Origin of the sequence: Nostoc sp. (assembly GCF_036916575.1) — a bacterium.
Lineage (GTDB): Bacteria > Cyanobacteriota > Cyanobacteriia > Cyanobacteriales > Nostocaceae > Nostoc.
Map to the genome: position 1 here is coordinate 1 of NZ_JBALGC010000078.1, position 42,956 is coordinate 42,956.

33 protein-coding genes are annotated in these 42,956 nt (G+C 41.5%); 25 read left to right on the top strand and 8 right to left on the bottom strand.

Translation table 11 applies throughout. The features are described 5' to 3' along the window. Nucleotides 1-173 precede the first annotated feature (173 nt). The gene (locus tag V7L29_RS16195) at nt 174-305 is read right to left on the bottom strand and encodes a hypothetical protein (protein ID WP_334692069.1); all 132 of its coding nucleotides are present in this window, start codon (nt 303-305) and stop codon (nt 174-176) included. A 176-nt stretch (nt 306-481) separates the two neighbouring features. On the opposite strand from V7L29_RS16195, the gene V7L29_RS16200 reads away from it, so the two are divergent. The 6 genes from V7L29_RS16200 to V7L29_RS16225 all read left to right on the top strand — a co-directional run bounded on the left by V7L29_RS16200 (nt 482) and on the right by V7L29_RS16225 (nt 10,294). Then, on the top strand, nt 482-1,750 hold the full coding sequence (locus V7L29_RS16200; RefSeq protein WP_334736125.1) for an HlyD family secretion protein: 1,269 nt from the start codon (nt 482-484) through the stop codon (nt 1,748-1,750). Between the two features lie 36 nt (nt 1,751-1,786). After that, a complete protein-coding gene (locus V7L29_RS16205) occupies nt 1,787-3,757 on the top strand; it encodes an ATP-binding cassette domain-containing protein (RefSeq protein ID WP_334736126.1) in 1,971 nt (656 codons plus the stop codon). Between the two features lie 57 nt (nt 3,758-3,814). Then, nucleotides 3,815-4,954 (top strand): ABC transporter permease, encoded by a 1,140-nt coding sequence (locus V7L29_RS16210; protein WP_334736127.1) that lies wholly within the window; start codon nt 3,815-3,817, stop codon nt 4,952-4,954. 167 nt (nt 4,955-5,121) lie between these two features. Beyond that, entirely contained in the window at nt 5,122-6,246 is a 1,125-nt protein-coding gene (locus V7L29_RS16215) for an ABC transporter permease (RefSeq protein WP_334736128.1), read from the top strand. 1,047 nt (nt 6,247-7,293) lie between these two features. Further along, nucleotides 7,294-7,785: a hypothetical protein gene (locus V7L29_RS16220; protein ID WP_334689824.1), complete on the top strand. Its 492-nt coding sequence runs from the start codon at nt 7,294-7,296 to the stop codon at nt 7,783-7,785. Between the two features lie 1,381 nt (nt 7,786-9,166). Then, the gene (locus V7L29_RS16225; protein ID WP_334736129.1) at nt 9,167-10,294 is read left to right on the top strand and encodes a response regulator; all 1,128 of its coding nucleotides are present in this window, start codon (nt 9,167-9,169) and stop codon (nt 10,292-10,294) included. A 434-nt stretch (nt 10,295-10,728) separates the two neighbouring features. On the opposite strand, the gene V7L29_RS16230 is transcribed toward V7L29_RS16225, so the two are convergent. Beyond that, nucleotides 10,729-11,697, bottom strand: coding sequence for an SGNH/GDSL hydrolase family protein (locus tag V7L29_RS16230; RefSeq protein WP_334736130.1), 969 nt, complete (start codon nt 11,695-11,697; stop codon nt 10,729-10,731). Between the two features lie 388 nt (nt 11,698-12,085). Here V7L29_RS16230 and V7L29_RS16235 point away from each other — a divergent pair, with 388 nt between their 5' ends. The 5 genes from V7L29_RS16235 (at nt 12,086) to V7L29_RS16255 (ending at nt 16,142) form a co-directional block, all read left to right on the top strand. Beyond that, nucleotides 12,086-13,438 carry a helix-hairpin-helix domain-containing protein gene (locus V7L29_RS16235; protein ID WP_334736131.1) on the top strand — a complete coding sequence of 451 codons (1,353 nt, stop codon included), beginning with the start codon at nt 12,086-12,088 and terminating at the stop codon, nt 13,436-13,438. A gap of 202 nt (nt 13,439-13,640) precedes the next feature. Continuing rightward, nucleotides 13,641-14,228 (top strand): hypothetical protein, encoded by a 588-nt coding sequence (locus tag V7L29_RS16240; protein ID WP_334689819.1) that lies wholly within the window; start codon nt 13,641-13,643, stop codon nt 14,226-14,228. A 560-nt stretch (nt 14,229-14,788) separates the two neighbouring features. Next, a complete protein-coding gene (locus V7L29_RS16245) occupies nt 14,789-15,319 on the top strand; it encodes a hypothetical protein (RefSeq protein ID WP_334736132.1) in 531 nt (176 codons plus the stop codon). 150 nt (nt 15,320-15,469) lie between these two features. Beyond that, a complete protein-coding gene (locus V7L29_RS16250; protein ID WP_334689817.1) occupies nt 15,470-15,784 on the top strand; it encodes a hypothetical protein in 315 nt (104 codons plus the stop codon). Further along, the gene (locus V7L29_RS16255; protein ID WP_334689816.1) at nt 15,774-16,142 is read left to right on the top strand and encodes a pentapeptide repeat-containing protein; all 369 of its coding nucleotides are present in this window, start codon (nt 15,774-15,776) and stop codon (nt 16,140-16,142) included. The genes V7L29_RS16250 and V7L29_RS16255 overlap by 11 nt, the downstream gene beginning before the upstream one ends. 396 nt (nt 16,143-16,538) lie before the next feature. Here V7L29_RS16255 and V7L29_RS16260 read toward each other — a convergent pair whose 3' ends face one another. Then, nucleotides 16,539-17,507 (bottom strand): LysR substrate-binding domain-containing protein, encoded by a 969-nt coding sequence (locus V7L29_RS16260; RefSeq protein WP_334689815.1) that lies wholly within the window; start codon nt 17,505-17,507, stop codon nt 16,539-16,541. 228 nt (nt 17,508-17,735) lie between these two features. Here V7L29_RS16260 and V7L29_RS16265 point away from each other — a divergent pair, with 228 nt between their 5' ends. The 3 genes from V7L29_RS16265 (at nt 17,736) to V7L29_RS16275 (ending at nt 20,082) form a co-directional block, all read left to right on the top strand. Continuing rightward, nucleotides 17,736-18,431: a cadmium resistance transporter gene (locus V7L29_RS16265; protein WP_334689814.1), complete on the top strand. Its 696-nt coding sequence runs from the start codon at nt 17,736-17,738 to the stop codon at nt 18,429-18,431. A 94-nt stretch (nt 18,432-18,525) separates the two neighbouring features. After that, nucleotides 18,526-19,188: a hypothetical protein gene (locus tag V7L29_RS16270; RefSeq protein ID WP_334689813.1), complete on the top strand. Its 663-nt coding sequence runs from the start codon at nt 18,526-18,528 to the stop codon at nt 19,186-19,188. Between the two features lie 468 nt (nt 19,189-19,656). Beyond that, on the top strand, nt 19,657-20,082 hold the full coding sequence (locus V7L29_RS16275) for a YidH family protein (protein ID WP_334689812.1): 426 nt from the start codon (nt 19,657-19,659) through the stop codon (nt 20,080-20,082). Nucleotides 20,083-20,090: 8 nt separating this feature from the next. Here V7L29_RS16275 and V7L29_RS16280 read toward each other — a convergent pair whose 3' ends face one another. Then, a complete protein-coding gene (locus tag V7L29_RS16280; RefSeq protein ID WP_334689811.1) occupies nt 20,091-20,813 on the bottom strand; it encodes a class I SAM-dependent methyltransferase in 723 nt (240 codons plus the stop codon). A gap of 205 nt (nt 20,814-21,018) precedes the next feature. On the opposite strand from V7L29_RS16280, the gene V7L29_RS16285 reads away from it, so the two are divergent. Continuing rightward, nucleotides 21,019-21,345, top strand: a complete 327-nt coding sequence (locus tag V7L29_RS16285) for a hypothetical protein (protein ID WP_334736133.1) — start codon at nt 21,019-21,021, stop codon at nt 21,343-21,345. A gap of 81 nt (nt 21,346-21,426) precedes the next feature. Beyond that, nucleotides 21,427-25,155 (top strand): tetratricopeptide repeat protein, encoded by a 3,729-nt coding sequence (locus V7L29_RS16290; protein ID WP_334736134.1) that lies wholly within the window; start codon nt 21,427-21,429, stop codon nt 25,153-25,155. A gap of 92 nt (nt 25,156-25,247) precedes the next feature. Here V7L29_RS16290 and V7L29_RS16295 read toward each other — a convergent pair whose 3' ends face one another. Further along, nucleotides 25,248-25,490, bottom strand: coding sequence for a hypothetical protein (locus tag V7L29_RS16295; protein WP_334736135.1), 243 nt, complete (start codon nt 25,488-25,490; stop codon nt 25,248-25,250). 154 nt (nt 25,491-25,644) lie between these two features. Here V7L29_RS16295 and V7L29_RS16300 point away from each other — a divergent pair, with 154 nt between their 5' ends. Then, on the top strand, nt 25,645-26,997 hold the full coding sequence (locus V7L29_RS16300; protein WP_334736136.1) for a serine/threonine-protein kinase: 1,353 nt from the start codon (nt 25,645-25,647) through the stop codon (nt 26,995-26,997). A 300-nt stretch (nt 26,998-27,297) separates the two neighbouring features. Here V7L29_RS16300 and V7L29_RS16305 read toward each other — a convergent pair whose 3' ends face one another. The 3 genes from V7L29_RS16305 to V7L29_RS16315 form a co-directional block, all read right to left on the bottom strand. Beyond that, complete coding sequence (locus tag V7L29_RS16305; RefSeq protein ID WP_334689809.1) at nt 27,298-28,014, bottom strand: pirin family protein; 717 nt, start codon at nt 28,012-28,014, stop codon at nt 27,298-27,300. 456 nt (nt 28,015-28,470) lie between these two features. Beyond that, entirely contained in the window at nt 28,471-29,043 is a 573-nt protein-coding gene (gene dps, locus V7L29_RS16310) for a DNA starvation/stationary phase protection protein Dps (protein WP_334736137.1), read from the bottom strand. Between the two features lie 116 nt (nt 29,044-29,159). Next, nucleotides 29,160-30,209 carry an aldo/keto reductase gene (locus V7L29_RS16315; RefSeq protein WP_334736138.1) on the bottom strand — a complete coding sequence of 350 codons (1,050 nt, stop codon included), beginning with the start codon at nt 30,207-30,209 and terminating at the stop codon, nt 29,160-29,162. 527 nt (nt 30,210-30,736) lie between these two features. On the opposite strand from V7L29_RS16315, the gene V7L29_RS16320 reads away from it, so the two are divergent. The 8 genes from V7L29_RS16320 (at nt 30,737) to V7L29_RS16355 (ending at nt 42,841) form a co-directional block, all read left to right on the top strand. Next, nucleotides 30,737-31,342 carry a Uma2 family endonuclease gene (locus tag V7L29_RS16320; RefSeq protein WP_334736139.1) on the top strand — a complete coding sequence of 202 codons (606 nt, stop codon included), beginning with the start codon at nt 30,737-30,739 and terminating at the stop codon, nt 31,340-31,342. A gap of 150 nt (nt 31,343-31,492) precedes the next feature. Next, on the top strand, nt 31,493-31,897 hold the full coding sequence (locus tag V7L29_RS16325) for a thiol-disulfide oxidoreductase DCC family protein (RefSeq protein WP_334736140.1): 405 nt from the start codon (nt 31,493-31,495) through the stop codon (nt 31,895-31,897). Between the two features lie 504 nt (nt 31,898-32,401). Beyond that, the gene (gene treZ / locus V7L29_RS16330) at nt 32,402-34,249 is read left to right on the top strand and encodes a malto-oligosyltrehalose trehalohydrolase (RefSeq protein ID WP_334736143.1); all 1,848 of its coding nucleotides are present in this window, start codon (nt 32,402-32,404) and stop codon (nt 34,247-34,249) included. Between the two features lie 382 nt (nt 34,250-34,631). Continuing rightward, complete coding sequence (treY, locus tag V7L29_RS16335) at nt 34,632-37,448, top strand: malto-oligosyltrehalose synthase (protein WP_334736141.1); 2,817 nt, start codon at nt 34,632-34,634, stop codon at nt 37,446-37,448. 297 nt (nt 37,449-37,745) lie between these two features. Next, entirely contained in the window at nt 37,746-39,281 is a 1,536-nt protein-coding gene (locus V7L29_RS16340) for a trehalase family glycosidase (protein ID WP_334689803.1), read from the top strand. A 723-nt stretch (nt 39,282-40,004) separates the two neighbouring features. Next, a complete protein-coding gene (locus V7L29_RS16345; protein ID WP_334688839.1) occupies nt 40,005-40,394 on the top strand; it encodes a hypothetical protein in 390 nt (129 codons plus the stop codon). A gap of 775 nt (nt 40,395-41,169) precedes the next feature. Beyond that, complete coding sequence (locus V7L29_RS16350; protein WP_334736142.1) at nt 41,170-42,141, top strand: tetratricopeptide repeat protein; 972 nt, start codon at nt 41,170-41,172, stop codon at nt 42,139-42,141. 229 nt (nt 42,142-42,370) lie between these two features. Then, nucleotides 42,371-42,841 (top strand): cupin domain-containing protein, encoded by a 471-nt coding sequence (locus V7L29_RS16355; protein WP_334688841.1) that lies wholly within the window; start codon nt 42,371-42,373, stop codon nt 42,839-42,841. The last annotated feature ends 115 nt before the right edge of the window (nt 42,842-42,956 follow it).

Consider the following 42,956-nt stretch of genomic DNA (forward strand, 5'->3'; position numbering starts at 1 on the left):
CTGGGTTTCAAGCATTTTTAAGCTTTTGGTGTATTTTCCTTGTCCTATAAGGGTTTGAGGCTTGTTTCTGCTTCAAAAATGTTTAAGTCCCACTATCTTTTTGTCCTTGGCTCAAGGTCGGAGATAGTGTCCAGACTCCACCTGGATAGTCTTTAGTATCCTTTGGATTAGCGTTAATCTCTAGATTTGCCCACCAACTTGAAGCCAGCTTTCTCCACAGCAGCAATTACCCCATCAACTTTACCAATGCTCCAAAGAGCGAATAATGCAGATTTTTCTCCAGCAATGTTGTGGAAATTATGCAAAAATTAGCTAAATAATAAGGTTTGACAATTCTTTTAGTGACACATTATAACCAGATTCTTGATATTGCCGATCGCATCGTCTATATAGAAGATGGTATTGATGTCAGGGCAAAAGTGAACGCCGCTTAATCTAACCAATTTATAACCGTCATTCTGATATTCTTCCCCACTCCAATATGACTCAGTTCATCTCGCCACCCCAAGAACCGATTGATGGTGCTGTACCGGATAAAAAAAAGGGTAAACTGTCTCCTGGCGTGCTTATCCCCGTAGTCCTGTTACTCATAGGTGCAGGTGTAACAACTTGGTTTTTTCTCTTACCGCACTCGAAAACTAACGCGCTGCGGTTGAGCGGTCGCATTGAAGGCTATGAAACTGATATTGGTGCAAAAGTAGCGGGTCGAATCGAGTCAGTAGCGGTGCGAGAAGGAGATGCAGTCCATAAAGATCAAGTGATTGTGAAGTTGGATGATGCAGAAATTCAAGCACAACTTCAGGGCGCAGATGCCCGCCTAGATTCCATCCGCAAACAACAAGAACAGGCGCGGTTGCAAATCAATATCCTAGAAAGTCAGATTATGGAAAATCAGCTTTCTTTACAACAGGCGCGGGGAGATGCCAAAGGTCAGATTTTTCAAGCTGAGTCGTCGGTTGCTTCCAGTCAGGCGCAACTAAATCAAGCGATCGCTCAAGTAGGACAAGCCAAATCAGAATTGAAACTCACGCGAATAAATCGCGATCGCTACACTAAATTGGTTACTGAAGGAGCTGTTACCCAGCAGCAATTTGACCAAGCCCAAACAAGCTTTGAAACTGCCCTTGCTACTCTGAAATCACGTCAAGCAGCAGTAGATTCTTATCGAAAATTAGTCAATTCTGCCCAAGGACAATTGACCCAAGCCCAAAGCACAGCGTTAAATCCTTCTATTCGTAACGCCCAATTAGGTGGATTACGCGCCCAATTGGCACAGACGCGCTTAAAATTAGCCGCTGCTCAAGCTGATGTCGCTAACGCCAAAGCTTCTCAGCAAGAAACTAAAGCTCAGATTGCTTACCTAAATGTGAAAAGCCCAATTGAAGGCGTAGTCGTCAGCCGGAGTGTAGAACCAGGAGCAGTTGTTACCACTGGCAAAACCCTGCTTACAGTGATTGATCCCAAAACAGTTTATTTACGTGGTTTTATCCCCCAAGGCGAAATTGGAAAACTGCGAGTTGGTCAGTTAGCGAAGGTATTTCTAGATTCAGCACCCAAAGAACCCTTGAGTGCTAAAATCGCTGCCGTTGACACCGAAGCATCTTTTACCCCTGAGAATATTTATTTCCAGCAAGACCGGGTTAAACAAGTTTTTGGTGTCAAAATCACCATCGACAAGCCCGATGGTTTAGCCAAGCCAGGAATGCCAGCGGATGCTGAGATTATCATCGCACCACAGGCAAAAAAATGACCTTTGCTATACTCCAATTCCCCAATATAAAATTCTATGACTACCATCACGCCATCTACTGATTTGGGTGATTCACTAAGTCATCCTAAAATTGGTGCAGAAGTAATTCAGGTAGAAGGTTTATCCAAACGTTATGGAAAATTAGTCGCGGTTAAGGGAATAGATTTTGCCGTCCAGCGAGGAGAAATCTTTGGCTTAATTGGCCCTGATGGTGCGGGAAAAACGACGACCTTTCATATTTTGGGTGGGGTCATGGAAGCATCTGCTGGTAATATCCAGATTTTAGGCAAACCACCCCGCGATGCCCGTTTATCTATTGGTTATCTGACACAGCAATTCTCACTGTATCTCGACTTGAGTATTGATGAAAATCTGCGTTACACTGCGGGATTGCGAGAAGTTCCCGAAAAGCAATTCTTTGGGCGTCGTCAGAAATATCTGCGACTAATGAGTTTGGATAAATTTGGCGATCGCTTGGCTGGTCGCCTCTCCGGTGGGATGAAGCAAAAATTAGCTTTGTGCTGTGCATTGATTTCTCAACCTGAAATTCTCCTGTTAGATGAGCCAACTACAGGAGTTGACCCGGTATCTCGGCGAGAATTTTGGGATGTTCTCGCCGCCATTGCCGCAGAGGGAGTGACAGTAGTTGTGGCGACACCTTATTTAGATGAAGCCGAAAGGTGCGATCGCATTGCTTTAATGTATGAAGGAGAGATTCAACAAATTGGCACCCTTTCTCAGTTGCGAGAAAGTCTAGGTTTGCAGCGTTTAGAAGTTCGGACTCAGCACCTGGAAGCAGCTGAACGAGTATTACATGAGGCGACAAATAGCAAACAGACATCAATTGTCGATGTGCAAACCTTTGGCGATCGCCTGGATGTGCTAGTTAAAGATGTCGCAGTCGGTACAGCAGCAGTTCAGACAATTTTCACTCAGCAGCGACTACAACTTGACAGCATTCAAACTGCTGACCCTACCTTAGAAAACGTTTTTGTTTCTCGTCTGCGTGCAGCTGGCAATGACCCAGAATTTATCGCTTTTCCTAGTACAAAAAAAGGGACTGGGGACAGAAGAATTTCCAATTTATCATCGATTGCTATTGGTGCAAATAAAATAAGAAAGGTATTTGGCGACTTCCAGGCGGTTAAGAGTGTAGATTTGGAAGTTCGCTATGGTGAAATTTACGGGTTGCTAGGAGCAAATGGTGCAGGAAAGACAACTACTATTAAGATTCTCTGCGGTCTGCTAGAACCAACATCTGGGAAAATTTCTTTAGCTGGACAAACTCAGAATCTGCGTAGTAGTGACGTGCGCCAACGCATCGGTTATATGAGCCAAAAATTCACCCTCTACGATGATTTAACTATTATCCAAAATCTGGAATTTTACTGTGGAGTTTATGGTGTGCCAAGTCGGTTACGCCGCACCAAAATTGATTGGGTACTTGCCACCTGTGGTTTAGTTGGCAGAGAAAATATGCTCACGGGACAATTACCAGGAGGATGGAAGCAACGGGTAGCTTTTGGCGCTTCGGTGATGCATGAGCCAGAAATTTTGTTTTTAGATGAACCGACATCAGGAGTAGACCCCTTAGCACGTCGTCAGTTCTGGCGGTTGATTAATGAGTTTGCCAGAGCAGGTACAGCAGTACTGGTGACTACCCATTATTTAGAAGAAGCAGAACAATGTAACAGGATGGGGTTTATGGTGGCGGGTGAAGTGGTAACACAGGGTTCGCCGAGTCAGATTAAAGCTGCTCAACCCGGTCAACTGGTGGAGGTAGTGACCGATAAAACCCAAAATGCCTCTAATTTACTCAAAACTGAGTTGGCACCGTGGCGGGTGTCGATTTTTGGCGATCGCTTACACCTTGTTCTCGATCATCCAGACTCAGATATTCCCCATATTCGCTCAATTTTACAAACACAGCAGCTCAATATTCGCTCTTTGCGACCTATTCCTTTTTCTCTTGAGGATGCATTTATTGGTATTGTGCAACGTGCCTAAAAAGAGCAGACGGGCAGGGGAGGGAATTAATAACTAAGGAAAAATGACCAATAAAAAATGAAACGAATTTTAGCTCAATGTCGCAAGGAATTAGCCCAATTTAAGCGCGATCGCTTGACATTAGCACTAGCATTCCTCTTACCATTTATCAGTTTAATTATCTTCGGTTTTGCAATTCGATTAGAGTCTAAAAATATTCCCTTATTTGTCCAAGATTTTGATGTCAGTCCCCTCAGCCGTGCTTATACTGAGCGGTTATTTGCGACCAATCAATTTGAACCAGTTAATAATCATAGCTTTTTGCTTCTCAATTCAAATACAAAACCTAAAATTCAAAATCCTCAATTGGCAATTGATCAGGGACTTGCAAAAGCTGCTGTGGTCATTCCGCCAGATTTCAGTCGTCGCATTAAATCAGGTTTAACTAGCACAGTACAAATTTTAGTTGATGCAACTGATGTTAATAACGCACGAGTTATTAAAAACAGTATTCAAGCAACAACAAGATTTTTTCTTCAAAATTCTGGCTTACAACCATCATCTGATAAAATTATTGCTCATATTCGCCTCTGGTTTAATCCAGGAAGAAAAGAATCTCTTTCAATAGTGCCAGGTGTTTTCGCAGTGATTTTATGGATTTTTCCCTCGTTATTAACAGCAATTACTATGGTGCGGGAAAAAGAAAAAGGGACAATATTACAAGTATATACTTCTAGCCTCAGCGCTGAAGAATTCCTGTTAGGAAAAGCTTTAGCTTACCTACTAATTGGAATTAGCGAAGCTTCACTTATTATGATCATGAGTGTCATAATTTGGCAATTGACATTAGCTGGAGATCCAACGCCATTATTAATGGGCACACTAATGTTTTTGATAGATAGTACTATGTTTGGTTTATTAATCGGTATTCGCTCTGCCAATCAAAATGCTGCCGTCCAGGCTATTGCACTATTAGGTTTTTTAACATCATTATTACTAAGTGGATTCATTTATCCGCTTAGTAATATACCCTTTCCACTCTCACTAATTACCTATATTGTTCCAGCACGTTATTATATTGAAATTACTCGTGATGCCTATGTACGCGGCACTGGGTGGGCAGGGGTCTGGTTATCATTTTTAATGCTAGTTATCTTAGGGTTATTGCTATTTAATGCAGCCCGTCGGATATTAAAACGAATGCAATTATCAGATTAATTATTAGCTAAATATTGATATTTATTCTTTTATACAGCAGTTTGCAACTAAATGAAGTACAACATCTCACCGTGAAAGCCAGATATAAAACTTTTTTAACTCCTGTACAGACGCGATTAATCGCGTCTCTATCTATACCCTTTTGCTCATTTAGAACTAAATTAACCATGAAATTAATCCAAAGATTATTAAATAGCCGATTCTGGAGTTTAGCTCTTAAAGAATTTCGCCAAATCTTGAGAAGTAAAGAAACACTAGTATTATTGATAATTCCTCCCACAATTCAAATGTTAATTTATGGATTTTGTTTGAATCCAGATGTGCATTATCTTAAATTAGGAATTGTTGATTATGCTAATACTTATGAAAGCCGAGAGCTAGTTGCTAAATTAACTGAAAATAAAGTCTTTGTCGTTGAAAAATATATGTTCAACGATCAGGATTTGGGTGAGCAAGTCCAGCAGGGAAAAATCACAGCAGGCTTGGTAATTCCCTACGATTTTAACCGTCATTTATCCGAAGATAAACCAGCCGATATCCAGATTTTAGTTGATGCAGTAGATGCTAATACTGCTGGGATTGCTCAAGGTTATTTAAGTCAGATTATTTATCAATTTAATCAACGGTTTTCATCTAATCAAGCACCAAGATTAATTAACCCGGAAACAACTTTTCTTTATAATCCTGGACTCGTGAGTAGTTGGTTTTTCATTCCAGGAGTTTTGGGAGTAGTTTTAACACTAATTAGTTCTCTAGTTTCTTCAGTCACAGTTGTCCGAGAAAAAGATACAGGAACTCTGGAACAACTGTTAATGACTCCAGCAGAAGCTTGGGAAATTTTGTTAGCTAAAATTGTGCCGTTGTTTATTTTGTTGATGGGCGATGTCATCTTAGCTTTGAATTTGGGAAGATTAGTTTTTGGAGTGCCTTTTCGAGGCAATGCTTTTCTATTTTTAGGACTATCAGGACTTTATTTATCTGTGGGAATTGGCATTGGGATTATGCTGGCAACAATATGTCGTACTCAGCAACAAGTTGTACTGACATCATTTTTTATTAATTTACCATTAATTCAACTTTCGGGTGCACTCTCTCCTGTCGAAAATATGCCTATAATATTTAAGTATATATCGCTACTAAATCCCCTACGCCATTATGTAGCGATTGTCCGGGGGATACTGCTTAAAGGCTCAGGTTTGGACGTACTTTGGTTGAATGCGATCGCACTTTTATTTTTTGCCATAGTGCTTTTATCTATCAGTATTAACCAATTTCGTCGTCAACTGAGCTAATACCATTTTGGATTTTGGACTTTCCTGAGGAACGCTACGGGAACGGCTACGCTCAGTCGAACGATTTTAGATTAGGACTTACGCAAAAAACCTCTCAAACTCTTATTCCTCCGTGTCGCGCCAGTTGCTAAAGAGCGGGAACGCTAAGAGCGAACAAGTCTCTTAACCCTTTCGGCAGTTCCTCATGGGGAGCCAGTTGGGCGGCTCTGCCGACTTGTTCGCGCAGCGGCGACCACAGGAGAAGCAACTGGCGTGGAAACCCCCTCTGAGCGACTGCCTCACCAACGCACTGGCTTCTCTGCGTCCTTTGTGGTTCGATTTTCCGTAAGTACTAGAGAAAATAAATCAATTTACTAATTCAATATTTGATTTGTTAGAAAAACAAACCTAAATATTGAAATACTTACCAGCCACAAAAGGATATAAAGAATCTCCTGTGATTTTTGATATTGCCCGACAATACAGCACACTATATACTGCTGCTGCTTGTCTTCATATGTGGCTATACAACCATATCAGCAGGTAAGCAGGAATATTTAACATACGTTGAAATTTTATCGCTGACTTACTTAAGCCAGAGTGGATGCGTAGCAAGTTAAGGATTTTGGCAATCTATCTCTGTATTTATTGAAACTTCAAGCTATTAAGCTGTTGCACATTTAACTTGCAATAATAGCATTACCTTTGTTTTTGATTTTTCCCACATCTAAATTATACTTGACAAAAAAGCTTTTTTATGCATATGTAAAAAATCAGGATTTATTGTTTGATTGATTTTCCAACGGTGAAAGCGATGTCTACAATTGATCATTTTAGTTAGCGCGATCGCTTAGTTACTTTCGATATAAAAAATTGAGTATTTCTAACAGGCAAAATCTATTTAAATTAATTTTTACAAAATCTTAATGTTTCTCAACTAAGTTTAAAAAATCTTGGGATTGGATTAAGAATAAATTAAGAGCGATCGCTTTGTAAAGGTTAGTTGATATTTCTTGTCAAACAGCGGAAGAAGTTAGAAACTAAGAATACAACACACGCAATTATTTTATGACTGCTATTTCTAACCTTGAATTCAAACGGCCAATTTGGCAAACCGCGATCATATTGACTTTGGGCTTTTGGCTTAGTGCTAGTTTAGTTTTAGACTGGGTAATTATGCCTAGCCTTTATCTTTCTGGGATGATGAGTCAAGCTGGTTTTACGACAGCAGGCTATACGATTTTTTGGAACTTCAATCGGATGGAATTATTATCTGCTGCTGTAGTATTAACTGGGGCACTAGCTTTGAGCAAAATCCGATATCACTGGCGTATTGGCAGTATTGTTTTATCTGTGCTGCTGCTAACTATAGCTATGCTTGACACCTATTTCTTAACTCCGCAAATGTGCGCTATAGGAGTTCAACTTAACCTATTTGAAGCTGCTGCTGCTATTCCATCAACAATGAATTTACTACACGGCAGTTATTGGGTACTGGAAATACTTAAGCTGGTAGTAGGCGGCACACTTTTAACCTGGTGCTGGCGGGAGCAATTTTAAATTGATGGAGAAGTCTAACGGTGAGAATGTCCACTTCTAAATCTCACGCCGAAGACGCAAAGAATTTCTTTGCGTCTTTTTGCTACATATACCTTATGGGTTAATAAATGCGATGTCTACGAGGGGCTACGCCTACGCGTACAATTTTGTATTTATATTTGTTATTTTTAATACTTGAGATATTTCGGGCAAATTGCTACTATAAAATAATTCATTCATTTATAGGTGTAATTTAATAAGCATACAAAATTATCTTTTACTGTACATTTTTAGCCTTTCAGGACATCTGAACAAATAAATACTGGAAGATTATATTAATTAGTTTTCATGTTGACTTTACTGATTAATCATGAAGTTTATATATTTCTACTAACTTTTTTTGAAAATTATAGTAACCTGAATTTTAGTGAGTACGTTATTTGTTATCTACCATCTAGCTGAAAATAGCTATTTTGCAGGTATGTACTACCAATCAAGAATATTGCTGTAAGTTCTTGAATTTGTGACTCCAAATTGTGCAAAGTGACTATTTAGCTCTACACGACATTAGAACCCGTTTCCAGTACTTATGAAGAGATTCCCTTCTGCTGAACTGGTCGCCTGTGCATCTCACCACACACCATCATGGCGGCAATTATCAGCTAACTCATACTTGGTCGGAGGTTACCATTCTTGTTGTGCAAGTGATAATTTTGCTCAATCCCAACACTAAGAGTTGCTCTACAATCACAAACCTAAGTAAGACATTAAACTTTTTGAATGCTTAGTTTTTAATAATACTTTTTCTCTTGATGAAGTTCCCCTGAAGAATAAACTTCTAACAAAACTACCCGACGACTTTTGTCACGGCGACAAAAACATAGTTCGTCAGCGCGGACTAAAAGCCTTGAGGGAGAGCCATTTACCTCTACATTACAGTAGATTTTGGTCGCTCCAGACTTTAGCAGTAAGGGCAAAAAACTTTTGCAAGAGAACTAAAGTATCTGCAATTTTAAGCTGGAAAATACGGATAACAATGATACTTTTTTGACTGATGGGCGAGAGCCAATGGTCTGTGCTTGGCACTTGAGTTATTGTTAGATTGGCCAGATTAGCAAAAGATACAGAAAACCAATCTAATTTTTGAAATACTATATCCTGGCAACCAGTCGGGCAATTTTGCTATTGGGCAATAATATGGATTGGTTTAGTTGTAATTCGTGCTTTATAGCTTAACAGAGATTGGTGAATTAAGAGTTGGGGGGTGTGGAATCTCTGTACTAACTCAAATGTGACAGCTATATTTATCTGACAGTGCTCCCAACAAAGTCGCGGTGAATTCCGAAGAGGTAATTCACTAATTTTGCCTGCAAATAGTTAATTTTATTCCAGAGCCATCCCAATGAAGACACTTCCAATTATTAGATACAGATTCTTCCAAAAGCTCCAGCCCCTATCTCTGTTAAAAAAAATCACTGGTAAGTCGGTTACTGGTTGTTTGCAGGTGTTTAGCACCTCAGGCTCTTGGTCAATATATATGGACGAGGGTAAACTAATTTATGCCTGCTACTCAGAGAAAATGTTTGAGCCGCTTTACAGGAATTTGCAACGCTTGAGTCAGCAAATTTCTACTCTCCCTGGTGGAATTAAAGAACAGTTGCGGACAATATTTGAAACTGGTATTGAAAATCAGGCAATACCGAACCCAGATTATCTGGCTATTTGCTGGTTAGTCAATCAGAAATATATCAGTTCCTCTCAAGCGGCGATACTGATAGAGCAATTGGCGCTAGAAGTTCTGGAGTCATTTTTGAAGTTAGAAGAGGGGAGTTATGAATTTATTCCTGAGAGCTTTCTGGATGACATGCCAAAGTTTTGTTATCTAAATCTCCGCTTACTAGTTGAACGATGTCAAACCCCCAGAAGCGTTGGCGTTCGCGTTAGCGTCTCTGAAAGAGAAGCCTCTCGTAGAGAAGCTGCTTATTATGAAACATCGCCAACTTCTCAATCGCATCCCCCACAATTGTTGCAAATAAATCAGCTACAACCTCAAGCCAAAACTACACCAAAGTTACCTAGAACAAACGGCTATAAACCAGCAGCCTACTCTATTAATACTAATGATCATAGGGGTGAGCAAATCATCCAACCGCCTACTGACAAAAAAATCTACACAATCTTCTGTATTGATGACAGTCCTATGGTATTGAATGCTATTAAAAATTATTTAGATGAGCAAACATTTTCTGTTGTGGGAGTTACCGATTCTTTGAAAGCTTTAATGCAGATTGTTCGCACAAAACCCGACATAATTTTGTTAGATATTTCGATGCCTAATTTGGACGGATATGAACTCTGCACTTTGCTGCGCAAACACTCACATTTTAAAAATACACCTGTGATTATGGTGTCAGCAAAATCAGGATTTATAGATAGAGCTAAAGCTAAGATAGTCGGAGCATCAGGCTATTTAGCCAAGCCTTTTACACAAGGGGATGTACTAAAAGTAATCTTTCAACATATTGTTTAATTTCCTCATCTAAAAAATAACTCCACCTGAGCAACATATTTTTTTGGAGATTTAAGGTTGAGTATTACCTGAATCGCTACCATTATGGTTATAGAAAATTGTCTGAGTAAATTTAAATTAATTAGTCATTATCTCAGTGATAGGGGTTACAATATCATTAAGGTGACTAGTGGCAAAGAAGCTCTACAAATAATCTTAGAATCAAAGCCAGTTGCAATTGTTACTGAATATAGTAATGCCGGGAATAAGTGGATTTGAATTGTGTCGCTTCATCAAAACAAATCTGACCAAGACTTACGCAAACAATATGAAATATAACTAAGTCATATACGCCTGAGCAGCTACTGAGTGTCATTCAATCGCTTGAGGCATAAACCTACAAATTAGTTTGTGGGATATAACGCAATATTGTTCAGTTAAGTTAGTAGTTCATGTCATAAATGAGGAAGTGGTGTCTTACCCAGTATTTCCAAAAGCGATCGCTCCATAACTTCACTGACAAATTTATTACCTTGCAAGTTAAGATGAATGTGATCATGATACAAAGCTTGCGGGTTGGTAGTTGAATTGAATATCGGTAAAAAGTCTATATAGTTAATTTGCTGTGCTTTAGTAAAATCGTTCAAGCGCTGACGTGCCTTAATTTCGTAATCGCGGGGGCCTGGTTCACCAATTTCTCGCAGTAAGGGAGTCATGAATAGCAGAAATTGGCTGTTTGTTTGACAAGTTAGGGCTTGAATTTTGCCGATTGCCTCCAGATTAATCCCAACGCGATCGCCTGCTTCATTTTGTACTGCTTTCATTTCGGGAATTGGCTTTTGCTTAACGATATAACGTTGCCACACTTCCACTAATGCTAAAGGAGGTTTACTATCGGGATAATTACGATCACGCCCTACTGGTAAAGAAGTGGGAGGAGTAGCAAACAAATCATCGGTATTAATTAATAATACTACCGCTTGCGCGTTGAAATTGCTAAACTTTTGTAAATAAGCTAACTCGTTCCTTGGCCCCCAAGAGTTAGCTGAAGCATTCAACACTTCTGCTTCTTGATAATTACTATTACTAGATGATGCCAGAGAACGCATCATCAGGCTGGATATTGTATTAGTCTGATCTGTCCACCACCCACCATTGGCAATAGAATCCCCTAACACTAGGACTCGCAGCCCAGAAGGTGCAGGCGTCTTTTTGATCGGACTACCTCGCATAGAATACTCATTAATTTCAATGCGATTACCAAAACGACGGGTACACTGGTTAGGAGCCAATAAATAACCAATCTGCTCATCGCCAATGTAAATCAGGGGATTACCAAAGCCAAAGAGCGATCGCAGTCCGATCTCGACTACCACAAACAATCCTACAACCACCGCCAAAATTACGATCAGCGCCACTTTCACCTACCCACACCCTCTTATACCGAATTGCTTTTCAACGATAGTAACTGACGCATTGGGCATTGGAAAGAGGCAGAGGGGCGGGGTGCAGAAGGCAAAACTTTTCTCCCCAACTAAGAGATCAAGAGCTTCTTCCCCACTCCCCAGGCATCTGATTAAGCGGATTAATATGTGTTGGAATGTGTTTAATAAGCTTTCAAAACAGCAATTATATAGCTATTAACTGTTTATCTAATTGTTTACCAAACTTTTGATATATTTTGGCTACTTTTGTGTAAAAGTATAGCAGTGTTTTCTAGTGATATAATTATGTATTATAGGTATTACTATAGCTACAATTGTCATCATTTTTTTAATTAATTTCGCAAAATTTTTTTTGGGGTAGGGTAGGATGATAAAAATAGCCACACGTAAATATTTAGGACAACAAAATGTCTATGACATTGGAGTTGAGCTTGACCATAATTTTGCGCTCAAAAATGGCTTAATCGCTTCCAATTGTTTCAATAAATCCCATTCGACTGCCTATGGTTATGTAACTTATCAAACAGCATATTTAAAAGCTAATTACCCATTGGAATATATGGCGGCACTGTTAACGGCTAACAGTGGCGATACTGATAAGGTACAGAGATATATTACTAACTGTGCAAGTATGGGTATTTCCATAGATCCGCCAGATATCAATCGTTCTGGTGTTGATTTTACACCAACGGCAGGAAAGATTCTGTTTGGATTTTCGGCGGTGCGTAACGTGGGACAGAATGCGATCGCCTGTATTTTGGAGGCGAGAAATGAGACAGGAGAGTTTAAATCCCTCGCTGATTTTTGCGATCGTGTCGATTTACGTGCTGTTAACCGCCGGACTTTAGAATCACTGATTTATTGTGGAGCCTTTGATAAAATTGAACCCAACCGCCAACAATTAATTAACGACTCAGAATTAGTGTATGATTGGGCACAATCTCGCGCTAAAGACAGAGCTAGTGGTCAAGGGAATCTGTTTGATTTATTAGGTGATGGATTTTCTTACATTCAGAGTAAAATAGTAAATAATGCCTTTGAAACTGCTCCCAAATCTAAACCTGTAATGGATTTTACCCCACAGGAAAAGTTGCAGAAAGAGAAAGAATTATTAGGCTTTTATGTATCAGATCATCCACTTAAATCCTTACGGCAAATAGCACCACTTTTGACTCCGATTAACCTTTCGCAACTGGGAGAACAAAGAGAAGAAATAAGGCTTTGTGCAGTTGTCATGTTGAATAACGTGAAAAAAGTGGTTACTAAAAAAGGCGATCAGATGGCAATTTTACAAATAGAAGACCTAACTACACAATCAGAAGCTATCGTTTTTCCTAAAACCTATGAACGTATTAATTCCTTACTCGTAGTTGATACTAGATTGATTATTTGGGGCAAAGTAGATCGACGCGATGAGCAAACTCAATTTATTCTTGAAGATGCAGAACCGGTGGAAACAGTACAAATGGTGATGGTGGAGTTAAATCCCCAGCAAGCAGGTAATATCGAAGAACTACATCGCTTGAAAACAATTTTGCAAGAACAGTCAGGAGACAAAGAAAAGGCAAAAATGCCAGTGATCGGAATTATCCAAACTGAAACTTCTCGTAAACTTGTTCGCTTGGGTTGGCAATATTGCGTACAAGATTCTAGAATAACTGTTCAAGCTTTGCAAAACGCCAGTTTTCCTGCTCATCTAAAATCGCTGACTGGTAGCTGACGCCAAGAGTGAAAAGTCCACTAATACTGAAAAGCATCTCTTATATTAGTATGGCTGAACTGTCAACAGTAAATAGCCTTAAAGATTTAGGACTAAAATCGTTTTTTTAGTTACTTATGCGGATGAGAATTACCTCAAGTAGTGGTATCTTTTTATGCTATTACCCTTGAGGCTGCGACCGGGGGAAGGAGTTAGGAACTTGATGATCGTAAACGAGCTACATAAATTTGTTTCATACTGTAAAAAAATTCAACCCCAAACTCACGAGGACATTCAAAAATTTTTTGAAGGAGTTATCTTGTTTCCTTATGATAAGGAACTTCTATTGCAAGCTTATTTATTTCTGAATATTAAAGACTTGTTTCCCTCATGCGCTGAATTGCTGTTATTTGAAAAATCTCCAATTTCAGATTATACAGATTTGGGGAAGTGTGATTTTGTCTACCTAACCTTTAAAGGTAGTCTATTTTTAGTTGAAACTAAGTTTATTGATACAGAAGCAACAGGAGCTACAGAACGAAAAAGAAGAAATAAACATAGAAACAAGGTATTTGAGCAAGTTATAACTTTAAAAGGCCGATTTAGTGAATATTGGAATATGAGACTAGATCAATTAGAGTGCGGGGTTTTCACAACAGATCCAGAAGTTGCTTGGCGAGGAAATGGTGTGAACGTCACATCTAAATCAATATCTATAGAACATCTGGAAAAATGGCGAAGAAGTTATCACAGCATTGAAAAAGTTTCATCTCATCAAGATGCGTCAAAGTTTGAAGGAAGGTTAATTTGAAAGGTTAAGCCTTGACCGAATAATTACTAATTCATGATTCATAATTCATAATTAAAGACACTGTATAGCAGCGCACATGCTTATCAAAAATTTAATGGTCAACAAGACAGTGAAGAGTACAATCGGACATTGATTGTAATTATGAATTATTAATTATCAATTATGAATTATTTTGACTAAGTATACTTTTGACGGTGATTTGCCCTCCCATAACCTTATACAATTTGCCCTGTGATGGCTGCGGTAGGCTACGCCTACGCAAGTCTAAGTGCCAAAGCCTCCTATTTGGCGAGATCGAACAGTATCTACACGATAAAAACGATCAAAAATATGTGGCAAATCAGTGGCGGGAATGTAAATGTCGTTGTCTTTAACCTGAATTACTGATCATCGCCGATGGAGAAACGGCGCAATGGTTTACCTTACATTGGATAGGCTATCGGTTAAATCAACCAAATTCCTATAAGCAACTTCGTCTTTGTCCAACCATAGGTAACCTTGACCCGGAAAACATGTCAGATTACTTGAATAAGTACCAATCTGACAGGAAAACTATACTAATGAGAATTTGGGCTACTACTGCTGTGCTAGCTTCTTTTTGGCTAATATCTGGAGTCATAGGTTTTGAGCCAATCAACGCTACTTCTGTTTTGGTAGAAAATGCTATATCATCTCCTGCACCAATCAATACAAAACAGATTACTGTTAGTAACAGCGAGTTCGGGCTGAAGAGAGTTGACTCTAAAGGTAACGTTACCATTTTCCAGACAACAAGAGTGCCACTTCAGCAAGGAAACGCTTACGGATGGCGGATTAAACTCAAAGACTACCAAGGTGAAGTAAAATGGCGCGAAGTCTTGCGTTTACCAAAACCTCCACAAACTTGGGGTACAGATAATGGTGAAGACTTCTCAATATCAGCAGACGGCACTACATCTGTGACACGGCGCACACAGTCGGCTCCAGAGGGTGTGATTGAGAATTTTTGGACGATCGCTCCTGGCGATCCGGTTGGTAAGCATAAAATAGAGGTCTATATTGATGATCGTTTGATCAGTACTTTCGACTTTGAACTTATTCCAGTTAAGTAGATGTGAAAGGGATTGAGGATTGAGCATTGGGCATTGGGCATTTCTCCCCTGCTTCCCCTGCTTCCCCTGCCCCGTGCTCTTCTGCTCCCCTTAACCTTAAGCTGGGGAGTATCTTAGAAATAGAAGTTTGATTGTTATTGGGTGGCGATCGTGAATACAAAGGAATTCTTACGATTAATTGAAAAACAACGCCCATGTCCTGAGACACTGCCAAAAGGGCTGCAAGCAATGTGGTATGACAAGAAAGGTGATTGGAGCAAAGCTCATGAAATAGTTCAAAATGCCAGCGATGTCGATAGTGCCTGGGTTCATGCTTACCTGCACCGCAAAGAAGGCGATTTGAACAATGCCCATTTCTGGTATCGACGTAGTGGTCAGCCAGAGTTTCTAGGAGAACTAAGCCAGGAATGGGAACAAATAACTTCTGTATTGCTAAGGAAGGTCAACGCGACGCATGAATACTGAGGAATTAAAACGGCGTTTTGCCGCAGGAGAAAGATATTTTCCAGCCGTCAACTTGAGTAGAGACAAGCTGATTGGAGCCTATTTGCCTGGAATTAATTTATGGGGATCTGACTTGAGTGGAGCTAACCTAGCTAAAGCTAAACTCTGGGGAGCAGATTTGAGTAGAGCTAACTTAGCCAAAGCGAACTTGACCAGAGCTAATTTGAGCGGTGTCAAACTGAATGAAGCAAATCTCCGGGGAGCCAAACTCAACTATGCCAAGTTGTATGGAGCAAATCTGACTGGTGCTTACTATGATGAAAGCACGCGGTTTTCTAAAGGTTTTGACCCGATCAGTCAAAATATGCGAAAGGTGTGAAACGGATTAAGGGGTGGCGTGCAATGACTGTGGGAATTATAACTAATTATCCGCACATAATATGACTGAATAATTACTAATTCATAATTAAAGACACTGTAGAGCAGCCCACATGCTCATCAAAAATTTAGTAGTTTCAATCAGTGGAAAGTAGTGAGCTACCACTGATAGCGCAGCGTAAAACCTTTGGCATAGCTTCTCTACGAGACGCTCTTGCTAGCTTGCTTAAGAGCAGGGGTACGCTTAGAGCGAGTCCTCGAGCGTCTTGTAATTATGAATTATTAATTCTCAATGATCAATTACTTTGACGCCTTGATTGTTTCTGATTAAATGGGCGTTCGCGTAGCTTGTCCTTTAGGACAAGGTATTGCTTTAAATAACTGATTTTGATACATGTTAATGTGAGCTATCTAACATAGACGATATCAACATTTGTTCAAAGACTTTAGAAAGAGCAGTTTGAAAACGCTGACGATGCTTAAGTTTGAAAAAAGGTCGAACTATTTCTGCGTAGGCGTAGCCCGCCGTAGGCATCGCACTCTTGCCCTCTCTATTATCAATAACTCGAATTGCCCGCAGAGTTCCCAACTGTATTTCTTTTTTTACCATCAACTCAGAAATTCCAATTGCACCGACACCATCTTCGATCGCTGCTTTTGTCATCTCCCCACTGTTGAATACTAGAATTACATCCAGTTCACTGAGATTGATTCCCCAATTTTGGAGGGCTTCTTCAAACCTTTGCTGGGTTCCAGAACCTGGTTCTCGCATCACCCAAAGGGTTTTAGTCAATTGGGTTAAATCAATTTCTCCCCACTCAAACCAAGGGTGTTTTTGACCTACCACAATTTGCAAGCGATCACTCCCCACTATTTCATACTCCAGAGTATTCTGGAGCGCTGGCTTCACATCTCCTTCCACCAAACCTAAATCAAACTGTCCTGTCGCCGTTCCGACACAAATCTCTTCTGTATTGGCAAGGCTACAGTCAATCTGGATACCAGGATATCGGCTCTTAAACTCACTAATTTTACTTGGTAGCCAGTAGTTACCAATTGTCAGACTCGACCCTAATTTTAATTCACCCCGTTGCAGATTGTTCAATTCTCGCAATCCCCTTTCAGTCAGGGAAACTTGATCAAGAATTTTCTGCGCTTCCACTTGCAGTAATTTACCCGCCTCAGCAATCTCAATATGGCGACCAATCCGATGGAACAGTTTCACTCCGTATTCTTGCTCTAAGTTGTGGATTGCTGCGCTGACGGCAGGTTGTGTAATATAAAGTTCTTCTGCTGCGCGAGTAAAGTGTAAGTGCTGCGCCACAGCCAGAAAGATTTTTAGCTGCTCAAGCGTCATTCCTGCCATTTATACTATCCCTAAGACTTGGTGTCAAAATTTTAATCACTTCCATTTATCATTTTGACAAACAAAAGCATTTGATTCTATCGATTAGTTTGACTAAAGTATAAATCAAGGCTTTCTACCTAGTTATTGTCATTAGTCATTAGTCATTAGTCATAGGTCATTTGTCCTTTGTAAATGACCCATGTCAATGCCCTGTTTGGCCAAGCATGAAAATAAGGACTTCCATAAATGAGCGGTTTAGTGACTGCAATTACCACAGGGATCACGGCATTCAGTGCCACCAACATCGATGATATTGTCATTCTGACGTTGCTTTTTTCACAAATAAATAAGACATTCCGCAGTCGTCACATCCTTGCTGGTCAGTATCTCGGTTTTGCTGCATTGATCATTGCTAGCCTTCCCGGTTTCTTAGGTGGACTAATCATACCGCAGGACTGGATTAGACTACTTGGTTTAATGCCAATAATCATTGGTGTGAGTAGCTTATTAAAGCGCGAAGAGGATTCACCAGAGGAAGCCGAAGAAAAAACTGAGCCGTCTTGTCCTTCTGTAATTGCCAATTTTTTCTCTCCGCAAACATGCAATGTAGCTGCGATCGCCTTTGCGAATGGTAGTGATAATATCAGCGTCTATGTGCCTTTGTTTGCCAATTCTGAATTAGATAGTCTGCTGACAATACTAAGTGTATTCTTTACGCTAGTGGGTGTGTGGTGTTATACCGCTTATAAGTTAACCTACTTGCCTGCAATCGCACAATTTTTAACTGAGAATGGCAATACTTTTGTACCTTGTATATTGATTGGGCTTGGCGTGTTTATTGTTACAGAAAATGTTACTTGGACTCTTTTATCTGTAGTTTCTAGTTATATATTCTCATTGATTTTAGGTTTCAATACTCAGCCGTCGAGTGAAGAACAATAAAAATTAAGTATCTAAAAACAGGTGCATCATGAATTTTCTGGTCAAAATGAATTCCAAACTGCAAAATATCTTACCCATTAACAGGAGCCAAAACATGAAAATCTGGAAATCTCTGTTAATTGTCTTAATGATTGTCGCTAATCTCGCCTTTGCTCAACCTTCTTTTGCTGATAGACCAAAATTTAGCAAAAACCCTGATTATATCGAAGTCACTAAAGCTCTTAACGAACTTTCTCAGACAAAAGAAGCCCAAACTCAAGTTGAAGGTCTCACAACAGAAGAAATTCAAAAAAGAGTGGAGGAATTAACATTGCAAAAATATGCTTTAGAGACGGGAATCAACTGGGGTCAATGCGAAAACCAAACAGGTAATACCATTGCAGTATACGGCAAAAGACCAAATGATGAAGACGATGAAGATGCCGTATACGACAATGGTCTGTATTTTCTAGCTAATGGTCAATCCACTAAAAATAAATGGGATTGTGATGGCATCTATCTAGGGAATGATGTTAAAGTAGCAAATTTTACTTCTAGTCCGAATGGGCAAGGTCAAGAATTGACAGGCCCGGCTGCACTGAAGATACTTGATGGAACTCAGTTAGTGATTAAGACAAATCCAGATACTGCTGCGATTGAATTAAATGTTCCTACTGTGAAAGTTATTAACAGCAATGAGGCTAACTGGTTTATCCCAAATATATCGCAGGCTCTCATAGATACACGAGTTCCTAATGCGCCTAGCAATCAGTCTTGAAATAGAAATGCATAGTCTATTTTTGAATAATTTTCTGAATTGAAATAGGGTAACAGCCAAAATCAGAGGATAAACAGGACAAACACTGGTGAAAAACCTCTTTGATCTTGGCTGTTTTCTTGATGACCTTTTATTACTTATACTTGCTCTGTACCTTCAATTACGAATTACCTTAGCGTAGCCTCTTCTCTACGAGAGGCTGCCGCCAACGAGTATTTGTACTCCAGCAAAGAAGCAAGCTAGCAAGAGCGTCTTGTAGAGAGCGTCATTAAGAATTACGAATTATTCAATCAGGCTTGTTTTATTTAGATATCTGCATTAAAATAAATTTTGAAAAAAATGTACAATCACAAGAGGTATATTTCATTAGCGCAACTATTGCGCTGGGTACAAGTCATCTCGAAGGAGACTTACTATTACCTCCGCATTTTTTTGAGAACAGCCTCTTTGGGGATAAGGGTGTTATTGATGCAGTTATTGAAACCTACAGAAGAAGATAAAGATAAAAAAAAGGCAGGCCGACTGAATCCTTCCAGAGTCCGAGATCACTTGGCAAATGAGCGTACCTACCTCGCTTGGATGCGGACAGGGATCGCTCTTTTAGGTTTTGGTGTCGTCATCGTGCGTTTGCGTGCCTTCCAAGTACCTTTGATACCCCGTCCTGGTAATGGCTGGAAATTAGGCTTAGTCTTCTCGCTGGTGGGTTTAATCACAGTGTGGCTTTCAACGGGGCACTATTTCGCTGTCCGTCGTGATATCGAAGAAGATACTTATGAACCAACAGACCGCTGGGTGTTGCTGTTTAGTCTCGCTGTGATGATTCTCGGAGCTGGGGTAATTTATTTTGTTTTTACAACTTCTTTAGATCCATCAAGTCCACTTATCCCTGAGTAACAGTATTTTTAAAACCTCACCTTATATAACTCGAATAATTCCCCTGATTTGTGCGTTACGACTTTAGCACCAGCCGCCTTAATCGTTTTTTCCCACTTAGCCAAAGGCTCTAAAAACACTTCAGCACCCAAATAGGTTTCCAGAACTGCCCAATCTTCTGCTAAAGGCTGTTCAGGATTGAGAACGTCAAACACAAAATGTCCACCTGGTTTTAACACCCGCTTGACTTCTGCTAGTACAGCATCCCAATATTCGAGTGGAAAATAGCAGCTGAATCCAGTGGCGATCGCTACGTCAAACTGCTCAGATGAATAGTTTAACTGATGAGCTGCTCCCAACTCAACACCTTTAAACAGCTTGGAATTCAACTGCGGCCCACGGGAATTAAGCGTATCCCGTGCCACATTGCTGATTTCTTGCCCATAAAAGAATGCTTGCCAATCCCGCCAAGGATAAATTAAAAAGCTGATACCACAGCCAATATCTATACAGTGCTGGTTCTTTTGAGGTTTAGCAGTTTCCCAGAAAGCGGAAGCAATTCTCCCTGAGAAACTACCTCCAATCCACTCGCCAAATATTGGCATCGCCTGTACTTCTGCTGGGAGTTCAAAGGTTTCACCCTGATACTCTCGGTTAAAGCGATAGGCTACTTGGGCTAATCTTTCGTCCCAGTTAGTTGATTTGTGTGAAGCAAAGAGATTTTGGAACTGCGAATCGGGCTTTTTAGACATTAGGTTTTGACTACTATTTAAGTACTTTAGTCCAGTTCTAGTGTAGACAAAGTGCAAGCAGTAATTGCAAAATAGCTTACCTGAATCCCCAGCAAGAATAAAAAGGCTAATAAAGTTTGTTAAGTGTTGAATGTTAAGAAAAAGCCGATAAATTACCTTGGGATGTTGTTTAAAATAAGCCTGGAGTTATTTGCAGATTAACACTATGGCAGAAATTCAGGTGGCGATTGAGGGTAAAGATGCGATCGCAGCAACAGAGGCGCTTTTGGCAATTCCTGGTATATCTGGTAACTATGCAGTGAGTTCAGATGCACCGGAAAGAGAAGGAGTAACAGCAACAGTTGCTACCATCGTTGGTATTGTTGGGGGTACGATCGCTATTGCTGAACAAATCCGCAAGTGGTATCAAGAGTATAAAGCCAAACAGTCTGGTAAAAAAATTGAAAAAGTATTGATTGTCGGGCGCAATGGTAGGCGACTTCTTTTAGAGGATGCAACCTTGGAAGAGATTCGCCAAATTTTAGAATCGTAGAGACGCGATTAATCGCGTTTGTTGTTACGGAATTGGGGGTGGTAGACTTGGGGTAAATACTGAAGTCTCAAAATTGAGAACGTGCAAACCCTCCACCTCGACCTCAAACCAGTTGATGAGAATTACGTAGAGCTACGTTACTTTATTGATAATCCAAACAAGTATGAAAAGCGATCGCTCCCTGTAAAAGAAATCGCCGACTTGATTGAGTTGGCGGAGCGAGATTATTATGTGTCGGCTTTTCCAGAGGATTATACCGTAACTGGACGGCGGTTGTATAACTGGTTAGATGGGAGCGATCGCTGGCTGCAAACCTTGCTAGATAAGTATCGGCGAGAGGGGATTGTTTTAGCGATTGCAGCTGCTGAACAACTTGCCCATCTGCCTTGGGAAGTGCTACACGATGGTGTTAGTTTTTTAGTGCAGAAAGTTCCGGCTATTGTCCCAGTGCGTTGGGTATCAGATGGTGCGGTAAAAAAATTGACAATTGAAGGGGAAGCAGAAAACCGAGCATTGCAAGTTTTGTTTATGGCAACTTCGCCGCTGGATGTCAAACCTGTACTGGATTTTGAGGCGGAGGAAGCACGGATTTTGGAGGCGACAAAGCGGCAACCTTTAGCGTTGACGGTGGAAGAAAGCGGTTGTTTGTCGGAGTTAGGTTATTTAGTCGATGGTTACGACGGGGATTATTTTGATGTTTTACACTTGACTGGTCATGCTACTTTACAAGATGGGCAACCCCGCTTTATTACAGAAACCGAAATTGGTGAAGCTTTCTATGCAAGTGCTGGAAATATAGCTCAAGAATTACAATTTCGACTGCCTAAACTGATCTTTCTCTCTGGTTGCCGCACTGGACAAGCAGGCAATTCCGGTTCTGTGCCGTCAATGGCTGAAGAATTGCTCAAATCAGGTGCAAAGGCGGTTTTGGGTTGGGGTCAAAAAGTTTTAGATCCTGATGCTACATCTGCAGCAGCCGCATTGTATCAAGAATTGTCAGCCGGAAAGCAAATCACCGAAGCTCTTGCTATTACCTACCAAGCATTAATTAAGAACAAGGCGCGGGATTGGCATTTATTACGGTTGTATGCACCAGGCAAATTACCAGGTTCATTAGTCAAACCCTTATGGACTCGTGGACGGAAACCAGCACCACCACCTTCTGTTACTACCCAGTTTTTAGACCCCGCAGGTAAAGTCAAAGTCCCGACACGGGAGAGTTTTGTTGGTCGTCGCCGTCAATTGCAAAATTGTTTACGGGTGCTGAGTCAAGGTTTGCTATCCCACCCTTACCAAGGGGGGGACACAGGGGGGGTAGGGGTCTTGATTTATGGAATGGGCGGTTTGGGTAAAAGTAGTTTAGCAGCTAGATTGTGCGACAGACTACCCAATTTTGAGCGCATTGTCTGGGTAGGGAGAATCGATGAAGCTAGTTTAGTGAGTCGCTTGGCGGAAAAGTTAGATGACAACGAACAGCGCAAAAGCCTACAAAATTACGATGAAGAATTGAAATATCGGCTGCGGCGAGTTTTTCAGCAGTTGCATGATGCTGCAAAGCCATTTTTGTTGGTGCTGGATGATTTTGAAGTGAATTTAGAAACCCGCAATGAGAGTTATGTGCTGCAATCAGAAGCAGCAGAGGTAATGAAAGCTTTAGTTTGGGCAATTAGAGAAAATTTTACTTCCCACCGCATCATTATTACCTGTCGTTACGATTTTGAATTTACTCAGTTGCAGTATTTCCACAAGCAGCCGTTGGATGCACTGCAAGGCGCAGATTTGCAAAAAAAGTGCGATCGCCTTACTGCCTTTAGTGCTAAATCTCAGGTGGATGAGGCGTTAAAATCGCAGGCGCAGAAGTTAGCAGATGGTAATCCCCGCTTGCTGGAATGGTTGGATAAGATTCTGCAAAATACAACTGTTGATGTGGCAGCAATTTTAAATCGGTTAGCAGCAGATCCGGTGGAGTTGCGAGAGCAAGTTTTAGCAGAGGTGCTGCTGCAACAAATGGATAAAACTATGCGGGAGATGTTGTCACGGGGATTGGTGTTTGAGTTGCCAGTACCAAGGGAAGCTTTAGCCGCAGTTTGTGAGAATATCCCTAATTTGGAACATTATATTAATCGGGCAGTGGCATTGGGACTGTTGGAAGTCAGCCACGATCAGGCGTTACGAGTGCCGCGCATTTTGCCTGTGCATTTACCAGAAGATGAGGAAGCTTTGCATAAGCAAGCGGCTGAGGTGTTGTATCGTCTCTCGCGGGAAGAAGTGGAAACGGCAATTGAGGAACAACGGTTAGAAATTCATCGGCTGGCGCTACGAGGGAAGGTAGACAAGATTGCTGTAGAAATAGCACAGAGATTAGCAAGGCACTGGAGAAATCAAAGCCAATTTCGAGAAGCTGTTCAACTGTGCAAATCAACCCTACAACTTGCTGAAAATTACTTAGTATTATATGAGTTAACTTGCTCTGAAGAACAGCTGGGTGAAGTGAGTAAAGCCCAAGAGCATTATCAACAAGCCCTAAATAGCTGTCCAGCAGAAGACAAAACAGTAAAAGCAGCAATTATTCACAACTTGGGAGTGCTTAAAGCCAATAGAGGAGAAATAGAAGAAGCGATCACCTTTTATCAACAATCCCTTGCTCTCAATGAACAAATCGGTGATGTCCAAGGTCAGGCGTTGACATTGAACAGCTTGGGACTGCTTAAAGACAATAGAGGAGAAACAGAAGAAGCAATCGCCCATTATGAACAATCCCTTACCCTCAGGGAACAAATCGGCGATGTCCAAGGTCAGGCGGTAACGTTGCATAACTTGGGAATGACGAAAGCCCGTAGCGGAAAAATAGAAGAAGCGATCACCCTTTATCAACAATCCCTTGCCTTGAGTGAACAAATTGGTGATGTCCAACTTAAGGCTGCGACGTTAAGCAACTTGGCGCATCTCAAAGGCAATAGAGGAGAGATAGAAGAAGCGATCACCCTTTTTAAACAATCTTTTGCTCTGGCAAAACAAATCGGTTATGTCAGAGGTCAGGCGGCAATGTCACACAACTTGGGAACGATCAAGGCTGATAGAGGAGAAATAGAAGAAGCGAACGCTCTTTTTGAACAATCCCTTGCCTTCAGTCAACAAATCGGCGATGTTTTACTCAAGGCGGCGACTTTACACGAAATGGGGAGACTAAAAGCCAATAAAGGAGAAATAGAAGGAGCGATCGCCCTTTATCAACAATCCCTTGCCATCAAAGAACAAATCGGCGATGTCCAAGGCAAGGCGGCGACGTTGAACTGTTTGGGGATACTCAAAGCCAATAGCGGAGAAATAGAACAAGCGATCACTCTTTATCAACAATCCCTTGCCTTCAGTGAACAAATTGGTGATGTCCAAGGCAAGGCGAAGACGTTACACGAAATGGGGGTAATCAAAGCCAATAGCGGAGAAATAGAACAAGCCATCACCCTTTATCAACAATCCCTTGCCTTCAGTGAACAAATCGGCTATGTTCTAGGTCAGGCATCGACGTTGAACCAATTGGGGATAATCAAAGCTAATAGTGGAGAAATAGAAGAAGCGATCGCCCTTTTTCAACAATCCCTTGCCATCACTGAACAAATCGGTCATATCAAAATTAAGGCAATGACATTATGGTGGTTAGGGCATATAGCAGAACAACTGGGTGAGTATAATCAAGCGCTAGATTATTTGCAGCCCGCTTTGGAGATGTTGCAGCGTATCCAATCTCCTGATGCTGAAAAAGTGAGCCAAGCTCTAGCCAGAGTGGAAGATTTAATTCGTAATTCGTAATTCGTAGTGACGCTCGCGGACTCGTTAACGCTACGCTAACGTAATTAACAAAGTCAAAATTGAATTTGGCTTTGCAGGTTGGCAGCGATCGCCTATTTTAAAGAATTGGTGTAAGCGATCGCCTCTTTTGCGTTAAGTTGATTTATCCACGAGTCTTTGAACTCCATTAATGAGCCTTTGATACTCATTAAAGAGGTTCTGAACTCCATTAATGAGCCTTTGAGCTTCATTAATGAGTCTTTGATACTCATTAAAGAGGTTCTGAACTCCATTAAAGAGTCTTTGAGCTTCATTAAAGAGCCTTTGAGCTTCATTAATGAGTCTTTGATACTCATTAAAGAGGTTCTGAACTCCATTAAAGAGTCTTTGATACTCGTTCACCAGTTTTTTAGAATTGTGCCTTGGTTGTTGGAAATTGCGATCGCTGAAATTAAACTGGATTTTTTCAGACAGAGATTATGATGGACTATCCCAAGAAAACAGCGGGTTATGAAACTCTGTCCTAATATTGGCTGTTTATATAGCCACAACCCCCAGACAACTAAAGTTTGTCTCAAATGTGGCGAACAACTTCTGCTCAATCACCGTTATCATTTATGGCGACAAGTTGGGCATGGTGGGTTTGGCATAACATTCTTAGCTGTGGATGAGCAATTTCCCTCCCAACCTAAATGCATCATCAAACAATTTAATTTTCCTGCTTCATCTGGTCGCAACTCCTATCAAGCAATGAAATTATTTCGTCAGGAAGCAATGCGTCTTGATGAGTTGCAACATCCACAAATCCCAAAACTGCTGGGGTATTTTGAACAGGAAAATCGTCTGTATCTAGTGGAAGAATGGATTCCAGGACAGACGCTCAAAGAAGAATTGCAAGAAAATGGAGTCTTTAACGAACAAAAAATCCAGCAAATACTCAAAGAATTATTGCCAGTGTTGCAATTTATTCATGACTTGCAAATTATTCACCGGGATATCAAACCAGCAAATATTATTCGTAGTTCTGTCCAGGGTAAATTAATCTTAATTGATTTTGGTGTTGCCAAACATATCACCGCTACAGCTTTACTACAAACAGGAACTACTGTAGGTAGTCCAGAATATATCGCTCCTGAACAAACTAGGGGAAAAGCAATACCAGCCAGTGACCTTTACAGTTTAGGTGTCACCTGCATTCATTTATTAACTGATATTTCCCCTTTTGATTTGTTTGATGTGACTTGCGATCGCTGGGTCTGGCGTGATTATCTATTACCAGGGAATACTATCAGTCCAAAACTCGGCACAATTCTGGACAAGCTGCTGCAAAATGCCACCTCGCAACGTTACAAATCAGCGACGGAAGTTTTGCAAGCATTAAATTTCTGTGACCACATCGTTCCACAACAGTCAGTTAATAAGCTGCATTCTGAAGTAGGAGTTGACTATCATCGACTGCGCGATTTACTCGCTACCAAACAATGGCACTTAGCAGATGAAGAAACTTGGGTATTGATGTGTCAAGCTATCTTTAAACCAACTGGTAGTTATCTATTCATGAGTGATATTGCCAAGCTACCCTGTGAAGATTTACTGATAATTGACCAATTGTGGATTAAATACAGTCAAGGGCATTTTGGTTTTAGTGTGCAGAAACAAATCTACGAAAGTCTTGACTGTGATTATGTCAGATTTTGTAGTGCCGTTGGTTGGCATTTATATAATGCCAATTCTCCTCCCCAATGGCAATTCTTTTTTCAAAGTTCATCTCCTGTAGGACATTTACCTTCGCGTATTTGGGCTGGTGGGACTCAATGGTGGCGACACATAGACGCGGTGGCACAAAGATTAACAAATTGCTAATTTTCATAATGATGTCTAAAAATAGCCCTCAGTTGGGGGCAAAGATTGCACAGTTTATGTTCCGCGATCGCCCTTTTTGAAGAATCCCTTGTCATCAATCACCTTCTATTTGTCCAAAGTCCAATCCCTAATGCATTCATATTGCCACAAACCACTTTCGCTGGTGGCAATCGCATTTATGCTACTAGCGTTTCCAGTGATTTTCTTTGCTTTCACGGAACACGCAAACATACTTAATTCGTAAACGTAATATTCTGAGTAAAAGGCTCATCTAAATGAGCCTTTTACTAGAGAAAAGAATTAGCCTAAATCGAAAAGCAAGATTTCGCCGCCGATATTGGTGCTAATTTCTAGCTGTTCTTCACCGTTGATTTGCACTCCATCGCCTGCTCTGAGTTCTTCACCATTTAAGTTAACTATACCTTGGGCTATTTGTAACCAGGCATAGCGACCGGGTTTGACTTGATAATTAACAACATCACCATCTTCTAAAACAGATGTGTATAAATCAACATCTTGGTGAATTGTCAGAGCACCATCGCGCCCATCTTTAGCAGCAATTAAACGAAGTTTGCCACGCTTTTCTTCTAGAGGAAAAGCTTTTTGTTCATATCTTGGTGTCAAGCCTTCTTGATCGGGAAGAATCCAGATTTGTAGCAAATGCAGTGGTTCAGTTGGTGAGGGATTAGATTCGCTGTGGCTGATTCCAGTACCAGCACTCATGATCTGTACATCACCGGGACGAATTATCGACCCTGTACCCAAGCTATCTTTATGCTCTACTGCACCTTCTAGGACATAAGTGAGGATTTCCATGTCACGATGGCCGTGGGTAGGGAATCCAACACCAGGGGTGATGCGATCGTCGTTAATTACCCGCAGAGAGCGAAATCCCATGCGGTTAGGATCGTAAAAACTACCAAAAGAAAATGTGTGATAAGTATCGAGCCAGCCCATTTTAACGTGACCACGGGCATTGCGATCGTGAATTAGGTGGCTAATTGTATTTTGAGACATAGATTTACCTCGCTGTTAATTAGTTTGAGTGTCAAAAAATTAAGTATTTAATTACGAATTACGTAGCTTGCTTCTCGCCTTCTCTACGAGACGCTACACGAATGGCAAGTATTACGAATTTATTTAGCGTAGTGGGGCATAGGTGATTACGAATTTTGAATTACTTTTGAACTATTTAAATAATAAAACATATACATATAAAATGAAAAGTACGCACTTAAAAGTGGGGTACTTACCAAAAAGATACTGTGAAATTTTCATTTAAATCATTGAACAATAAAATTTTATATTTATTCAATAAGTCACGCTAGTAGGGTGTGTTAAACGCATATTTTGATATAGTTTGTCACAAAAAATATAATTAAAGCGCCTAACGTACCACTATATAAAATAGTGCGTTAGGCTAAAGCTTAACGCACCCTATTACCTATTAAATATAGTGTCTCTCAGAAGTGCTTAATTTACACCAGCAGGTATCTTTTGAGTTTGAGTAATACCCGCTTTGTTATTCTCTGCCTTAATTTCTGCTACTTGCAGATGAGCTTCTAAGAACCAGAGTCGTTTGTCAATGGTGCGGGAAATTTCGGTGTAAAGGTCAGCGGTATCGAGGTCGCCTAATTCATCAGTTTTATTGATCGCTTCTCGAAGATGTTTAGCATAGGGTGCAAAGCGATCTGCTAAAGCTATCACATGGTCTTTGCCATCCAAAATATCAAAGGGATATTCTGGCAAAATCGAATTATCAGCAGCAGCACGGGCTGTTCCGAAAGCGTATCCGCCTAAAGCTGTGACGCGTTCAGCTACCATATCGATGTACTCTTCCAATTCACCAGCAATTTCATCAAATAATTCGTGTAGCTGGAAGAAATCAGTTCCTTTAACATTCCAGTGCGCTTGCTTTGTCTGGGTTTTCAGATCCAAAGTAGCTGCTAAGGTTTGGTTGAGAAGTACCACGATTTGCACTCGTGCTTCGGCAGGAATGTCAATGCGGGTAGGGTACAGACGTGATGAAATGGTGTTGTCGCTCATGGTTCTTACGTTAATGCCTTTTATATCTAACTTTACAGATACTGCTTGGCTGTGCGAAACTCTCTGACGAGAGATTGAATTAACGGCTGAATGTGTTACTTTACATAATTATCGGGTTAAGTGCGATGGTTGTCTATGGTGTTAAATGTACCACCGAAAAGCCGATCGCGAATTACATCATTGTGCAAAAAGTCATGGGGAAAACCTAATTCAATTTGACTCACTTCATTTAGACGTTGCAAATGTTCTGGGGAGAGGGTGACTTCTAAAGAAGCTAAGTTATCTTGAAACTGCGTTAATTTACGTGCCCCAATGATTGGAATAATCACGCCACTTTGAGCGCGTAACCAAGCTAATGCTACCTGTGAAGGTGTGTGTCCAATTTCTGTTGCAACTTGGCTGACAACTTCAGCGATCACTAAATTCTTCTCGGAAATCTCTCCCCCCGTAGTTTTAAATCGCCCTTGTTCACCGCCTTCTTGAGAAGGCTTATTATACTTGCCTGTCAGCACACCACCACCTAAGGGCGACCACGGCGTTACTGCCAAATCCAAAGCTTTGGCCATCGGTAATAAATCACGTTCTGGTGTCCGCTGAATCAAACTATACTCAATTTGCAGGGCGACAAACTGCGTCCATTCTTGGTATTTAGCGATAGTATTTGCTTGGGAAACAATCCAAGCGGGTGTGTCAGAAATGCCGATGTAAAGTACCTTACCTTGACGGACTACATCATCAAGCGATCGCAATACTTCTTCAATGGGTGTTGTGAAATCCCAAGCGTGTAACCAGAATAAATCAATATAATCGGTATTCAGCCGTTTCAAGCTACCTTCTAAAGACTGGACTAAGTTCTTGCGATGATTTCCACTGGCGTTAGGGTCGCCCGTCTTAGCATTCATCTGCAAGGGAAAGGAATATTTTGTAGCAACTACAAAGCGTTCCCGTTGTTTAGCGATTAACTCACCGACAATTTTTTCACTGCTACCATCGGTATAACCGTTGGCGGTATCAATGAAATTGCCCCCTGCTTCTACATAGGTATCAAAGATTTTACGACTTTCGTCAGCAGATGCACCCCAACCCCAATCTTCACCAAAGGTCATGGTTCCCAATGAGAGTTCAGAGACTCTTAATCCGCTTTTGCCTAACAGTTTGTATCTCATGAATATTTTCTCATTAATCAAAAAAACTATCGAATACCATCCCAAAAGCATGATAACTGCAAACTGGGGGTGATGTTTGAGAACAAGCCCTTTAGTCTATCTAAATGTAACCTCTTGCATTGTGATGCGACGACTTACATTTTGAATGCGACGACTTGCATTATGAATGCGACGACTTGCATTGTGAATGCGACGACTTGCATTGTGAATGCGACGGCCGCCTTGTTAAAAGTAGGCAAACTTATCCCGGATTTCTCACCACATCTCGATGGAGCTTGTGCAGTTCTAGGCAGCGAAGCAGAGGAGAGTTATTGTACAAGTTATTTCCAGTCCCCATGCCCCTAATCCCCACTCCGTGGGGGCCCCGAGTTCCCCAGTCCCCGGTCTTCACGAGTAATTCAGGAATCAAATCGGATTGCTATATAGTGTATGGGACTTACGTAATAATTCTCTAAAACTCTTATTGCTTGCTGTACTTTGCAACAGCAGCCGCTAGAATAAGCCTACGTCAAGTCAAAACAAGACCTATGACCTACACCTCACCCAAACTACTTACCTTTGAGGAATTTATAGCTCAATATGGTGACAGTACACGCTACGAACTAATCGACGGACAACTAAGAGACATGGAACCTACAGGGCCACACGAAGCTGTTGCAGGTAGTATTGCTGGTAGAATCTATGTCGAAATTTTTAATTCTAATTTCAACTGGCTAATTCCAAAAACTTGTCTGATAAAACCACCTGCTGCTGAAGCCACAGCGCTGCGTCCTGATGTAATTGTTTTAGATAAAGCCGAACTTAGTAAAGAACCGCTATGGCAAAAAGAACCTATTATTTGTAACGGCAGTACAATCAAACTTGTTGCTGAAGTTGTGAGTACTAATTGGCAAGATGATTATGCCAGGAAAGTGGAAGAATACGCTTTTTTTAACATTCCAGAATATTGGATTGTGGACTTTCGTGGCTTAGGTGGTTTGCAATTTATCGGTAATCCCAAACAACCCACATTCACCGTTTGTCAGTTGGTTAACGGTGTGTACCAGCAGGAACAATATCGCTTAGGAGATACTATTTTTTCTGAACTTTTGCCAAATTTACAACTTAAACTAGATGACATTATACATATTTAACAAATGAAATTTTGTTTTGGCTGAGGTGAATCGGATTACTTAGCACTGCTTCAGTCAGTTCAGAGCGATCGCCACGGTTTTCTAAGTTAGAATACCAAAGTTGTATTTAGATACATCTGACAAGTCAATTGCCAAAGAGCCGTTATTTTTATGAATTACTACGTAATCTACGACGGAAATTGTAATCTCTGCGTTACCTTAGTGCGAACGCTAGAAACCTTAGACCAAGGAAAGCTGTTTCGCTACGCTCCTATGCAAGATGAGCAGACACTTTTAAAGTGGGGAATTACAGCCCAAGACTGTGAACAGGGGATGATTTTAATTGATGGCAATGAACCTCAAAGACGTTGGCAAGGTAGTAACGCCGCTGAAGAAATTGGGCGGTTATTGCCAGCAGGAAGTATATTTGTAGACACTTATCGAGCCTTACCGGGGATGAAATGGGCAGGCGATCGCTTTTACGAACAAATCCGCGATAATCGTTATGCAATTTTTGGCAAGCGTTCTAATACCTATGAATCGGCATACTGTGTGGATAATAGCTGCAAGCCGTAGGTAGTACAGGTGAGGATATTCCCAGTCTGAGGCAGCAAGCAGTTCTTGCTGGGAGCAGGGAAATGTATTGGCTTTGAGACAAATACGCATTATTTATCGTTGCACTTTGTGTTCAAAATAAATATTTTTCCCTTGAGCATAAATACATTTATTAGCTCGTAACTCCTGACTGCTAGCGAATTCCAGCATCTTTCTCCCCCTGCCCCTTGCCCCCTGCTCCCCTGCCTCTTTGGTCATTAGACAGAATTTATTCTGGTAAAAAATCCGCCTCCAGGTGCTAGTAAAAAGTCTGCAAGACCAACCATTATGCTATCTGGCGTGTTTGTAAATATTGTGCAATCAATGACATTTGCGATAGCCGTTCGCGCTAGCGTCTCTATTGGCGTAGCCTCTCCCTTTGGGAGAAGGAGAAGGCTTAAGCTTCGCTTATCGCCACCGGAAAGGGCGGGTACGCCACCGCGCCACAAATCGGCACAACACACTGAACTGATCGGAGGATACTGCGTGAGAATTGGTGCTAACTACTTGGGTAACGGAGAGTGTGAATTTACAGTTTGGTCTCCGCTATTAGATAGCGTTACTGTAAAAATTATGACGCCAGAACAGCAGTTAATTCCTCTCAAGCCTCAGTCTGAGGGATACTGGCACACGAAAGTCAACGATGTATATCCGGGTACGCTTTATCAGTATGTCTTAAATGGGCAAGACACCTTTGCTGATCCGGCGTCGCAGTATCAACCAGAAGGGGTACATGGGCCATCTCAAATTGTCGATCACGAGTTTGAGTGGACGGATGAAGGGTGGACTGGCGTTGCTGTGGAGTCGATGATTTTCTATGAACTCCACGTTGGCACATTCACGCCTGAAGGAAATTTCACCGCCATTATTCCCCGTTTACCGGAACTGAGGGAACTGGGAATTAACGCCATTGAAATCATGCCGATCGCTCAGTTTCCGGGAGACACCCATATTGAGGCTTCTCTGACATATCGCAATTGGGGTTATGATGGCGTTTACCCTTTTGCTGTCCAAAATTCCTACGGTAGCCCAGCCGAACTTAAGCAACTGGTAAATGCTTGTCACCAAAATGAGATTGCTGTAGTGCTGGATGTGGTGTATAACCACTTTGGGCCAGAAGGCAACTATATGAGTCAGTTCGCGCCCTACTTTACTAAAACCTATAAAACGCCGTGGGGCGATGCGATGAATTTCGACGATGCCTATAGTCAGGGCGTGCGAAACTATTTCATCCAAAATGCGCTGTATTGGTTGGGCGAGTTCCACATGGATGCATTGCGGCTGGATGCCACTCAAGCAATTTACGATTTGGGAGCCAAGCATTTTTTGTGGGAATTGGCGGAAGCTGTTCATCATTTTTCCCAACAAGGGCAAAAATGGAAACGCCATCTAATTGCCGAAAGTGACTTGAATAATCCACAAATGATTCGTCCGGCAGAATTGGGTGGGTACGGACTTGATGCCCAGTGGAGTGATGATTTTCACCATGCATTACACGCACTTTTAACAGGCGATCGCCAAGGATATTATCAAGACTTTGGGCAAACTGCTCAGTTGGCGAAAGCTTATGAAGATACTTTTATCTACGATTGGAAGTACGCACCACACCGCAAGCGATTTCATGGCGTATCTTGCCGCGATCGCCCTTTATCACAGTTTTCAGTCTGCATTCAGAATCACGACCAAATCGGCAATCAAATGAAAGGAGAACGCCTCAGCCAGCGAGTCTCTTTTGAAGGATTAAAATTAGCTGCTGGCGCTGTGCTGCTGTCGCCTTACTTGCCCTTGTTATTCATGGGAGAGGAATACGGGGAAACAGCACCCTTCATTTACTTTGTCAGTCACTCCGATCCTGATTTAATTCAAATGGTTCGAGCTGGACGCAAACAAGAATTTGAAGCATTTCACTACGCAGATGATCCCCCAGATCCGGAATCGGCAGAAACTTTCTTAAAGTCTAAACTCAACTGGGAATTACGCAATGAGGGTAAGCACAAAGTTCTCTGGGATTGGTATCGCCAGTTAATTAATTTCCGCAAGACGCATCCAGCACTTTTGAATCAAGAGCGTAACTCCATCGAAGCGACTAACGATAAAGACAAGGAGTTGGTTATCGTGCGTCGTTGGTGCGAATCAAGTGAACTAATTTTTGTGATGAATTTCAATTCGTCTTCAGTAACGGTGGCTTTGCCATTTGAGCAAAATGCTCATAAACTATTAGACTCAGCAGATACCTCATGGTCTGGGCATGGTTCTGAAGCCGCTGAACATCTGTCTGTGGGCCAAGAAGTAAAATTGCAACCCACTAGTTTAGTACTCTATGAAAAAGGATGAGGGAGAGAGTTAGAACTTAAAGTTTCAGCCTCATAACCTCAATGTTCCAGCAAAAAGGCTCAACGTTCGAGCAAAAAGGCTCAACGTTCGAGCAAAAAGGCTCAACGTTCGAGCTAAAAGGTTCAACATTCGAGCAAAAAGGCTCAACGTTCAAGCTAAAAGGTTCAAATTCCTGCAAGTAATATCATGTCCGCTAAATTACCCATAAAAAAAGAACCCCACCCCCAACCCCTCCCCGCTTGCGGGGAGGGGAGACAAAGCACAGCTTTGGCTCTTTGGGGTTCTTCGGGTTTAATAAGCAATCAAGCGAACATGATATAAGCTCCTCATCCCCTCACTCCCCACTCCCTACTCCCCACCTGCCACTAGAAACAACAAACTTATGCGAATTCCTACCGCAACTTATCGAATTCAGTTTACACCTGAGTTTGGCTTTGACAACGCTAAAGCGATCGCAGCTTATTTGGCGGATTTAGGTATTTCCGATTTATATGCTTCCCCCATTTTCAAAGCACGATCCGGGAGTACGCATGGCTACGATATAGTAGATGCCAATCAACTTAACCCAGAACTGGGAACTAATGAGTCCTTTGATACATTGGTTGGTGAAATTCAATCTCTTGGTATGGGCTGGTTACAAGATATTGTGCCCAACCACATGGCCTATACCAGCGAAAACCCTTACTTGATAGATATCTTAGAATACGGGCCAGATTCCAGCTATACCGACTACTTTGACCTTTCTTGGAATGCTCCCTTTGGCGATCGCCAAGAGCGAATCCTAGCGCCGCTATTGGGAGATTTCTACGGTGTATCCTTGGAAAACGGAAATATTCAACTGCAATATGAACAAAACGGTTTAACTGTAAACTATTACAGCTTGAAACTGCCGTTGCGGTTAGAGTCTTACACAAAAGTTATCACTCAGAATCTGGGTAAACTCACGCGCACACTGGGACGCAATCACCCCGATTTTATTAAGCTATTGGGGATTCTCTACATTCTCAAAAATGTTCCCTCAGAGGTTGCGGGAAAACAGCGACAAGACCAAATTGCATTTATTAAAGGATTGGTTTGGGAACTCTACACCACAAATGATACTATCCGCGAGTTTATCGACGAAAATATCCAAACTTTCAATGGAGAACCAGGCAATTCAGAAAGCTTTAACCTGCTAGATGATTTACTGAATGACCAATTTTACCGTCTCTCCTATTGGAAAGTTGGGGCAGAGGAAATGAATTACCGCCGTTTCTTTACTGTCAATGAACTGATTTCCGTTAAAGTTGAAGAACTGCGAGTTTTTAATAATACTCACAGCCTAATTCAAAAGCTGGTTGAAGAAGGGATATTTACAGGTTTACGCGTCGATCATATTGATGGACTTTATAACCCAATCCAGTATCTAGAAAGGCTACGGGAAAAGACGGGTGATGTTTATATCACCGTTGAGAAGATTTTAGAAATGACCGAAGATTTACCGGAAAATTGGAAAATTGAAGGTACATCTGGATATGACTTTTTGAACTATGTAAATGGCGTATTTTGTCAAACGGAAAATAAATCGCAGTTCGATAAAATATACCAGAACTTTATCGGCTCAAGAGTAGATTATGCATCGGTAGTGAAGGATAAAAAGCACCTGATCCTGGAAAAGAACTTAGCAGGTGATATTGACAATCTGGCTCTTTTGTTAAAGAATATTTCTAGCAAATATCGTTATGGTAATGATTTTACGCTGAATGGATTAAAAAGAGCGATCGCCGAAGTTTTAACACAGTTCCCGATTTACCGGACATACATTACACCCGATGGAATTGGAGATAGCGATCGCGCTACCATTCAAGAAGTAATTGACCAAGCCAAAGAACAAACGCCCCTGTTATATCATGAATTGAACTTTATTGAAAAGTTAATGCTGCTAGAGTTTGATAATTCTCTTACTCAAACAGAGCGTGAACAGTGGATATATTTTGTCTTGCGGATGCAGCAATACAGCGGGCCTTTGATGGCAAAAGGCGTAGAAGACACCACGTTATATGTTTACAATCGCTTGCTTTCGCTGAATGAAGTTGGAGGTAATCCTGGTCATTTTGGGATTTCAGTAGCCAAATTTCATGCCTTTAACCAACAGCACCAAGCAACCTGGCCTCACACAATGAACACCACAGCCACCCACGACACCAAACGCGGCGAAGATGTGCGCGCCAGGTTGAATGTCCTCTCAGAAATCCCTGATGAGTGGGAGCAGCAGGTAAATACTTGGAGTGCCATGAATCAAGGACATCGTAGCGATGGCTTCACCAACCCCTACGGTGTACGCCACGGGTTTGCTATGCCTGATCGCAACGATGAGTATTTTATCTATCAAACTCTAGTAGGGGCATTTCCCTTTGCAGAAGATGAATATGCATCCTTCATGGAACGGGTGAAAGACTATATAATTAAGGCAATTAGAGAAGCGAAAGTCCATACAGCATGGTTGCGACCTGATACCAGGTATGAAGAAGCTTGTACCTCCTTTATTGATAAGGTACTCGACCCTTCGATCTCCGGGGAATTTCTAGAAGCCTTTCGTCCCTTTCAACAGCGGATTGCAGCCTATGGTATTTTCAATTCCCTTTCCCAAACTCTCCTGAAGATTACTGTGCCAGGTGTACCCGACTTTTACCAAGGAACAGAACTTTGGGAACTAAGCCTAGTCGATCCAGACAATCGCCGTCCCGTGGATTTTGAACAGCGACGTACTTACTTAAGCGCCATCCGCGAGCAGGCAAAAACAGATATTCTGGGACTAATTCAGGAGTTACTAAGCCAGAAAACAGACGGCAGAATCAAACTGTTTTTAACGACTCAATTACTCCAAGCTCGAACAAACTATGTTTCATTATTCCAGGACGGTGACTATTTGCCACTAGAAGTTCAAGGAACCTACGCCAATCACATTATCGCCTTTGCGCGGCGGGAGGGGAATCAAACAGCGATCGCGATCGCGCCTCGCTTTTTAACTAGCCTCATCCAGCCTGGAGATAATCCCTTGGGCGAGTCAGTTTGGCAAGATACGCACCTGCAATTACCCGATGGAACTTCCCACACCTGGAAAAACGTTTTAACTCAGCAATCCCTACAAGCTACAGAAACATTATCTATCGCAGCAGCCCTCGCCCATTTTCCAGTTGCATTGTTAATCAGTGACTAACAAGCATGGGGCAAAAGAGGTAGAGGGTAAGAGTAAAAAGGGCAGAGGGGAAAACTCTTCTGCCTTACTTTTTTGCTTCTTGATCTAGCCAGTGTCAAGGTGAGATGTAGATTGAATTTCATATTTGTTCAACTCAAATCTTCACTTGTCCTTTTAGAATTCTGAAATTCTGAGTTCTGAGTTAGTAATGAAATAGAAATTGCAGTCTCATCTCATCAAAACTCACCTTGACAGCGCTATTCCCTGCTGCTAGTCCTTAGTCTCTCCAGCCCCCATTTTGAATTTTGAGATGCAATTATGACCACTCCAGCTTACACCGACACTCCACCAGCACTTACCACCGCCCAGATTGACGCTGTACGATCGCATATCAAAAAAACCTGGAAAACCTTAACGCGATCGCACGAACACTTATTACAATCTGCAAAGGATATCAAGCTAGACCATAAAACAGACACTCCTTGGATTGTCTACATTTCTCCCTTAGAAGATTGTCCCAATATTCAGACTGTGTTGGAGCGCTCGCTATCTCTAAAGGATATGCAACAGCTGGAAGTTCGCACTTTGCCACCTGAAGTCGAGGCGATTAAACAGCATGGGTTACTATATCTACCAGGACCTTATGTCGTACCAGGTGGTCGCTTTAATGAAATGTATGGCTGGGACAGCTACTTTATCTTACTGGGACTTTTGCACGATGGGGAATTGGAGCTAGCGCAAAGCCAAGTAGACCAACTGCTATACCAGGTGCAAAATTACGGGATCATTCTCAATTCCAACCGGACTTATATGCTGTCGCGATCGCAGCCCCCCGTCCTCAGCATGATGGTTTTGGCATTATTCCAGCACACCCAGGATGAAGAGTGGTTAAGGTCAATCGTACCGCTTTTAGAACAGTTTTACTATTACTGGGTAGTACCGCCTCACCTGAATTCCGCAACAGGCTTATCTAGATTTTATGCTCTTGGGGAAGGTCCCGCGCCAGAAGTTGTGTTCTCCGAGCTAGATGAGCAGGGAAGAAGCCACTACGATCGCGTCAAGGAGTATTATAAAACTTTTGAAGTTGAGGATTATGACGTTAGTCTTTATTACAACCAGGAAACTGACCAACTGACCAAGCTATTTTACAAAGGCGATCGCACCATGCGCGAGTCTGGTTTTGATATCACTAACCGATTTGGCCCTTTCAGTGCTGATATTCTCCACTACGCTCCTGTGTGCCTCAACAGTTTACTGTATCAGGTAGAACAAGACATGGCGCAAATTAAGCATATTCTGGGGAACGAACAATTGGAACAAAAATGGAGCAATCGCGCAGATATCCGTCGCGATCGCATCGATCAGTTTCTCTGGGATGAAGAACAGGGACTATATCTGGATTATCACTTCCAGAGTGGAAAACGCCGCCGTTACGAATTTGCTACCACCTTCTATCCCTTGTGGCTGGGAATTGCTTCACCAACCCAAGCTAAACGTGTCGTGGAAAATCTCTCTTTATTTGAAGCCCCAGGCGGAATTTTTACTAGTACTCGTGTCACGGGTAACCAGTGGGATGCACCCTTCGGCTGGGCACCACTGACATTAATTGCTGTCCAGGGACTTCACCGCTATGGGTATCATACAGAAGGCGATCGCATTGCTAACAAATTCTTGGCTATGGTGATTAAGGAATTTGGGCGTCACAATACACTAGTTGAGAAATATGATGTTGAACGGTGTTCTGCCAACGTTTCCGACGAAATCTGCTTTGGATATAGTTCTAATGAAGTTGGCTTCGGCTGGACAAATGGAGTTATTCTGGAACTTTTAGCAGCCTGGGGGAAAAAAGTTTAAATAAAAAGGCGTGAGTTTTTTCCTCACGCCTTCATCTTACAGCAGTTTTTATGTATTTGAACCACATCTGTCGTAGGGGCACAGCAATGCTGTGCCCCTACCGCATGGTCTATTTACCTGAAAATAGCTGTAAGTAACGCATCCTACAATGAATCCTTTTGATAGTAAATAGACCCGCGCTGTTGGGGCAATTCATGAATTGCCCCTACGACAGATGTGGTTTTTCAAATCATCCATATTTAGTATTTCCGTAAGGATTTAGGTCATACCAAAATCTCTACAATCGTTTACTGATAATACTTTCGGAGGATTAGCCACAAATTTATATTCTCAATAAGAATTGCATAAGGACTATTTTTTCGTGTCTTATTGCGACTAAAGGTATGTTAATAAGTCAAAGTCGAATTTTAAACTGGCTCTGTGACTGGGTTTCAAACACCTGAATCCTTACGTATTTCCTGTGAATGCATAAGTCCTAGCGAATTAAAAATTGCATAAATGTTCAACTCACCTCAGTTAAGTACTTGAATATTTCAACCAATCTGTTCTGTGTCTGGGCTTAACGGAGTCTCCATTGCTCTTTGTGTCGCTCAACTAGTTCATCCTTTTGGGTGAGTCAGATATCAACCGATCAGGTGACCTGACTGAAGGAAGCTGAGATTAATAATAAAGAGGACTCTATTAATAAAGAACACCGATCGCATTTAACCTAAAAATAACCTTATGAAACCTATTACTTTAATAAATTCTGCACTGATTCTTGCTTCTATTACTCTTGTACCTGGAATCGCTGGCGCTCAAACCGCTGCTACCAAGAGTAGTGAAATAGCTATTAACTCTAACAATTTATCCAGTAACTCTACTTCTGTGAATTATCTCCAGCCTTTCAATCTGGTAACTTTTGCTTATCAGGGAGGTTTGAAACAGCACGGTATTCCTAGTGGAGAAAAGCTAGTATTTGAAACTCAGAACAGAAATATTATTGCAAAAGATTTGGTGAAGGCTGCTGTTAATGCAGATAAATTACCATCACAAGCTTTAAACGACCAAAATTATCTAAATGCCGTTAGTTTACAACTCAAGGTATTGCCTGATTATACTGCTGCTGATTGATTTGGTTTTTCTTATACAGCAGATTGCAACTTCTCTACCTTGGGCTACGCCAAGGTGAGGTACAGATAATCGTAGGGAACATGGCTGTGCCACTACCCATGTACTTCATTTACCTGAAATACGCTGTATCTTTTTAGAAACCTGAATTTATCAGCATAGTATATTCGTGCGCTTGTTACCCGGTAGAGAAGGGCGTAGTCGAAGTAAGCCGAGGTAAGTACGCAATTGGTTACAAGCCCCCACCCCTTCTCTTAAGTCAAAAGTTAAAGGTCAAAAGTCAAAATTAATTATTTTTGACTTTTGACTTCTAACTTTTGACTTTGAGCGTACCCCTTTGGGGAAGCAAGCTACGCGCAGCGTCTTTTAGAGAAGCGACTGGTGGGGTTCTAGTTTTTGACTTTTGAATGAGTGACTTTTTATGACGTGGGTTAAGGAATCTTCCGGTACAAAATATCGCTAACACTAAGTACAGCATCTCATGAATTCGTAGTGAATGAAATTTAGCAATACCCTGCAATGCCAATGCGTCGGCTTACAATGCCAATGCGTCAGCTTACAATGCTAATGCGTCGATTTACAATGCCAATGCGTCAGCTTACAATGCCAATGCGTCGGTTTACAATGCCAATGCGTCGGTTTACAATAAAAAACGCTATCTTTTACGCAAAACTGTACTAAGCGTATTGGCTTATAAGTTCCACTTCTCGTGTGCTGAAGGTACAGAAAATTGTATAATCAACAGCCGATCGACCAAAAATTTCGTTTCCTATAGAGAATGACAGAAGTAATTAAATCCGAGAGCCTAAATCACATTGAGTTCATTGAGTTTGAAGAGCAGTGCTTAGAAAAAGCCAGAGAAATAGGCGATTCTCCAGAGGAAAGGCTTTGCCAACCCAATGAGGAAGTCATTTGTTTAGGAAGTTTGGGCAATGCTTACCAGTCAAGAGGCGAGTACCAGCTAGCAATTGAGTTTTATCAGCAGTGGTTGGATACAGCTAGAGAAATAGGCGATCGCTTCGGGGAAGCGAAATCTTTATCTGGGTTGGGTAACGCTTACCAATCACTGGGCAAATATCAGCGAGCGATTGAATTTTATCAGCAGTGGTTGAGTCTCACCAGGAAAATAGGCGATCGCACTGGGGAAGGGATTTGCTTAGGAAGTTTGGGCAATACTTACGAATACCTGGGCAAGTACGAGCAAGCGATTGAATTTTATCAGCAGTGGTTGAGTATAACTAAGAAAATAGGCGATTGGACTGGGGAATGCATTTGCCTGGGAAGTTTGGGCAATACTTATGAATCATTGGGGCAGTACCAACTGGCAATTCACTTTTACCAGCAATGGTTAAAGCTGGCAAGATTCCTAGGCGATCGCAATGGGGAAGGCATGGCCTTAAGTGGGTTGGGCAGTGCTTATCAGGCTTTGGGACAGTACCAAAGGGCGGTTGAGTTTCATCTGTATTCATTAGAGATCAGAAGGGATCTTGATGACCGAAATGGGGAAGCAAACGCCTGGTTTAATTTGGGTTTGGTGTTAGAAAAAACCAATCGAGAATCAGAAGCGATGGATGCCTTTTGCAATGCCCGCGAGATATATCACGCAATGGGACTCGATGCAAGCCTGCAAAATTGTAACCATGCGATTGAGCTTCTTTCTCAAAATGTTGCAACTATCACATCTGGCTTCTGGTTTGAGAGATGGTTAAGTCATTTGTCACAGTTAATCAAAGCTAATTCTAAACAGTAAAAAGGACAATCGCCTGACCTATCCCTCCACTGTTCAAGAGCTTTAAAAGCTGTAGTTATGATTAAGCATAGCTTAGAGCTTTTCAAGCGTGCCATTTGATTATCTCAGCCACTATGCCACAGTGGTCAATATCTTGTACTCTGATTTTTGAGACTGATGATATCATCTATAAAAAATAGCATCAATCTCTTCGCTTACCTGCGGCATCTAGGGAGAAACTTTAATTATTATGACTTTACCTATTAAAGAAATTATATTGGCTCCAGGAGAAGGTAATCACTTCACTATAGGTAATACACAGGCAATATTTAAAGCAGTTGGTGCTGATACTCATGGTCATTTAGGTTTATTTGAGTACTTAATACAACCAGGAGGAACCGCACCAGAACTACACCTTCACCGTCAGATGGAGGAAATGTTTTATGTTGTGGAGGGAGAAGTCGAAATCCAAGCTGGAGACCGGATTGTCCAAGGTCAACCAGGAGCATTTGTACTTGTTCCTCGGAATACGCCACACACATTTGCTAACCGTGGAACAAAACCTGCAAAGTTACTGATTATGTTCTCTCCAGGTGGGGAACGCGAAAAGTATTTTGAGGGCTTGGTTTCCCTATTTCAGGATGAACACAAACCAGACAGGGAAGCCTTGCTAGAGTTGATGCGTCGATTTGACCAAGAGCCAGTAGAAAATTTACAGTGACACGTTACTAATTCTGAGTGCTAGGGCGTGTCATCAATTGAGCCAAATGACAGAAGCAGCTAGATAAATTGCACCGAGAAAGTTGGTCGCCCGTAAATCAAGAGCGAGTTGCGAT

Bases quoted from the DNA above. Each gene is read 5' to 3' on its own strand.
- V7L29_RS16265 (WP_334689814.1), top strand. From the start codon at position 17,736: ATGAGCGGTTTAGTGACTGCAATTACCACAGGGATCACGGCATTCAGT.
- V7L29_RS16355 (WP_334688841.1), top strand. From the start codon at position 42,371: ATGACTTTACCTATTAAAGAAATTATATTGGCTCCAGGAGAAGGTAAT.
- V7L29_RS16305 (WP_334689809.1), bottom strand. From the start codon at position 28,014: ATGTCTCAAAATACAATTAGCCACCTAATTCACGATCGCAATGCCCGT.
- V7L29_RS16350 (WP_334736142.1), top strand. From the start codon at position 41,170: ATGACAGAAGTAATTAAATCCGAGAGCCTAAATCACATTGAGTTCATT.
- V7L29_RS16220 (WP_334689824.1), top strand. From the start codon at position 7,294: ATGACTGCTATTTCTAACCTTGAATTCAAACGGCCAATTTGGCAAACC.
- V7L29_RS16240 (WP_334689819.1), top strand. From the start codon at position 13,641: ATGATCGTAAACGAGCTACATAAATTTGTTTCATACTGTAAAAAAATT.
- V7L29_RS16255 (WP_334689816.1), top strand. From the start codon at position 15,774: ATGAATACTGAGGAATTAAAACGGCGTTTTGCCGCAGGAGAAAGATAT.
- V7L29_RS16235 (WP_334736131.1), top strand. From the start codon at position 12,086: ATGATAAAAATAGCCACACGTAAATATTTAGGACAACAAAATGTCTAT.
- V7L29_RS16225 (WP_334736129.1), top strand. From the start codon at position 9,167: ATGAAGACACTTCCAATTATTAGATACAGATTCTTCCAAAAGCTCCAG.
- V7L29_RS16215 (WP_334736128.1), top strand. From the start codon at position 5,122: ATGAAATTAATCCAAAGATTATTAAATAGCCGATTCTGGAGTTTAGCT.
- V7L29_RS16315 (WP_334736138.1), bottom strand. From the start codon at position 30,209: ATGAGATACAAACTGTTAGGCAAAAGCGGATTAAGAGTCTCTGAACTC.
- V7L29_RS16200 (WP_334736125.1), top strand. From the start codon at position 482: ATGACTCAGTTCATCTCGCCACCCCAAGAACCGATTGATGGTGCTGTA.
- V7L29_RS16345 (WP_334688839.1), top strand. From the start codon at position 40,005: ATGAAACCTATTACTTTAATAAATTCTGCACTGATTCTTGCTTCTATT.
- dps (WP_334736137.1), bottom strand. From the start codon at position 29,043: ATGAGCGACAACACCATTTCATCACGTCTGTACCCTACCCGCATTGAC.
- V7L29_RS16295 (WP_334736135.1), bottom strand. From the start codon at position 25,490: ATGAGTATCAAAGACTCATTAATGAAGCTCAAAGGCTCTTTAATGAAG.
- V7L29_RS16245 (WP_334736132.1), top strand. From the start codon at position 14,789: ATGAGAATTTGGGCTACTACTGCTGTGCTAGCTTCTTTTTGGCTAATA.
- V7L29_RS16300 (WP_334736136.1), top strand. From the start codon at position 25,645: ATGAAACTCTGTCCTAATATTGGCTGTTTATATAGCCACAACCCCCAG.
- V7L29_RS16260 (WP_334689815.1), bottom strand. From the start codon at position 17,507: ATGGCAGGAATGACGCTTGAGCAGCTAAAAATCTTTCTGGCTGTGGCG.
- V7L29_RS16210 (WP_334736127.1), top strand. From the start codon at position 3,815: ATGAAACGAATTTTAGCTCAATGTCGCAAGGAATTAGCCCAATTTAAG.
- V7L29_RS16285 (WP_334736133.1), top strand. From the start codon at position 21,019: ATGGCAGAAATTCAGGTGGCGATTGAGGGTAAAGATGCGATCGCAGCA.
- V7L29_RS16270 (WP_334689813.1), top strand. From the start codon at position 18,526: ATGAAAATCTGGAAATCTCTGTTAATTGTCTTAATGATTGTCGCTAAT.
- V7L29_RS16280 (WP_334689811.1), bottom strand. From the start codon at position 20,813: ATGTCTAAAAAGCCCGATTCGCAGTTCCAAAATCTCTTTGCTTCACAC.
- V7L29_RS16275 (WP_334689812.1), top strand. From the start codon at position 19,657: ATGCAGTTATTGAAACCTACAGAAGAAGATAAAGATAAAAAAAAGGCA.
- V7L29_RS16325 (WP_334736140.1), top strand. From the start codon at position 31,493: ATGAATTACTACGTAATCTACGACGGAAATTGTAATCTCTGCGTTACC.
- V7L29_RS16320 (WP_334736139.1), top strand. From the start codon at position 30,737: ATGACCTACACCTCACCCAAACTACTTACCTTTGAGGAATTTATAGCT.
- V7L29_RS16205 (WP_334736126.1), top strand. From the start codon at position 1,787: ATGACTACCATCACGCCATCTACTGATTTGGGTGATTCACTAAGTCAT.
- treY (WP_334736141.1), top strand. From the start codon at position 34,632: ATGCGAATTCCTACCGCAACTTATCGAATTCAGTTTACACCTGAGTTT.
- V7L29_RS16340 (WP_334689803.1), top strand. From the start codon at position 37,746: ATGACCACTCCAGCTTACACCGACACTCCACCAGCACTTACCACCGCC.